Here is a 55,116-nt window from a genome sequence, read left to right as displayed (position 1 = left end):
CCGGTGTCGCCGAGCTGTCCACGCTCCTCGCCCAGCACAGCGGCGTCGGCCTGGACGAACTCACTCCCTATCTCTACGTGCACTACGAGGACCGGGCCGTCCACCACCTCTTCTCGGTGGCCTGCGGACTCGACTCCATGGTCGTCGGCGAGGGCCAGATCCTCGGCCAGATCAAGGACGCCCTCGCCCTCGGCCAGGACCTCCACACCGCCGGCCGGCTCCTCAACGACCTGTTCCAGCAGGCCCTGAGGGTCGGCAAGCGCGCCCACAGCGAGACCGGGATCGACCGGGCCGGACAGTCGCTCGTCACCTTCGGCCTGGAGCAGCTCGCCCAGGACGCGGACGTCGAGACCTGGGCCCGGGGCAAGAAGGCCCTCGTCATCGGCGCTGGCTCGATGTCCTCGCTCGCCGCCGCGACGCTCGCGCGCTCCGGCGTCTCCGAGATCGTCATCGCCAACCGCACCCTGGCCCGCGCCGAGCGCCTCGCACAGATCCTGAGCGAGCCCGGGAGTACGGGCGTCGCCGCGCACGCGGTCGAGATGGTTGCCGTCGGCGACGAACTGACACGTGCCGACGTCGTCGTCTCCTGCACCGGCGCCACCGGACTCGTCCTCACCGGCGAGGCCGTCGAGGACGCGACGCGGGAACGCACGGCTCCGCTCTTCCTGCTCGACCTCGCCATGCCCCGCGACATCGACGCCGCCGCCCACCGCGTCCCCGGCGTCCGGCTCGTCGACATCGAGTCGCTCGCCGAGGCCTCCGCCGACGCGCCCATGGCCGCCGACGTCGACCAGGTGCGCGGCATCGTCTCCGACGAGGTCGCCGCCTTCGGCGCCGCCCAGCGCGCCGCCCACATCACCCCGACCGTGGTCGCCCTGCGCACCATGGCGGCCGACGTGGTGGCCAGCGAGGTCGCCCGCCTGGAAGGCCGCCTCCCCGGCCTCGACGACAAGCAGCGCGCCGAGATCACCCAGACCGTGCGCCGCGTCGTCGACAAGCTCCTGCACGCGCCGACCGTGCGGGTCAAGCAGCTGGCCAGCGAACCCGGCGGCGCCGGGTACGCGGACGCGCTGCGGACACTCTTCGACCTCGACCCGGAGACGGTGGCTTCTGTCAGCCGGGCCGACCTGAATGACGCCGACGTCAAGAACCGAGGGCGAGTATGACCGAGAGGGCACTGAGGCTCGGGACCAGGCGCAGCAAGCTCGCCATGGCCCAGTCCGGGCACGTGGCCGACGCCGTCCGGCAGCTGACCGGCCGGCCCGTCGAGCTCGTGGAGATCACGACGTACGGGGACACCTCCCGGGAGCACCTCGCGCAGATCGGCGGCACCGGCGTCTTCGTCGCCGCCCTGCGCGACGCGCTGCTCGCCGGGGAGGTGGACTTCGCCGTGCACTCCCTGAAGGACCTGCCGACCGCGCAGCACCCCGACCTGGTGCTGGCCGCGATCCCCCGCCGCGAGGACCCGCGCGACGTGCTGATCGCCCGCGAGGGCCTGACGCTGGACCGGCTGCCCGCGGGCGCCCGGGTCGGCACCGGCTCCCCGCGGCGGATGGCACAGCTCCACGCCCACGCGCGCAACCACGGCCTGGACCTCACCTGCGTCCCCATCCGCGGCAACGTCGACACCCGCGTCGGCTACGTCCGCAAGGGCGAACTGGACGCGGTCGTCCTGGCCGCGGCCGGACTCAACCGCATCGGCGGGACCGACGAACTCCTCGACGGCCTGACCGCCGAGCCGCTGGCCGTCGACACCGTCCTGCCCGCCCCCGGCCAGGGGGCCCTGGCCGTCGAATGCCTGGCGTCGAACACCGAACTCGTCGCCGCGCTCGCACCCCTCGACGACCCGCGCACGCGGGCCGCCGTGGCCGCCGAGCGATCCCTGCTCGCCGCCCTGGAGGCCGGCTGCTCCGCACCCGTGGGTGCGCTGGCCGACCTGCTGGCCGACGACCCCGGTCACGGGCAGGTTGTCACCGAAATGCGCCTGCGCGGCGTCGTCGGCACCACCGACGGCTCGACGCTGGTGCAGCTGTCCACCACCGGACCCGTACCCACCTCGCACGACGAGGCCCTGGCGCTCGGACGCGAACTCGCGGCCGAGATGCTCGCCAAGGGTGCGGCCGGTCTTATGGGGGAGCGAGCACTTTGAACCCCACCAGCCCGACCACCAGCCCGCTGTCCCCGGCCCTCGCGGGCCACGGGCACGTCACGTTCCTCGGCGCAGGACCGGGCGACCCCGGACTGCTGACCCTCAGGGCCGTCGAGGCCCTCGCGGGGGCGGACGTCCTGATCGCCGAGCCGGAGGTGCTCGACGTCGTTCGCGGCCATGCGCGCGCGGGGGTGAGCACGCCTGAGCTGGCGGTCGTTGACGAGACGTCAACAACCGCCGGTGTCCCCGTGTTGAGGGATGCCGCCAATCTTGTCATGGAGGCCGCGCGGGGCGGCAAGCGGGTCGTCCGTGCGGTGACCGGCGACCCCGGCCTCGACGGGAACGCCGGCGCCGAGATGCTCGCCTGCGCCGCCGAGGGCATCCCCTTCGAGGTCGTCCCCGGCGTCGCCACGGCCGTCGGCGTGCCCGCCTACGCCGGTGTGCCGCTGCGCGACGCGCAGGGCACCGACGTGCGCTTCGTCGACGCCCGGACCGCCGACGAGCGGTGCTGGACCGAGGTCGGCGCCTCCGACGGCACCGTCGTCGTGTCCACCTCTCTGGACTCGGTCGCGGCGGCGGCCGGTGAACTGGTGGCGGCTGGCCGTAAGCCGGACACCCCGCTCACCGTCACCATCGCCGGCACGACCACCCGCCAGCGGACCTGGAACGCGACCCTCGGGACCATCGCCCAGGTCTTCAAGCAGGGCAAGGTCCTCCCCTCGCCCGAGGGACACCGGCCCGTCATAGCCGTGGTCGGCGAGCGCAGCGCCCCGGCGCAGCGGGACCAGCTGGCGTGGTTCGAGTCGAAGCCGCTCTTCGGGTGGCGGGTCCTCGTGCCGCGCACCAAGGAGCAGGCCGCGTCGCTCTCCGACCAGCTGCGCTCGTACGGCGCCGTGCCGCACGAGGTCCCGACGATCGCCGTCGAGCCGCCGCGCACCCCGCAGCAGATGGAGCGGGCGGTCAAGGGACTCGTCACCGGCCGGTACGAGTGGATCGCCTTCACCTCGGTGAACGCCGTCAAGGCCGTACGGGAGAAGTTCGAGGAGTACGGGCTCGACGCCCGCGCCTTCGCCGGGATCAAGGTCGCGGCGGTGGGCGAGCAGACCGCGGCGGCCCTGGTCGACTTCGGCGTGAAGCCGGACCTCGTGCCGTCGGGCGAGCAGTCCGCGGCGGGCCTCCTCGAGGACTGGCCGCCGTACGACCCGGTCTTCGACCCGATCGACCGCGTCTTCCTGCCGCGCGCCGACATCGCGACCGAGACGCTCGTCGCGGGCCTGATCGAGCTCGGATGGGAGGTCGACGACGTCACCGCCTACCGGACCGTCCGGGCCTCGCCGCCGCCGGCGGACACGCGGGAGGCGATCAAGGGCGGCGGCTTCGACGCCGTGCTCTTCACGTCCTCCTCGACCGTGCGGAACCTCGTCGGCATCGCCGGCAAGCCGCACAACGTGACGGTCATCGCCTGCATCGGCCCGGCCACCGCCAAGACGGCGGAGGAGCACGGCCTGCGGGTCGACGTCCTCTCGCCCGAGCCGTCCGTCCACAAGCTCGCCGAGGCCCTCGCGGACTTCGGCCTCCGGCGCCGGGAGTCCGCGCTGGAGGCGGGGGACCCGGTGACACGGCCGTCGGAGCGGAGACCGGGGGCGCGGCGGCGTCGGACGACGTAGCGCTCGTGGTGCGGGCCCGCTCGGGGGCGGGTCCGCGCTGGGAACACTTTTCCGGGGCGCCGTCCCGTCGAGCCCGCCCGCCCGTGCGAGCGTCCTCGACGGGACGGCGCCCCGACCCGTGCGGGCGGCGCCCCCGGCTGTACGGGCCCGCGCCCGGCTGGGCGGCGCCCCCGCCTGTGCGGGCCCGCGGTGCCCCCGCCCACCCGCCGTGTGGGGCCCGCGCCCTGTTGGGCAGCGCCCCTCCCGTACCCGCCGTGTGGGCAATCGTCCCGCTGGGCGAGGGGGTCCCCCCTGCTCGAGCGAAGCCGAGAGCTCGGGGGAGGGTGGGCACACGGGACGGCGCCCCCAGCGGCGCCTCCGCGTTCCGCGCCCCGACCCGCACCCGTGTGCGCCGTGCATGGGGGCGCGGGTCCAGGCGCAGCATCCTCGGGCGCCGGCAAGGGCGCCGTCCGTTGTGCCCACCCGTTCCGCCCCAGCGGAACGACTGCCCACAACGGGGTGGGTGCCGCCCCGGTGGGTGCGGCCCGTAGAGAGGGCGGTGTCGGTCCGGCGGGGGCTGCTCGCGGCGGGATGGGCCGAGGCGTATGCCCACAACGCGTCGGTAAGGGCACTGCCCCCACGGGCGTAGCCTCGGATCCATGAACTCGTACGGATCCTTTCCCGGGGCACGCCCGCGGCGGCTGCGGACGATGCCTGCCCTGCGCCGGATGGTGGCCGAGACGCGGCTGCATCCCGCCGACCTGATCCTGCCCGCGTTCGTGCGCGAGGGGATCACCCGGCCCGTGCCGATCCAGGCCATGCCCGGAGTCGTGCAGCACACCCGGGACACCCTGCGGAAGGCCGCCGTGGAGGCGCTGGAGGCCGGGGTCTCCGGGATCATGCTCTTCGGCGTGCCCGAGGACGAGAAGAAGGACGCCGCCGGGACGGCCGGCACGGACCCGGACGGCATCCTCCAGGTCGCCATCCGGGACGTGAAGGCCGAGGTCGGCGACGAGCTCGTCATCATGTCGGACCTGTGCCTCGACGAGTTCACCGACCACGGCCACTGCGGCGTCCTGGACGCCGAGGGCCGCGTCGACAACGACGCCACGCTGGAACGTTACGCCGAGATGGCCCAGGTGCAGGCCGACGCCGGCGTCCACGTCGTCGGTCCCTCCGGGATGATGGACGGCCAGGTCGGCGTCGTCCGCGACGCCCTGGACACCATCGGCAAGGAGGACGTGTCGATCCTGGCCTACACGGCCAAGTACTCGTCCGCCTTCTACGGGCCCTTCCGCGAGGCCGTCGGTTCCTCCCTCAAGGGCGACCGCAAGACCTACCAGCAGGACCCCGCCAACCTCCGCGAGTCGATGCGCGAGCTCGCGCTCGACCTGGAGGAGGGCGCCGACATGGTGATGGTCAAGCCCGCCGGGCCCTACCTGGACGTGCTCGCCGAGGTCGCCGCGTCCGTCGACGTGCCCGTCGCCGCGTACCAGATCAGCGGTGAGTACGCGATGGTCGAGGCAGCCGCCGAGAAGGGCTGGATCGACCGCGACAAGGCGATCCTGGAGACCCTCACCGGCATCCGCCGCGCCGGTGCCCGGATGATCCTCACCTACTGGGCCACCGAGGTCGCGCGGAACCTGTCCGCCGGGCGCGGATAGCCAGGGCCTAGTCCCACCAGAAGCTCCACACCGGGGCGTCCACCAGCGCCGCCCGGGCGTATTCGCGCAGGCCGTCGTGCTCCCCCTGCGCGACGTTGTCCGGGCAGAACGCGAAGTGCTCCGCCGCCACCGCCTCGGCCTCCTCCACGGTCCGGGGCGGTGCCGCCACCGACACCACCAGCTGGTCGAAGGTGAGCGCGACGACCCGCGCGCCGAAACGGTCCTCCCAGGAGCGCAGCACCGCGCACAGGCGGGCCACGTCGTTCTCGTGGTTCAGCGGTCCCGTCCACCCGATGACCGCCGGTATGTCGGCGCTCCGCCGGGTTGGCACCAGCGCCGGGCGCGCGTCCGCCAGCCAGAAGCCCGGCTCCGTCAGCAGCTCCGCGACGTCGGCCGCCGCCCGGTCGGGGTCCGTGCCCAGCGGCCGCGCCGGAGCCAGGCCCGGCCAGTCGGCGGGCGAGGCCCCGATCTCGTCCGCCGCACAGGACTTCCAGAACCCGGCGAGCACCTCCTCCGCGTCGTGGTCCGCGGGGTCGCTCATCCGCTCCGGCATCAACTCCCACCGGTCCAGGCCCCACTCCCCGCCCAGCAGCACCGGCAGCAGCCCCGCCGTGCGGGCCGCCGGGCGCAGCGCGGCCCAGGCGGCGGGGCCTGCCGCGTCGTGTCCCGACCAGAGGTACGGGGTGTCCTCCGGGCCCGCGAGGGCGCCTGGTGGCAGGTCGAGGCCGAGGGAACGGCCGGTCGGGTCGGACGCGAGTCTGGGCAGTTGGTTCGGGATCATCGCCATGACCAGAAGGTAGGGGCGGCCACTGACAACGAGGCGAGTGGTGGGGCGGCACCGGGCGGCGCACCCTGGAGTGGTAGCCGACAGGTACCTCGGTGGAGGTGGTCCTCATGATGCACACGCTCGTCGGATGGCACGTGGAGATGGAATTCCAGGAGGAAGGCGACCGGACGCGGGCCGCAGCCATGGTCCGGCTCGGCGACGGCACCGAATTCCGGGCCCACGGCACCGCGAACCGCCACCCCTCCGACCCGGACCAGCTGCGGGTGGGCGAGGAGATCGCCGGCGCGCGCGCCCTCATGGACCTCGCCTCACAGCTCCTCCAGAAGGCGCACAAGGAGATCGACGAGGTCTCCGGCCGGACCTCGCGCGAAATCCGCTGACGACCCGGCGACGACGAGGCCCCCGGCACGGCGGACCGTACCGGGGGCCTCGTACCGGGCGCGTCAGAGCCGCTCGGGCGTCCGGATGCCCAGCAGGGCCATGCCCTGGTGGAGCGTGCGGGCCGTCAGGTCGCAGAGGAAGAGACGGTTCTCCGCGACCTCCTTCGCCGGCTCCGGCTTGATGACCGGGCACTGGTCGTAGAACGTCGTGTACAGCGAGGCGAGCTGGTACAGGTACGCGGTGAGCTTGTGCGGCGCGTACTCCGCGGCCGCTTCGGACACCGTCTCGGCGAACTGGTCCAGGTGCAGGCCGAGCGCGCGCTCCGCCGGGGCGAGTTCCAGCTCCGGGTGGGCGACGGGCGTGCGGTCGCCCGCCTTGCCGAAGATCGACTTGATGCGGGCGTACGCGTACTGGAGGTACACCGACGTGTCGCCGTTCAGCGACACCATCTGGTCCAGGTCGAACTTGTAGTCCCGCGCCGCGGACGTCGACAGGTCGGCGTACTTCACCGCACCGATGCCGACGTACTGGCCGTTCTCGACGATCTCCGTCTCGGTCAGGCCCACCTTCTCGGCCTTCTCGCGGACGACCGCCGTCGCCCGGTCCACCGCCTCGTCCAGCAGATCCACCAGCCGGACCGTCTCGCCCTCACGGGTCTTGAACGGCTTGCCGTCCTTGCCCAGGACCGTGCCGAAGGCCAGCTGGACGGCCTTCACCTCGTCGTTCAGCCAGCCGGCCCGGCGGGCCGTCTCGAAGACCATCTTGAAGTGCAGCGACTGACGGGCGTCCACCACGTACAGCAGGGAGGTCGCCTTCAGGTTCTGCACCCGGTCCCGGATCGCCGACAGGTCCGTCGCCGCGTAGCCGAAGCCGCCGTCGGACTTCTGCACGATCAGCGGCGTCGGGTTGCCGTCCGGGCCCTTCACGTCGTCGAAGAACACGCACAGCGCGCCCTCGGAGCGGACCGCGACGCCCGACTCCTCCAGGATCCGGCAGGTCTCCACCAGCATGTCGTTGTACCCGGACTCGCCGACGACGTCGGCGTCCCGGATGTCCATGTCCAGCTTGTCGAAGACCGAGTAGAAGTAGATCTTCGACTCGTCGACGAACCGCTGCCAGAGGGCCAGGGTCTCCTCGTCGCCCGCCTGGAGGTCCACCACGCGCGCCCGGGCCCGCGTCTTGAACTCCTCGTCCGAGTCGAACAGGGCGCGCGAGGCCTTGTACAGCCGGTTCAGGTTCGACATGGCCTCCTCGCCGGAGACCTCGGCCTCCGACGAGTGGTCCAGCTCGTGCGGGTGCTCGATGAGGTACTGGATGAGCATGCCGAACTGGGTGCCCCAGTCGCCGATGTGGTGGCGCCGGACCACCGTCTCGCCGGTGAACTCCAGGATCTCGACCATCGCCGCGCCGATCACGGCGGACCGCAGGTGGCCGACGTGCATCTCCTTGGCCACGTTCGGCTGGGCGTAGTCGATGACCGTCGTGCCCGCCGACTCGTCGAACGGCACGCCGAGACGCGCGTCCGCCGCACGGGCCGCGAGGGTGTCGATGATCGCCGCGTCCGTCACCGTGATGTTCAGGAAGCCGGGGCCCGAGACCTCGATCTCCTTCAGGACGTCATTGGCCGGGATCGCCTCGACGACCTTCGTCGCCAGCTCGCGCGGGTTGCCCTTGAGCCGCTTGGCCAGCGCCAGGATGCCGTTGGCCTGGAAGTCGGCCCGGTCGCTTCGTCGCAGCAGCGGGTCGGCGGACGCGGCGTCCGGCAGAGCCGCCGAGAGGCCGTCCGCGAGGCGCTGCTGCACGGTCGAAGCGAGGGAAGGGACCGAGGCCATGAGCTTCCGTTCCGTCTGAGGAGTCCAGTGGAGGAGTCCAGAGGAGTCCAGTGGTCTATTTCGCTTGTCAAGTGTCCCATGGGAGAGCAACGTGTTTTCCCCGCCTGTGGACGACTTCGGACCGCGGGCGACTCCAGCTGTGGACGGCTCCGGGTCGTGGACGGCTCCAGGTTGTGGACAACCTCGGAGCGCGTCGTTCCGTCTGGGACAATGACAGACGTAGAGCTGTAAGGCTTTGGGACTTCCAGAAAGAAGGACGTACGACCGTGGCTCAGAGCAGCACCGAGACCGACTGGGTCTCCCGTTTCGCGGACGAGGTCATCGCCGAGTCGGAGCGACGTGCGCCTGGCAAACCGGTCGTCGTCGCCTCCGGTCTCTCCCCGTCCGGCCCCATCCACCTCGGCAACCTCCGCGAGGTCATGACCCCGCACCTGGTCGCCGACGAGATCCGCCGCCGCGGGTACGAGGTCCGGCACCTCATCTCCTGGGACGACTACGACCGCTACCGCAAGGTGCCGAACGGCATCGAGGGCATCGACGCCTCCTGGGCCGAGCACATCGGCAAGCCGCTGACCTCCGTCCCGGCCCCGGCCGGCTCGCCCCACCCCAACTGGGCCGAGCACTTCAAGGCCGCCATGGTCGAGTCCCTCGCCGAGCTGGGCGTCGAGTACGACCCGATCAGCCAGACCGAGCAGTACACCTCCGGCACCTACCGCGAGCAGATCCTGCACGCGATGAAGCACCGCGGCGACATCGACGCCATCCTTGACCAGTACCGGACGAAGAAGGCCCCGAAGAAGCAGTCCCAGAAGCCCGTCGACGAGGCCGAGCTGGAGGCCGAGGAGGGCTCCGGCGCCGCCGCCGAGGACGACGGCTCCGGCGGCTCCTCCGGCTACTTCCCGTACAAGCCCTACTGCGGGCGGTGCGAGAAGGACCTCACCACCGTCACCTCCTACGACGACGACACCACCGAGCTCGCCTACACCTGCACGAACTGCGGCTTCTCCGAGACCGTCGAGCTCAGCGAGTTCAACCGCGGCAAGCTGGTCTGGAAGGTCGACTGGCCCATGCGCTGGGCCTACGAGGGCGTCGTCTTCGAGCCCTCCGGCGTCGACCACTCCTCGCCCGGCTCGTCCTTCCAGGTCGGCGGTCAGATCGTCCGCATCTTCGACGGCGTCCAGCCCATCGGCCCCATGTACGCCTTCGTCGGCATCAGCGGCATGGCCAAGATGTCCTCCTCGAAGGGCGGCGTGCCCACCGCGGCCGACGCCCTGAAGATCATGGAGCCCCAGATCCTGCGCTGGCTCTACGCCCGCCGCAGGCCGAACCAGTCCTTCAAGATCGCCTTCGACCAGGAGATCCAGCGGCTCTACGACGAGTGGGACAAGCTGGAGGCCAAGGTCGCCGACGGCACCGTCCTGCCCGCCGACGCCGCCGCGCACTCCCGTGCCACCCGCACGGCCGCCGGCGAACTGCCGCGCACCCCGCGCCCGCTCCCGTACCGCACCCTCGCCTCCGTCATGGACATCACCGCCGGCCACGACGAGCAGACCCTGCGGATCCTCACCGAACTCGACCCCGAGAACCCCGTCACCTCCCTCGACGAGGTCCGCCCGCGCCTCGACCGCGCCGAGAGCTGGATCACCAACCAGGTCCCGGCCGACCAGCGCACCGTCGTCCGCGAGGAGCCCGACACCGAGCTCCTCGGCTCGCTGGACGACGAGGGCCGCGCATCCCTCCGCCTCCTCCTGGAGGGCCTCGACACCCACTGGTCGCTCGACGGACTCACCACCCTCGTCTACGGCGTCCCGAAGGTCATGGCCGGACTCGACCCCGAGGCCAAGCCGACCCCGGAGCTCAAGCTCGCCCAGCGCGCCTTCTTCGCCCTGCTCTACAAGCTCCTCGTCAGCCGCGAGACGGGCCCCCGCCTGCCCACGCTGCTGCTCGCGGTGGGCGCGGACCGGGTGCGCAAGCTGCTCGGCTCGTGAGCGACCGACCCGAGCACGTGACCTGAGCACGGGAAAGGGGCCGCCGCCCGGAGAGATCCGGGCGGCGGCCCCTTTCAGCACGCGTTGCTCGCGCCCCTACGGGGCGTCCACGTCGGCCCTGGCCTGCTGGACCCGCTCCTGCGCACCCGGCACCGCCTGCCGCAGCAGGTCGATGTCGGACGCCGGGAACTCCGCAAGGCCGTACTGCTCGGCCACCAGCCGCGCCAACTCGTCCTCGGCCGGGAACCGCTCGTGCTCCAGCACGTACGACCCCATGACCTTGTAGACGACGTCCTCGAACTCGTCGGCCTGCGGCTCCGGCTGCTCCACGTACTCCGGATACGGCACGAACTCCTCCGGACCCGGCGGAGGCACGTCCTCCGGCCCCTGCGGCACCGGGACCGGCATCGGTTCGAGGCCCTCCACGATCTGCGGGTTGTACGTCCCCTCGTACGCCTCCGGAGAGACCTGCGGCGCGTCGAACCACGGACTCTCGTGATTCACCGGCCCACCCGGCACCTGCCCCTGAACCGGGCCGGGTTCCTGACCCGGCACCTGCGCCTGCGCCGGAAGCTGGGCCTGCGGCACCGCCGACTGCTGAGCCCGCGCGAGCGGCACCGGCTGCGCCGGCACCGACTGGGGCGACCCCGGCGGAAGCAGGGCCGGCTCGATGCCCGCCGCCGCCAGACCCGCCGGAGCCGTCTCCGCCAGCGGCACCCCGTACCGGGCCAGCCGCAGCGGCATCAGGGCCTCCACCGGAGCCTTGCGCCGCCACCCCCGCCCGAACCGCGCCTGCAGCCGGGCCTGGTAGATCAGCCGCTCCTGCTCCAGCTTGATGACCTGCTCGTACGAACGGAGCTCCCACAGCTTCATCCGACGCCACAGCCGGAACGTCGGCACCGGCGAGAGCAGCCAGCGGGTGATCCGGACGCCCTCCATGTGCTTGTCGGCCGTGATGTCCGCGATCCGGCCCACCGCGTGCCGCGCCGCCTCCACGGCCACCACGAACAGCACCGGAATCACCGCGTGCATGCCCACACCCAGCGGATCCGGCCACGCCGCCGCGCCGTTGAAGGCGATCGTCGCGGCCGTCAGCACCCAGGCCGTCTGACGCAACAGCGGGAACGGGATCCGCAGCCAGGTCAGCAGCAGATCCAGGGCGAGCAGCACGCAGATGCCCGCGTCGATGCCGATCGGGAAGAAGTACGAGAAGGTGCCGAAGCCCTTCTGCAGGGCGAGTTCGCGCACGGCGGCGTACGAACCCGCGAAACCGATCCCCGCGATGATCAGCGCACCGCCGATGACGAGGCCGATGAGTATTCGGTGTGTGCGTGTCAGCTGCATCGCGGCCACCCGCGACCCCTCCCGTCATTCGACATCCGGCGCGCACAGAGTGGCACATGTGAGCGAAGCCCGGCCTCCGGGGGAGGGACGGGCTTCGCGTGAATGTGCCACTCTGCGCCGGTTTGTGACTACTTGTTGGCTGCGGCGACCGCGGCGACGGCCTCCTTGACCGCCTTCGCCGCACCGTCCGTGATCGTCTTCTGCGACGGGGTGTCCGCGCCCGCGTAACCGGCACCGTTGTACGACAGCAGCACCAGCACATTGCCCGTACGCGCCACGATCGACGTGTAGACGAAGTCCTCGTCCGTCTTCCGCAGCTGGTACGTGACCGTCTTCGCCTCGTCGCCGATGCCCGTGGCCGTGTGGGTCTGGAGCTTCTTCGCCCCCGGCGTCGCCTGGACCTTCGCGAGTTCCTTCGCGAGGTTCTCCTGCGCCCGCTCCTGACCGCTGCCGAGCGAGGCGTCCGACTCGTACCGGTAGAAGGACACGTCCAGCCAGCGGTACTGCGAGCCCTTCACGCCCTTGTCGTCCAGCCCGTTCCACGAGCAGCCGCCACGGCTGGTCAGGTCACTGGAGACGGCCGGCGTGCCGTTCTTCGTCTTCGCCTTGGGCACCAGCGACGCCGTCGTCTTCGCGGAGACCGACTTGCAGACCTCCGGCAGCTTCGCGAACTTCGCCGGCTCCACCGTCTTCGTCGACTGCGAGGGCGACGGGGTCGCCGACGCGGACGCGGACGTCTTGTCCTGCTCCTGCGCCTTGCCGGAGCCACCGGAGTCGCCGGAGTCCGAGGAGCATCCCGCGACCACGAGCATCACCGGGACGGCGGCGCAGGCGAGTATGCGGGTGAGACGCGTTCGCGGAGCTGATCGCTGCATGGTTCCTTCAGTCGCTTGTCGTACGGTCCGGCCGACGGCCCGCCGGCCGGAGCCACGGGCACACGGCCATGGATACGGCCACGGGTACGCCGACACGTTACGTGGTCGCCGTCCGCTCACGGAGCGGATGCGAACGGCTACTCCTCCAGTCGCTCGGCGAGCTGCCGGGCCAGATTCCGGGCCTTTTCCTGCAGTTCCGCGCTGTCCGGCGCCTCCGCGGAACCCGTGGTCTGCTCCCGGTACCAGACCGTCACGATCACGTTCGATGTGCGGAAGACCACGCTGACGGCACGCTCGCGACTGTTGGCGCCGACCGTGCTGAGGACGTCGTCGAGGTACGCGACGTCCCCCAGGTCGTCGAGGACGCGGGGCTCCAGACCGGTCGCGGCCGAGCCGCCGCCCGGTGTCGCGGAGCCCGTGGGGGCACCACCGGGGGCGCCGGTGGGAGCGGCGGGGGTCCCGGCGGAAGCGCTCGTGGCGGGGGTGCCCGCCGACGGCGCCTTGCCCGCCGGGGCCGAGACGCCCTCGGCCGGCTTGCCCGTCGCGGACGGGGCGCCCGTCGCCGGATCCGTCGGAGCACCCGTCGCGGTGGGCGGCACCGTGGGCAGCGGGATGCCCGCCGCGAGCTGCTTGCGGACGTACACCTCCTGCGCCCGGTCGTCGTCGCTGACGGCCGCGTCGTACGACACCACCCGCTCGATGTCCAGGGAGAGCCGGTGCGAGGTGTCCGGGGTGTCGGCCCTCCACGTGCAGCCGACGCGCCGGTCGGTGTCGTACGTGACGGCCGCGACGCCCCGGTACGCCTTGTCGCGCTCGGCTTCGGGCAGCGCGGCGGCGCCCGGGAGCAGGTCCCTGAGGGTGGCCTGCGGGACGGCGCCGCAGGGCTCGAAGAGGGTGCGGTAGCGGCCGGGGGGCGCGACGGGGGCGGCGGCCTGGCCGGCCTTGGCGTCGACGGCGATGTCGTCCGCGGGGGCGCCGGCGGAGCACGCGGTGAGGCCGGCCCCCAGGCCCAGGCCGAGTGCGAGGACGACGGCGGTGTGAGCCGCGGACCTGGTGCGGCCGGGTGCGTACCTCTTTCGCTGCACGGTCCCAGGCTCCCTTCACCCGAAGTCTTTCCCGAAAACTGTTTGCCGCGCGAACCCGGCCGATGGACACAATGTCTATCGCACACGCTGCCGTTGATGCCGGTCCCCTGTCACCTGTACGGGCTTTGGCTCCGGTTTTTGCGTTATGAGTCTTTTCGGGGGAATCGAGGAAGTATGTCGTACGTAGAGGTACCGGGCGCGAAGGTGCCGATCAGGATGTGGGCCGACCCCGCCTCGGTCGAGGGCGGCGCCATGCAGCAGCTGCAGAACGTGGCGACGCTGCCGTGGATCAAGGGCCTCGCCGTGATGCCGGACGTGCACTACGGCAAGGGCGCGACGGTCGGGTCCGTGATCGCGATGCAGGGCGCGGTCTGTCCGGCGGCGGTCGGTGTGGACATCGGCTGCGGGATGTCGGCGGTGAAGACCTCCCTGACGGCGAACGACCTGCCGGGCGACCTGTCGCGCCTGCGGTCGAAGATCGAGCAGGCGATTCCGGTGGGGCGTGGTCTGCATAGGACGGAGGTGGACCCGGGGCGGCTGTACCAGTTCCCGACGGGGGGCTGGAACGACTTCTGGGCTCGGTTCGACGGGGTCGCGGATGCGGTCAAATTCCGTCAGGAACGGGCGCGACTGCAGATGGGAACGCTCGGATCGGGAAACCATTTCGTTGAATTTTGTATCGACTCGGTCGGTTCGGTGTGGCTCATGCTGCACTCCGGGTCGAGGAACATCGGCAAGGAGCTCGCCGAGCACCACATCGGCGAGGCGCAGAAGCTGCCGCACAACCAGGGGCTCGTCGACCGTGATCTCGCGGTGTTCGTCGCGGACACCCCGCAGATGGCGGCCTACCGGCACGACCTCTTCTGGGCGCAGGAGTACGCCAAGTACAACCGCGCGATCATGATGGCGCTCTTCCAGGAGGTCATCCGGAAGGAGTTCCGCAAGGCCAGGGTGACCTTCGACCCGGTCATCTCCTGCCACCACAACTACGTGGCGGAGGAGCGGTACGAGGACATGGACCTGCTGGTCACGCGGAAGGGTGCGATCCGGGCCGGTTCCGGGGAGTTCGGGATCATCCCGGGCTCGATGGGCACGGGCTCGTACATCGTGAAGGGCCTCGGGAACGCGGCGTCCTTCAACTCCGCCTCGCACGGAGCCGGCCGGAAGATGAGCCGGAGCGCGGCGAAGCGGCGCTTCACGACCCGGGACCTGGAGGAGCAGACGCGGGGCGTGGAGTGCCGCAAGGACTCCGGCGTCGTGGACGAGATCCCGGGCGCCTACAAGCCGATCGAGAAGGTGATCGACCAGCAGCGGGACCTGGTGGAGGTCGTCGCCAAGCTGAAGCAGGTCATCTGCGTGAAGGGCTGAGGCTCTTCCACGGGGGCGGGCGAGGGGGCCGGTGCGCCGCACCGGCCCCCTCGTTCGTGCTCCTCCGGCTCGCTCGTGGCCCTACAGCTCGCGGTGGACCTTCGTGTTGGAGGCCTGGGCCCGGGGGCGGACCACCAGGAGGTCGATGTTGACGTGCGGGGGACGGGTGCAGGCCCAGGTGATGGTGTCGGCGACGTCGTCGGCGGTGAGGGGTTCGGCCACGCCGGCGTAGACCTTGGCGGCCTTCTCGGTGTCGCCGCGGAAGCGGGTGGCGGCGAACTCGTCGGTCTTGACCATGCCGGGGGCGATCTCGATGACGCGGACCGGGGTGCCGACGATCTCCAGGCGGAGGGTCTCGGCGAGGACGCGGGCGCCGTTCTTGGCGGCGACGTAGCCGGCGCCGCCCTCGTAGGTGGAGTGGCCGGCGGTGGAGGAGAGGACGACCACCGTGCCGTCGCCGCTCGCGGTGAGGGCGGGGAGCAGGGCCTGGGTCATGTGGAGGGTGCCGAGGACGTTGACCTCGTACATCCGGCGCCAGTCCTCGGGGTCGCCGGTGGCGACGGGGTCGGCGCCGAGGGCGCCGCCGGCGTTGTTGACGAGGACGGCGAGGGTGTGGAAGGCGGTGGCGAAGTCGTCGACGGCGGCGCGGTCGGTGACGTCGAGGGCGTAGGCGGTGGCCTGGTGACCGGCCTCGTTGATCTCGGCGGCGAGGGCCTCGATGCGGTCCTTGCGGCGGGCGGTGAGGACCACGCGGTAGCCGGCGGCGGCCAGCTGCCGGGCGGTGGCGGCGCCGATTCCGCTGCTTGCTCCGGTGATGACGGCGATGGGGGTACCGGGGGCGGGCATGGCGTGCTCCTCGCGCGGGTGGTCGGTGTCGTCGGTCGCCCGGTCAGGATAGGCGGGGGCGTGGTTCAGCGGCCTCGTGGGGCGTACATGATCACGGCCATGCCGGCGAGGCAGATCAGGGCGCCGACGACGTCCCAGCGGTCGGGGCGGTATCCGTCGGCGGCCATGCCCCAGGCGAGGGAGCCGGCGACGAACACTCCGCCGTAGGCGGCGAGGACGCGGCCGAACTCGGCGTCGGGCTGGAGGGTGGCGACGAAGCCGTAGGTGCCGAGGGCGATGATTCCCGCGCCGATCCAGATCCAGCCGCGGTGTTCCCGTACGCCCTGCCAGACGAGCCAGGCGCCGCCGATCTCGAAGAGGGCGGCGAGGGCGAACAGGGCGAGGGAGCGGGCGATCGACATGGGGGCAGGGTGTCACGGGACACGCGGGCTGATGGATTGTCAGAAGATGTGAAGAATGGTGGGTATTTTGAGGTTATGTATGGATTGCGGAAAGGTGTGTTTGGGGTCGTTCTCGCGGCCGTGACGGTGGGTGCGGGCGGCGGTGCCGGTGCGGTGGGGCCGGTGGCGGGCGGGCCCGAGGCTGCGGTGGGGCCGGTGGCGGGCGGGCCCGAGGCGGATCTGTCCCATCACGGCCATGTCTCCCTGTGGGACGGGAGGGTCGGGGTCTGGCTGGTCAGCGAGAACCACGGGCCCTCCGACGTCTCCCAGGCGACGGTCCGGCTCGCCTTCTCCGCACCGATGGCGGGCGGCCAGGAGCTGCCGCCTGCCTGTCTGTGGAGCAGCGACCGGGTGGTGTCCTGTCGGACGGGCGCGCTCCGGGCCGCGGGGGGCGTGGGTGAGCTGGCGCTCGACCTGCGGACCGCGGCCCTTCCGGAGGAGATGACGGTCGAGATCGCCACGGCCTGGCGGGACGGGGTGTCCGACCGCGATCCCGGGAACGACCGGCACCGTGTCCTGGTGCTCGCCACCGGGGACCCCTACGTCTTCTGACCACGTCTTCCGAGCCGCCGGCACCGGTCAGCGGCTCGCCCGGTGGACGTATCCGTCCGGGCGGACCAGGACCGTCGCCTTCTTCGCCGGATCCGTCCAGGTCGCCCGCACGAGGTGCTTCGGGGTGACGGGGGCGGTCGCCGGCAGCGCCGGGATCGCCCCCTCCGGGGCGATCAGGACGAACTCGCCCTGCCGGAGCAGCTCGTAGAGCCGCCCTTCGCGCAGGTGGACGTCGGGCGCGCGGCGGCCCGAGGGGCGGTCGGCGCCCGGCGCGGGGGCGTAGGAGATGCCGATGCCGCTGAGCATGTCCATGGCGCGGGCCGAGGCGGGCGGGACCGCGTTCAGGAAGCGGGCGGCGAGGGAGCGGACGGTGCGGGTGAGCGGGGTGTGGGCCATCGCGAGGCGGACGAGCGCGCCGCTGCTGCGGAGCACCATGGTGCCGACGGGGTGGCGCTCGGACTGGTAGCTGTCGAGGAGGGCCTCGGGGTCGGGCGCATCGCCGCGGAGTACGGCGGCGAGCTTCCAGGAGAGGTTGGCGGCGTCCTGGAGGCCGGTGTTCATGCCCTGGCCGCCGGCGGGGGAGTGGACGTGGGCGGCGTCTCCGGCGAGGAAGGCGCGGCCGACGCGGTAGGCGGGGGCCTGGCGCTCGTCGCTGTGGAAGCGGGAGATCCAGCGGGCGTCGTGCATGCCGTGGTCGGTGCCGAGGGCCTTGCGGGCGATCTCGCGGACCTCGTCGAGGTCGACGGGCTCGCTGTCGGCGACCTGACGGGCGCGGGTCCAGCCCATCACCCGGTACCAGCCGTCGCCGAAGGGGGCGAGGAAGGCGAAGGTGTCTCCGGAACCGGCGACGCTGAACGAGTCGGTGGGCTCCTCCGTCAGGCGCACGTCGGCGAGGACGATGGAGCGGATCACGGACCGGCCGGGGAAGGGCAGGCCGAGGGCGGTGCGGACGGAGCTCCGGACGCCGTCCGTGCCGACCAGGTAGCGGGCACGGAGGGCGAGCGGGGTGCCGTCGGGGCCGGTGAGTTCGGCGGTGGCGCCGTCGGCGTCCTGGCGCAGTCCGCGCAGCTCCGTGTCGTACCGGAAGGTGACGCCCGCGGCGACCGCCCGGCGCTCCAGGAGGCGCTCGACCTCGTACTGCGGGGTGACGAGCAGGTGGTTGAAGCGGGTGGGCAGCCGGGTCAGGTCCAGGTCGAGGCGGCCGAAGAGCCGTGCGGTGGACAGGGTGGTGCCGGTGGCGAGGAGTTCGTCCGCGAGGCCGCGGGCGTCGAGCTGCTCCAGGGTGCGGGCGTGGACGCCGAAGGCGCGGGTCATGTTGCCCAGGCCGTGCGGGCGGCGTTCGACGAGGGTGACGTCGATGCCGGCGGTGGCGAGGTCTCCGGCGAGCAGGAGCCCGGTGGGCCCCGCGCCGATGACGAGTACGTCCGTGTCCGTGGTGCTCATGGCTGCCTCCAGGGTGCCCACGATCGTTTGCCAACAACTGTTGGTCAACGCTTGTTGGCAACGCTAGGGCGGCCCTGATGGCGTGTCAACACCCGTTGGCCTACAGTTGTTGGCATGACGACCGTCCGCCGCTCCGACGCCACCCGGGCCGCCATCCTGGAGGCCGCCCGCGAGCGCTTCGCCTCCGACGGGTACGAGCGCGCCACCATCCGGGCCATCGCCCGCGACGCCGGGATCGACCCGTCGATGGTGATGCGCTACTACGGCAACAAGGAGGGGCTGTTCGCCGCCGCCTCCGAGATCGAGATCGGCCTGCCCGACCTGGGCGCGCTGCCCGCGCGGCACATCGGGGCCGTCCTGGTCACGCACTTCCTGGACCGCTGGGAGAGCGACGAGGTCCTCACCGCGATGCTGCGGGTGGGTGTCACCAACGAGGCGGGGGCCGCGCGCGTGCAGGAGATCTTCGCCCGGCAGGTCGGGCCGGTCGCCCGGGGCGTCTGCCCCGACCCGGAGGACGCCCCGCGCCGGGCGGCGCTCGTCTCCTCCCAGATCCTCGGCATGGCCCTCGCCCGGTACGTGCTGTGTCTGCCGCCGGCCGTCGAGATGTCCGCCGAGGAGATCGTCGCCTGGCTGGGACCCACCGTGCAGCGCTACCTCACCGCCGAGGCGCCCTGAGGGGCCGGGTTCCGGCGGAGCCGCCCGGGTCCGTGACCCGGGAGTGCCTGACTCGTACAATCTCTGCATGACGCAGAAGAGTTCCGTCCGGCGCGAGGCGCTCATGAGCGAGCTGTACGGGGAGGCCCGCCGCTACATGGCCGCCTACGCCCTGTTCAACCAGGCCGTCGCCGACCACCTGGGGCTCCACCCGACCGACGTGCAGTGCCTGAACCTCCTCAGCCTGGAGGAGGGGCCGGTGACCACCGGGCGCGTCGCCGGGCTCACCGGGCTCACCACCGGCTCCGCCACCCGCCTCGTCGACCGTCTCGAACGCTCCGGCTACGTGACCCGCGAGCGCGACACCGAGGACCGGCGCCGGGTCCTGGTGGCGCTCGTCCCCGAGCGGATGGCGGAGCTCGGCGAGCTCTGGCGGAAGCTCAACAGCACCTGGGGCACGATGTTCGACGTCTACAGCGACGCCGAGGTCGCGCTGCTCATCGCCCACATGCGGCGCACCGTCGAGGTCAGTGCCGCGCAGGTCGAGCGGTTGCGCGGGGGCGACCTGGGCTGACGGGGGCGGTGGCGGGGCGGGTGCGTGCCGGCCGGTGTCCTGCCGGCCGGCGTCTTTCCGGCCGGACGTCCTGCCGGTCGGCCTCTCCTAACGGGTCGTCGCCCCGCCGAACTCCCTCATCGCGTCGGAGACGATCGCCTCCAGGCGCGCGTGGTGCGCGCCGCGCCAGTACACCCTGCCGCAGTCCCCGCACTCGGCGAACACGTCGTACGTCTTCCGGGTGCCCTGCTCCAGACGCTCGCGCACCGTGTCCTTGTCGGCGTCGATCAGCTGCCCGTTGCACGCCGTGCAGCGGGTCCAGGGCGCCAACGGCGGGGCGAACCGCTCCAGCACGTCGCGGAGTTGGTCGTCCGGCCGGTCGCTGTACACATAGGCTCCCGCCCACAGTTCGCGGCGGCGCAGCAGACCGCGGTCCCGCGAGAGCATCACGCGCCGTTCGCGCGCGGAGAGCGCGGCGAGGGCGGGGTCGCCGATGTCCTCGCTCTCGTACGCCGCGTCCACGCCGAGCAGCCGCAGGCGTCGGGCCAGCGTGCCGAGGTGCACGTCCAGCAGGAAGCGGAGCGGTGCGCCCGGCACCGGCTGCGGGCGGACCACGTCCTCCACCTCGACGGTCTCGCCCGCGTCGGGGACGTGCGAGGCGTCGACGGGCCGCCCGTCCACCAGCAGCCTTCCGGCCTCGGTGAGCGGCACGCCCAGCGACTCCACGGCGTGGCCGAGCGACGAGGTGCCGTCGGTGGTCAGGGGGGTGCGGCCGGAGCGGCGGTCCGCCGGGACGAAGAGGTGGAGGGCGGGGGCGAAGCTGATCTGGATCTGCGGTCCGTTCACGGGGACAGGATGGCATCGGGGCCTGGGGGGCGGCCAGGGAATTCGGCCCTGGCCGGGCCGGGGTCTCCGCTTTCCGCGCCTCGGCCCGTGCCCCGTGCGCCCTGTGCGCGCCGTGCCCGCCGGCGCGGGTTCAGGCCCGGGTGCCTCCGGCACCGGCAGGGGCGCCGCGCCGGCGGGACGACCGCCCGTGACGGGGGCGGGTGGTCATGGGCGGAAGGAGTCCGCGTGGTCCGTGGCCCAGGTGGCGAAGGGGCGGGCGGGGTGGCCCGTCAGGTCTTCGACGGTTCTGGTCAGGGGCGTCGGGCGGCCGTCGTGGGAGGACCAGGAGGAGAGCAGGGCGTCCGCGAACGGCTCCGGGACGAAGGCCGCCACCGACCTCTTCCACTCCTCGGGCGTGACCGTCGTGTACGGCGCCGGGCGGCCCGTCACCTCCGCCAGGATCGCCAGCTGCTCGGTGAAGTCCAGCGACTCGGGGCCGGTCAGCACGTACGAGGAGCCGCGCGGCCGGGGTTCGGTGAGCACCGCGAAGGCCGCCTCGGCGACGTCCCGCTCGTGGATCGGGTCGCTGTGTGCGTGCGGGTACGGCAGTGCCGGACCGTGACCGTCCTTGAGCGCCCGCGCCCACTGCAGGGCGTTGGTGGCGAAGGCGCCCGGCCGGAGGTGGGTGGTCTCGAAGGCGCCGGTCTCCGCGGCGGCCGACAGGGCGCGCTCGGCCGCGAGGTGCGAGGCCGCGATGGCGTTCTCCTCGGCGTCCGGCGCGAGGACGGAGCTGGAGGAGAGGAGGACGACGTGCTCGACGCCGGCGGCGCGGGCCCGGTCGGCGAAGGCGTCGGCGTGCGCGGCATCGGCGTACAGGAAGACGGCGTCGACGCCTTTCAGGGCGGTGTCGAAGGTGGCCGGGTCGGTGAGATCGCAGCGCACGGCGTCCACGCCCGGTGGTGGGGCGAGGTCCGCGGGGTTCTTGGATCCGGCCCTGGCCCTGATGCCCGCGGCGTCCAGCAGGCCGAGCAGGGTGGCGGCGACACGGCCACGGCTTCCGGTCACGAGGACGGTCATGGGGAACCTCCGTTTTCTGCTGCGTGATGCATTCTCTGCGTCGTGCAGATTAATATCCGTGATCCCGTCCTGCCCGTCAACCCTGAAAAAACCTGGGGTACCGTCCCCGGCATGAAGATCATCGACCTCGCCCCCGGCGATCCCCGGCTGGAGAGCGACCTCCTGCCGGTCCTCCGCGAGCTCCGCCCCCACCTCACCCCGGAGCTCTTCCGCGAGGTCCACGAGGCCGGCCACCCCCAGGGGCTGCGGTTCAGCGCCGCCTACACGGACGGCGGCCGCTGCGTCGGCGCGGCCGGCTGGCGGATCGTCGACAACACCAGCTCCCTGCGCAAGCTCTACGTCGACGACCTGGTGACCGCCGCCGCCGACCGCTCCACCGGCGTCGGGCACGCCCTCGTCGCCCACCTGGAGGGCCACGCCCGCGCGGCCGGGTGCCACGAGCTCGACCTCGACTCCGGCACCCACCGCACCGGTGCCCACCGCTTCTACCTGCGCGAGCGCTTCGACATCGTGGCCTTCCACTTCAGCCGGCCGCTCACCGCCCCGGACGCCGGCTAGCCCAGGTCGAACCGCCAGTCGTTGCAGCGCATCGGGTTCCCCGGTGGGTACTCGAAGTCCCGCTCACCGAGCAGTTCGAAGCCCGCCTTGCGGCACACCGCGTTCGACGCGGCGTTGTCCGCGGACGGGAACGCGTGCAGATGGCGGTGGCGCCCCGCGGCCCGGGCCTCGGCGACCACCGCGCGCGTGGCGGCCGTCGCCAGGCCCCGGCCCCGGAAGCCCGGCAGCACCGCCCAGCCCGTCTCGTACACGGCCTCGCCGTCCCAGGTCTGCGCCCAGAAGCCGATGCTGCCCACCACGACCTCCTCCGGCAGCAGCACGATCCGGAACATGCGCCCCGCGCCCGTCCCGTCGGCGCTCATCCCCACGTACCGCCGGTGTCTCCGGACGAGCTGCTCCTCGGTCTCCGGACCGCCGAGGTGGACCGTCGACTCCGGTGCGTTCAGGGCGCTCAGCAGGCCGGCGTCCCCCTCGGACCAGACTTCCAGGCGTACGGATGAGGTGTCGTCGTCCATGTCCGTACGGTAGGTCAGGGCACTGACACCGCACGGGCGTACGCGGTGGGCGGCACCCCGATCGTCGCCGTGAAGTCCCTGACGAGGTGGGCCTGATCGCTGTAGCCCAACTCGGCGGCCAGCGCGGCCCAGTCGGCGTCGGCCGCCGACTCTGCCCGCTCCAGGGCCTCGTGGAACCGGTAGCGCAGGATCACCCACTTCGGGCCGACGCCGACGTGGCCGGCGAAGAGGCGCTGGAGCGAGCGCGCCGACAGGCCGCTCGCGGCGGCCAGCCGGGAGACCCGGCGGACCGTGCGGTCCGAGCGGATCAGCTCCACCAGTTCCATCGCCTGCCCGGCGGCCGGATCGGGCTCCGGCCCGTGGGCCAGGAGGAAGGCGTCGAGCGCCGCCACGCGCGCGTGGTCGCCGTCCGGGGACAGCACGGCTGGTACTGCCGCCGGAATGCCGGCGCTCCCGGGCCCGCCCTCGTCCGGGAACACGTCCCCCAGCGGCACCCGCCGGCCCGTCCAGGCCGACACCGGCCACGCGGGCGCGAAGGGCCGGAAGCCGCCCGGGCGGAACTGCACTCCGCAGACCCGGCCCACCCCCGTCAGCTTCTGTGTGAACAGGCCCAGGCCCACCCCCGACACCTCGGCCCACGCGCTCGCCGCTGCGGCCGGGGCGCCCGGCCGCCCGTACCGCTGGAAGACGACGTTCACCGACGGGTGCGGGACGAGGTGGCTCGCGTACGGCTCCGGCAGCTCCCAGTCGATCAGCCAGTAGTGCTCCAGGTACGGCCGCAGTTCCGGCGCCGGGACGTGACGGCGGAAACGGACCCGGGAGAGCAGCTCGGCGGGGTCGACGATGCCCCGGGTGTCCCGGCGAGGGCGGGGAGCGGAGGCGGACATGTCCGCATGCTAGGCCCGGGCTGCGAGCCGGTCCGTGCGAGCCGGTCCGTGCGAGCCGGTCCGTGCGAGCCGGTCCGTGCGAGCCGGTCCGTGCGAGCCGGTCCGTGCGAGCCGGTCCGCCGGCCCCGGGGTGAGTCGGGAGGCGGCCTCGCCGAGGCCGTGGCCGCGTAGCGGCACCAGCCCCCTGAGCGGGCTCTATACGAGGCGGGCGCGGAGGGAGGCGGCGAACTCCTCGGCGCGGGCGAGCTGGGACCGCAGTTCGGCGACGCGCTCCGCCGCGGCCTCCTCGTAGCGGCGGACGCGGCTCACCAGGGCGGCCCGCTCGGCCGGTTCGAGTTCGGTGTCCGTGCCCGGGCGGTCGGCGGCCAGCCGGTCCACGGCGGAGAGGAGCTCGCGGGTCTCGTCGAGGGTGAAACCGAGCGGTCCCATCCGGCGGACCACCATCAGCCGGGACACGTCCGCGTCCGTGTAGAGGGGGAAACCGCCCGGCGAGGACGCGGACGGGGCGACCAGGCCGCTGTCCTCGTACTGCCGGATGGTCCGCAGCGACAGTTCGGTCCGTGCCGCGACCTCGCCGATCTGCATGGGCCGGCCGGTCATGCGTACTGCGCTTGTGCTCACGCGTCTGGCTCCTTCCTCGTGCGGGGAGTCGCCAGGGCGTACCGGCTCCCCTCGGGGCGCGACTTCCGCGCATTCCATAGGATTCGTCCTAATTTCAGCACCTATGAGGGGTGGAAGTGCGGCGAAACGCCTGGGGCCGGTCGGCTCACGGCCACACCAGGCAGTACGGCTGGTGTCCCGCCTCGTGGAGGCGGACCGAGAAGTCCTGCCATTCGTGGAGGAGCCGGTAGACGTCGAAGGCGTCGCGCGGACCGCCGCGGTCCGGCACCGTCGACCAGATGAAGGCGGCGGCACCCACCGACTCCTCGCCGATCCCGCGCAGCGGATCGACCACGGTCATCGGCAGCTTCACCACCGCGTAGTCCGGGTGCAGCACCACCAGCTCCAGCGGCGGCACCTTGTGCAGGGGCATTCCCTGGATCCCGGTCAGGACCATGGCCGCTATCGTCTCGGGCTTGATCTTGGTGAACATGCCGCCCATGCCGAGCTCGTCCCCGCCGAGCTCCTCGGGGCGCATCGAGATCGGGACCTGGGCCGCGGTGGCGCTGTTGGGCGCGCCGAAGTACTTGTACGTCACCCCCAAGCTCCGGCCCCCGGTCGTAGGGGCCGAGTCCGCAACGGGCTCCGGCTTCGGCCGGTGCTCCGAGGCGGTCGGCTCCTCGGTTCGCCTGCGCCGGTGCCTTCCCCGCCGGGCAGACTCCGGACCCAGGTCGTCCGTCCCCTCGCCCGGTCCGCCACCGCGATGCATATCTCCACCCGACTGCTTTTTCTCGGCAACACGACCCCGCCGCGCAACCCGATCATCGTGTCAGTGACCTCCCCCGCGTTCGTACGGTGAAACACCTGTCCGCAAGAACGTCGTGGCCTCTGACACCATGGATTCCGTGAGTCATCCCTATGACGCCCCAGTTTCGCAGACGCGGACGGGGAACGCCTCGGCGCAACAGACAGGATGCTCACCGCCGTCCCTCCGTTCCCGATGTCGTGCCCGAAGTCGTTCTCGCAGGTCAGGATCACAGTGCCGTATTCATACGAAGCCCCAGTCTCACAGACGCTTTTCGACCGCGCTTCCCTCGTGACGCCCGGCGGCGTGAATTCACCGGTGCGTGCCTTCCGGGCCGTGGGCGGAACGCCCCGGTTCATGGTGTCCGGTTCCGGTCCGTACCTCACCGACGCGGACGGTCGTGAGTACGTCGACCTCGTCTGCTCGTGGGGACCGATGATCCTCGGCCACGCCCACCCCGAGGTGACCGCCGCCGTGCAGGCCGCCGTGGCCCGCGGCACCTCCTTCGGGACGCCCGGCGAGGGCGAGGTCGCGCTCGGCGAGGAGATCGTCGCGCGGATCGAGCCGGTCGAGCAGGTGCGGCTCGTCTCCTCCGGCACGGAGGCCACGATGTCCGCGATCCGCCTGGCCCGCGGTTTCACCGGGCGCGCCAAGGTCGTCAAGTTCGCGGGCTGCTACCACGGCCACGTGGACGCGCTGCTCGCCGCGGCCGGTTCGGGTCTGGCGACCTTCGCCCTGCCGGACACGCCCGGCGTGACCGGCGCCCAGGCCGGCGACACGATCGTGCTGCCGTACAACGACCTGGGGGCCGTGCGGGAGGCGTTCGCCGCGCACCCGGGCGAGATCGCCTGTGTGATCACGGAGGCCTCGCCCGGCAACATGGGCGTCGTGCCGCCGCTGCCGGGCTTCAACCAGGGCCTCGCGGACCTGTGCCGGGAGAACGGCGCGCTGTACATCTCCGACGAGGTCATGACCGGCTTCCGCACCTCGCGGGCCGGCTGGTACGGCGTCGACGGCGTGAAGCCCGACCTGATGACCTTCGGCAAGGTCATGGGCGGCGGCTTCCCGGCGGCCGCGTTCGGTGGCCGCGCGGACGTCATGGGGCACCTGGCGCCGGCCGGTCCGGTCTACCAGGCGGGCACCCTCTCCGGTAACCCGGTCGCGACCGCCGCCGGGCTCGCGCAGCTGCGGCTGCTCGACGGGGCCGCGTACGAGAAGGTCGACGCGGTGTCGAGCGAGATCCAGGGCCTGGTCACGGGCGCGCTGGCCAAGGAGGGCGTGGCGCACCGGCTGCAGACCGCGTCCAACATGTTCTCGGTGTTCTTCACCGCCGACGAGGTGCGGAACTACGACGACGCGAAGAAGCAGGAGGCGTTCCGCTTCAACGCCTTCTTCCACTCGATGCTGGCCGACGGCGTGTACCTGCCGCCGTCCGCGTTCGAGTCCTGGTTCGTGTCGACCGCGCACGACGAGCGGGCGGTCGAGCGGATCGCCGCCGCCCTCCCGGCCGCGGCCCGCGCCGCCGCGGAGGCGACCGCATGAGCCTCCCCGCCGACAAGAAGAACGACCAGGACGTCACCGTCGTCCACCTGATGCGCCACGGCGAGGTGCACAACCCCGACGGCGTGCTGTACGGACGCCGGGCCGGCTACCACCTGTCCGAGCTGGGCCGGCAGATGGCGGACCGGGTGGCCGAGTCGCTGGCCGGCCGGGACATCACGTACGTCGTCGCCTCCCCGCTGGAGCGGGCGCAGGAGACGGCGACGCCGATCGCCAAGACGCACGGTCTGGACCTGGCCACCGACGAGCGGCTGATCGAGGCGGCGAACGTCTTCGAGGGCAAGACCTTCGGGGTCGGTGACGGGGCGCTGCGCAAGCCGGGCAACTGGAAGCACCTCACCAACCCGTTCCAGCCGTCCTGGGGGGAGCCGTACGTCGAGCAGGTCGTGCGGATGATGGGCGCGCTCGACGCGGCGAAGGACGCGGCCCGGGGCCACGAGGCGGTCTGCGTCAGCCACCAGCTGCCGATCTGGATCGTGCGGAGCTTCGTGGAGAAGCGCCGGCTCTGGCACGACCCGCGCCGTCGTCAGTGCACGCTGGCCTCGCTGACCTCGTTCACGTACCGGGGCGACAAGATCGTCTCGGTCGGGTACAGCGAGCCGGCCCGGGACCTCGTCCCGGCGCACCTCCTGGCGGGCGCGAAGCCGGTCAAGGGGAAGTCGAAGGCCTTCGGGGCGTAGTCTCCGCGGCCCGTACGGCAGGACTCCACTGGACAGGGGGGTGCCGAGGGGCCACAGTTCAGGGCGGTCGGATGATGTTCATGTCATCCGTCCGCCCTAAAATTTTTGTGCGATTTTCCGGAACCTCCGTGTTCCTCCCGGCATCTCACTCATTGTCGGTTTGGATGACGTTCAGGTCATACGTCAGCGCGAATGGGGATGTCATGCGCGGGATCAGCGGGATCAGTCGAAGGGGGCTGCTCGGAGCAGGCGTTGGGGCCGCTGCGGCGGCGGGGCTTGCCGCATGCAGTACCGGAAACAAGGATAAGTCCGGACATTCAGGGCCGGGCAAGGGGGGTGACGTCTCGGCGGACCCGGGCACGCCCACCCCCACCAAGGACGACGCCCGGCTCATCGGCGACGGTTCCACCGCCGACACCGGCAAGCAGCCGCACCAGCCCGACGCCCCCGTCCCGCTCGAACCCGGCCAGACCCCGCCCCAGTTCGTGATCTTCTCCTGGGACGGCGCCGGCGAGGTCGGCAACGGCCTCTTCCCGCGCTTCCTCGAACTCGCGAAGAACAACGACGCGGCGATGACCTTCTTCCTCTCCGGGATCTACCTCCTCCCCGAGTCGAAGAAGGACCTCTACCGCCCGCCGAACAACCGCGTCGGCGCCTCCGACATCGGCTACCTCACCGACGGCCACATCAAGGAGACCCTGAAGCACGTCCGGCAGGCCTGGCTCGACGGCCACGAGATCGGCACCCACTTCAACGGGCACTTCTGCGGCGGATCCGGCTCCGTCGGCAACTGGACCCCGGCCCAGTGGCAGAGCGAGATCGACCAGGCGGTGAAGTTCGTCACCGAGTGGAAGACCAACAGCGGCTGGACCGACCTGGACCCGCTGCCCTTCGACTACTCCAAGGAACTCGTCGGCGGCCGCACCCCCTGCCTCCTCGGCCAGGACAACCTGCTCCCCACCGCCAAGCGCCTGGGCTGGCGCTACGACGCCAGCTCGCCCGGCGGCCGGCAGATGTGGCCGACGAAGCGCCAGGGGATCTGGGACCTCCCCCTCCAGGCCGTGCCCTTCCCCGGGCACTCCTTCGAGGTCCTCTCCATGGACTACAACATGCTCGCCAACCAGTCGAAGAACACGACCAAGGGCATGCCCTCGCGCTACCCGGGCTGGCGCAAGCAGGCGGCCGAGGCGTACCTCTCCGGCTTCACGCGCGCGTACGAGTCGAACCGCGCGCCCTTCTTCATCGGCAACCACTTCGAGCAGTGGAACGGCGGCATCTACATGGACGCCGTCGAAGAGGCGCTCAAGGGAATGGCCGGAAAGAAGGACGTGCGGCTCGTCTCCTTCAAGCAGTTCGTGGACTGGCTCGACGTCCAGGACCCGAGGATCCTGGAGAAGCTGCGCTCGCTGGAGGTCGGACAGAAGCCCGCGGGCGGCTGGAACGCCTTCCTCAGGCCCGAGAAGCCCGGGAAGACCCCCACGTCCACCCCGACCGCTTAGCCGATCTTGACAAGGGGCTTTACGGGCACGTAGGGGGGCGCCCAAGATCCCCCAAACGCCCATGCGAAACTTTTCACATGAGCCTTAGCCGTGCCCCCCGACGCACTCGGCGCGCCCTGACCGCCGTCGGAATGCTGTCCGCCGCCGCCCTCGCGCTCTCGGGCTGCGGCGGCAGCGACAGCGGCAAGTCCGGCGGCGGTGGCGGCACCAACTTCGTGACCAGCACGGGCGGGATCTCCACCGTCGCCAAGGGCGAGCGCGCGGCCACCGGGAAGCTCGCGGGCGAGACCCTCGACGGCAAGCAGCTCGACGTCGCCGGCCTCAAGGGCAAGGTCGTCGTCCTCAACGTCTGGGGCTCCTGGTGCAGCCCCTGCCGCGCCGAGGCCCCCCACTTCGCGAAGGTCGCCGAGGAGCTCAAGGGCAAGGGCGTCGAGTTCGTCGGCCTCAACACCCGCGACCCCAACAAGCAGCCCGCGATCGCCTTCGAAGAGGACTACGGGATCCCCTACCCCAGCCTCTACGACCCGCAGGGCAAGCTCATCCTCTTCGGCTTCCCCAAGGGCACGCTCAACCCGCAGGCCATCCCCTCCACCGTCGTCCTCGACAAGGAGGGCAGGATCGCCGCCCGCTCGCTCATGGCGCTCGACGAGGAGAAGCTCCGGTCGATGATCGAGCCCCTCCTCAAGGAGAAGTGAGCCCGTGAACGAGACGGTCACCAGCGGAGCCCTGCTGCTCGCCCTGCCCCTCGCGGTCCTCGGCGGCCTCGTCTCCTTCTTCTCGCCGTGCGTGCTCCCGCTCGTCCCCGGCTACCTCTCGTACGTGACCGGCGTCACCGGCACCGACCTCGCCGAGAGCCGCCGCGGCCGGATGACCACCGGTGCCGTCCTCTTCGTCCTCGGCTTCACCGCCGTGTTCGTCTCCGGCGGCGCGCTCTTCGGCTACTTCGGATCGACGCTCCAGGAGTACCGCGGGACGCTCACCACGGTCCTCGGCGCGCTCATGATCCTCATGGGCGTGTTCTTCATGGGCCTGATGCCCTGGTTCACCCAGCGGGAGTTCCGCTTCCACAGGAAGCCCGTCGCCGGACTGGTCGGCGCCCCGCTCCTCGGGGCGCTCTTCGGCATCGGCTGGACCCCGTGCATCGGCCCGACGCTCGCCTCGGTCAACGCCCTCGCCCTGGAGCAGGCCAGCGCCGGCCGCGGGGCGGTGCTCGCCTTCGCGTACTGCCTCGGCCTCGGCGTCCCGTTCGTGCTCGCCGCCATCGCCTTCCGCAAGGCGCTCGGCGCGTTCGGCTGGGTCAAGAAGCACTATGTGTGGGTCATGCGGATCGGCGGCGGCATGATGATCGTCACCGGTGTTCTGCTCCTGACGGGCGCGTGGGACAGCATGGTGGCCACGATGCAGGGCTGGTCCAGCGGTTTCACGGTGGGGATCTGAGTTCCATGAGCAAGACCGATACGAGCGAGCAGCAGGAGGCCCTCGGCGCCGCCGGGGCACAGCTGTCGACCGCCCCCCAGGAGGACACCGCCGTCGGCGGCCCCGCCCTCGGGGTCATCGGCTGGGTCCGCTGGTTCTGGCGGCAGCTGACCTCCATGCGGGTCGCGCTGATCCTCCTCTTCATGCTCTCCCTGGGCGCCGTCCCCGGCTCCCTCATCCCGCAGAACAGCGCGGACGAGCTGAAGGTGCGGGCGTTCAAGGACGCCCACGAGACCCTCACCCCGCTGTACGAGAAGCTGCAGTTCTTCGACGTCTACAGCTCGGTGTGGTTCTCCGCGATCTACATCCTGCTGTTCGTCTCCCTCATCGGCTGCATCGTGCCCCGCAGCTGGCAGTTCGTCGGCCAGCTCCGCAGCCGCCCGCCGGGCGCCCCCCGGCGCCTCGACCGGCTCCCGGCCCACACCACCTGGCGCACCGAGGCCGAGCCCGAGCAGGTCCGCGCGGCCGCGCTCGCCGTCCTCAAGGGCCGCCGCTTCCGCGCCCACCAGGTGGGGAACGCGATCGCCGCCGAGAAGGGCTATCTGCGCGAGGCCGGGAACCTGGCCTTCCACGTCGCCCTGATCGTGATGCTCGTCGCCTTCGCCTGGGGCCAGCTCTTCAAGTCCGAGGGCGGCAAGCTGATCGTCGAGGGCGACGGCTTCTCCAACACGCTCACCCAGTACGACGACTTCAAGTCCGGCTCCCAGTTCGGCACCGACGAACTGACGCCGTTCAGCTTCACCCTGAACTCCTTCACCGGCACGTACCAGAAGGACGGCCCCCAGCGCGGCACCCCCCGCACCTTCGAGGCGGCCGTCAGCTACTCGCAGGGCGACGCGGACAAGAAGGCGGTCATCCGGGTCAACGAGCCGCTGGAGGTGGGCGACTCCAAGGTCTACCTGATCGCCCACGGGTACGCGCCCGTCGTCACCGTCAAGGACGGCCGCGGCAAGACCGTCTTCCACGGCGCCGTGCCGCTGCTGCCGATCGACAACAACATCACGTCGACCGGCGCCATCAAGGTGATGGACGGCTACCGCGACAAGAACGGCAAGAAGGAACAGCTCGGTTTCAAGGCCTTCTTCGTGCCGACCTTCGCGGGCGAGGGCAAGGGCACGATGTTCTCGCAGTTCCCCGCGCTCGGCTTCCCGGTCATGGCGCTCACCGGCTTCCACGGCGACCTGCGCGTGAACTCCGGTCTGCCGCAGAACGTGTACCAGCTCGACACCACCAAGATGAAACAGTTCAAGATCGAGGGGGGGACCGGGGTCGCGCAGCGCATGCTGCCCGGCGAGACCATGCCCCTCCCCGACGGCGCCGGCTCGATCACCTTCGAGAAGGACATCAAGGAGTGGGCGAGCTTCCAGATCTCGCAGCAGCCGGGCAACGGCCTCGCCCTCACGGGCGCGATCGCCGCGATCGCCGGCCTGACCGGCTCGCTCTTCATCCAGCGCCGCCGGGTCTGGGTCCGGGCCGTGCGCGGTGAGGACGGCGTGACCGTCGTCGAGATGGCCGGACTCGGCCGCAGCGAGTCCGCCAAGCTGCCGGAGGAGCTGGGCGACCTCGCCCTCGCCCTCACCGCGGAGGCCCCGCCCACGGCCCCGGTACCGGAACCCGCGGAAGAACCCGCAGAAGACCCCGTCCCTTCTGGAGAGGCCGACAAGTGATCCTCGCCGCCACGACCAACGAAGGCCTGGCGCAGATGAGCGACCTGCTCGTCTACTCCTCGATGGCCGTCTACACCCTGGCCTTCTTCGCCCACATCGCCGAGTGGGTGTTCGGCAGCCGCAGCAAGGTCGGCCGCACCGCCGCCGCCCTCACGCAGCAGGCCCCGGCCGCCGTGACCGTCCAGGTCAAGAAGGCCGGAGGAACCGCCGTCCTCGACAGGCCGAAGGTCGTCACCCGCTCCGCGTCGGGCACCCGTGACGTGCCGGACGGCCCCGGCGCGGCCGGCGGCACGGTCAAGGGCGACCTGTACGGCCGCATCGCCGTCTCGCTCACCGTCCTCGCCTTCGTGATCGAGGCGGCGGGCGTGGTCAGCCGGGCGCTCTCCGTGCAGCGGGCCCCCTGGGGCAACATGTACGAGTTCTCCACCACCTTCTCCACGGTGGCGGTCGGCGCGTACCTCGGCTTCCTCCTCGCCAAGAAGAACGTCCGCTGGATCGGCCTGCCGCTGGTCACCACGATCCTGCTCGACCTGGGCATGGCCGTCACCTGGCTGAAGACCCCCAGCGACCAGCTGGTGCCGGCGCTCGACTCGTACTGGCTGTGGATCCACGTCTCCACCGCGATCTTCTGCGGCGCCGTCTTCTACCTCGGCGCGGTCGCCACCCTGCTGTACCTCTTCCGCGACTCGTACGAGAACAAGCTCGCCACCGGCGGCACCCCGGGCTCCTTCGCCCGCTCGGTCCTGGAGCGGCTGCCCTCCGCGGCCTCGCTCGACAAGTTCTCGTACCGGGTCAACGCGGCGATCTTCCCGCTCTGGACCTTCACGATCATCGCCGGCGCGATCTGGGCCGGTGACGCGTGGGGCCGCTACTGGGGCTGGGACGCCAAGGAGGTCTGGTCCTTCATCACGTGGGTCGGTTACGCGGCGTACCTGCACGCGCGCGCGACGGCCGGCTGGAAGGGGCGGAAGGCCGCGTACATCGCGCTCATCGCCTTCGCCTGCTTCCTCTTCAACTACTACGGCGTCAACATCTTCGTCAGCAGCAAGCACTCCTACGCGGGCGTCTGAGCTGGCACGAGGCCTGCCCCGGGGTGACGCTGGAGGCATGAGCGAGATCTCCCGGGGCAGGAGCGAGACCCACGACGGCGACCGGCACCTGCTGCACTTCGTCGTGGAACTCCCGCAGCCGACGCCGGCGGTCTGGGCGGCCGTCGCCTCGCCCGAGGGCCTGCCGGCCTGGCTCTGCGAGGCGGACCCGCTGGAACCGCGGCTCGGCGGGCGGGTCACCCTCCGCTGGCTCAACAGCGACACCGAGGTCTCGGGGCGGGTGACCGCCTGGGACCCCGACCGCGTGGCCGAGTACACGGTCGGCCCGACGCACGGCCGGATCCGGTTCCACCTGGAACCGGGTGCCGGGGGCGGCGGGTCGACCGTGGTGCGTTTCACCAACGAGGTGCGGGGGTCCGCCGAGTACCGGCTGGACTGCCTGGCCGGGTGGCACGACCACTTCGAGCGGCTCGCGGCGGCGCTGGACGGCCGTCCCACGGACTGGGCCTCCTGGTCGCCGGAGCGGTGGCGGCACCTGCGGGAGCTGTACGAGCGGGACGCGGCTCCCTGGCCCAGGTGGGTGCCGTAGGGGCGGGACGCCCGGGCGCGGCCGCTCACCCCTTCTTCGGCGGCAGGCACGACTCCGTCGGGGGCCGGCCCTCCGGCCAGGCCGTCTGGACGAAGCGCTGGGTGCCGTCCTGGGTCAGTTCCACGATCGGGACCGCCTTGTTGTACGGGTTGCCGTAGTTGTCCAGGCAGATCCAGCCGCTCGCGCCCTCCACCCGCAGCGAGCCCTTGACCTGCGGCCACTGGGTCCCCACGTCCTCCTGCGCCGGATAGACCGCGCCCTCCGGGGTCGCCTGGCGGATCGCGTGGACCGCCGTCGCCATCGCGTCGTACGCGATGATCGCCTGGCCGTCCGCGAGCGCCACCGGCTTCTTCGCGGCGCGGGCGATGTCCGTCAGGAACGTCGAGTACGCCCCCGCCGAACCGCCCGTCGCCGGAATCTTCCGCCCCGGCGCCGGACTCCAGGCGTCCGGGTGGGCGAGCGAGGCGTACCGCACGGTCAGCTTCGTCCTCAGCGCCTTGCGGTCGAGCTTCTCGTCCGCGCCCAGGTAGGAGCCCTCGTCGCCGGTGAGGACGGTGAAGGCGCGGTCGGTGCAGCCGCGTGAGCCGAGCGCGTTGATGAACTGCCGGAGCTGGGTGTGGCGGCCCGCGAAGAAGACGGTCTCGGCGTGGGTGTCGCAGATCAGATGGGTGATCTGGCGGAAGGTGTTGGCGGTGGTGCCCTCCTCGGTGGGGTCGGCGGGCGAGGTGAAGAGGCCCGGTTCGTGCGGGGCGCCCGCGAGGTTGGCGGTGAAGGCGGCCTTGAGGGTGTCGGTGTAGTGGTCGCCGGTCCGGGTGTCCTGGACGAGGAAGGCCTTGGCGGCGTCCACCCGGCCGAAGTGCGAGAGGGCCTTGGCCTCGTCGGTGTTGGTGGGGGAGACGCGGGCGAGCCCCGGGTAGCGGTTGTGGCCGGGGCCGTTGGCGATGTCGTCGGCGGTGATGGTGGTGCCGACGACGGCGATCCCGGCGGCGGTGAGGGCGGCCACCGACTCCCGCACCTCGGTGGAGGAGGTGGCGACGCCGGACACGGCCCGCAGCCGGTCGGGGGCGCCCGTCATGGTGACGAGCCGGTCGACGGTCTCGCGCCAGTGGGCGTTGCCCTTGCCGGTGTTGGCGAGGACCAGGCGGATCTTCGGAGTCTCGCTGTTGGACTCGTGGTTGGCCCGGTACTGGTAGGCGTACGCGCCCTGGAGTTCGTGCAGGACCTTCTCCCGCATGCCGCCGTCGGGGGAGGTCAGCGGCAGGAGCACGGCGACGGTCGCGTACTCGCCGGGCTTCAGCGTGGCGTTCTCGCGGCCGATGGCCCCGGCGATCTCGCCGAGGTCCGGCATGCCGAAGGCGTGGCCGTCGCCGTTGACGCCGACGCACTCGGAGCTGCCGGCCGGGCGGGCCACGCCGGCCGCGCAGGAGCGGTCCTCCGGGGTGGTCAGCCGCGCGACGCCGTAGCCGCCGAGGCCGAGGACGACGGCGGCGGTGACGAGCGAGGCGACGAGCTTCTGACGGGGGGTGCGGACACGCCGGCGCAGCCGGAGGGCCAGTCGATCGGGCATGGCGTCAGACTCCGTTCTCACGGCCCGGCGGCAGCGAAGGCTCCCGCCAGGCACGGATGTCGCGCGGCCAGTGACCCGCCGCGTCCCAGAGCGAACCGCTGCCCGTCAGATGGCGGCCGGAGAGCCGGCGCAGCTCGTGCGCGAGCCGGTCGGCGACCTCGTCGTCGGGCAGGGCGAGCGGATCGGTGAGCAGCCACAGGGCGTGCAGCAGCCGCCGTACGGACAGGTGGAGCTCGGTGGCGTCGGGGTCGAGCCCGGCGGGGAGCGCGCCGGGCGGCTCCTGGCCGAGGGCGACCGCCCGGCGCGGGTCGGGACCCGGCCGGTTCCGCTCGCGCGGGTACGGGGCGGCGGCGATGAACCGGAGCCGGCCGAGCCAACCGAGGACGTCCTGCCCGGGGAAGGCCTCCCGCAGGTGCGTGACGGCCTCCTCGGTACGGCCGAGGGCGAGACCGTGGTGGAGGCGGTACGGGCCGGGCTCCGGGCCGTAGTGCCGGTACAGCGTCTCGTGGACGGCGTGCCAGGCGGCGTACCGCGGATGGTCGTCGTCCTCGAAGCGCAGCCGGTACAGGAGCAGGGCGCGCAGCAGCGGGTCGGCGACGAAGTGGCCGGGGCCCTCGCCCCAGTCCTCGGCGCGCAGCTGGTCGCGGACCCGCAGCGCCACGTCCCCGTCCAGGGACTCGGCCTGGAGCCGGGCGTGGGCGAGCATCCGGGCGGACTCCTCGTCGTGGGTCGCGGCCAGCACGGCGTACGGCCCCGGCCGGCGCACCGGCAGGAGTTCGGCGAGGAGCGTGGGGGCGACGGCCACCGGCGCGGCGTCCTCGCGCAGCTCCACCGTCAGGTCGAGCAGGCGGCCCGGGGTGAGACCGGCCCGCAGCTCCGCGGGGGCCTCGCCGGCGGCCCGGCCGAGGAGGTCCACGCCGAGCGGGCGGCCGCCGGTCAGCCGGTGGACGGCGCGGGCGAGCTCGGCGGGGGTGCGGCCCGCCGGGTCGTGACGGTCGAAGGCGGACCGGGTCTGGGCGGGGGAGAGCGGGGTCAGCTCGACGGCGAGGATGCCCGAGCCGACGCTCGTGCCGCGCGGGCAGGGCGCCCGGTGCGCGGTCTCCGGCAGCCGGGTGCGGGTGGCCTGCCGCAGGCCCTCGTGGTCGCGGACCCGGGAGGTGGCGAGGACGACGACCCGGTCGCGGCGGCCCTCGGCGGCGCGGGCGCGCAGGATCGGCTCGACGAGCTGCCGGCCGAGCGGCTCGTGGGCGTTGTCGAGGAGGAGCAGGGGCCTGCCGATGCGGGCGCCGCGCTGGAGCCCGGTGTAGGCGTGGCGCAGGTCCTCGGTGAGGGCGCCGACGAGGAAGGCCTCGGCCTCGCCGCGCCGCCGCCCGCCCTGCTCGAAGTCGATCGCGAGCTGCTGGAGGCCGGCCTTGGCGCGCCCGCCGGCGTTGCGGTAGCCGCCGTACCAGCTCTCGGAGGTGCGCTGGAGGCGGCCGAACACCTCCTCCAGGACGGTCTCCACGGTCGCCTCGGCGAGCAGCCCGGCGAGCGGGGCGGAGGCCTCGGCGAAGGTGGCGGCCAGCTTGGCGAGGACCTTGCCGACCCAGTTGGCGGCGGCGCCCCTGGTCGCGTCGACGGTCGCCAGGAGCGGCCCGAGGCGCTGGAGGTCGCGCCGGGCCCGCTCGTCGTCCTCCTGGGACCAGGCGAGCGAGGCGACCGCGACCAGGCCCAGGGACAGCCGGGGGAAGCGCACGGGCCGGGCGCCGAGCACCCTCGGCGACAGCTGCACGGCCAGCTCGGCGAGGGCGCCGGTGACCGGGGTCCAGCCGGGGCCGTGGTCGGCGGGCGGTTCGATGTGGGCGCAGTCGAGGAGGGCGAGCGGCGTGTAGCCCTTGTAGCGGTTGCGGACCTCCTTGAGCAGGGCGGTCTTCCCCATGCCGCGCCCGCCGGTGAAGACCGTCACGGGCGGGTCGTCCCCGTGCTCGTACGCGACGCGCGCGGTCCCCTGCCGGGTGAGCCCGACGAGCCGGGCGACGAGCCCGCCCTCGTCCAGGGCCGCCTCGCGGCCGTACAGCTCTCTGTCCACGCCCCCGCCACCCCCGTCACAGTCAACTCAAGGATATCGACGGTGTGTTGGGAAAGCGGTCGGCTTTTCGACTCTGTTGTGGACCTGTTCTCAGTCCGTGGCGATGGCGTCCAGCCGGGCCCGCAGGTATCCGTGCGACTCGACGCCGTGGATCGTGGTGCCCGGCGTGCACTCGTAGAAGTACACCAGCGACATCAGCTCCTCGGCGGGCGCGTCGGCCGGCGGCGGCAGCACGCGGTGCCGCCCCGACCGCCACCGCCCGCCGGTCCAACCGGCCATCAGATCACCGATGTTGACGGTGAACGCGGCCGGATCGTACGGGGCGTCCTGCCACCCTCCCGCGTCGGTGAACACCTGGAGGCCGCCCTTGCCCGCCTCCCGGTCCAGGACGGTGACCGTGCCGAAGTCCGTGTGCGGGCCGATGCGGAACTGCCCCGGCTCCGGCTCGCCGGTCCGCTCCCGCCCCGGATACCAGTTGACGTTGAAGCCGAACGTGGGGTGGCCGGTGTGCCGGGTGAAGAAGTCCCGCTCCTCGCCGAGCGCGATGCCGAGCAGGTCGAGGACCCGGTCGGACAGCTCCTTCATCTCCGCCAGGTACGCCTCCACCAGCGGCCGCAGCCCGGGCACCTCGGCCGGCCAGGTGTTCGGCAGGAACCACTCGGCGTCCACCGCCGGGTCCCCGGTCGGCTCCTCCGCCGCGAAGGAGAGCGACTCCTTCAGGTCGGGCGGGGTCACCGTGCCCTCCGCGTACCCGTTGGCCTCCGCGCCCGGCCCGAGCCACCCGCGCCCGCCGACCCGCACCGCGTACGGCTCCTTGACGGCGGCCGGGAGGTGGAAGAAGACGCGGGCCGTCTCGCGGACGGCGGCCCGCAGACCGGGGTCCACCCCGTGCCCGGTGACCAGGAGGAACCCGGCCTCGCGCAGGGCGCGGTCGACGGCGGGCAGCTGGGGGGAGGGGTCGCGCCGCAGGTCGATGGTGGGCAGGGTCGCTTCACTCATCGCCGATGTCCTCGTTCCACAGGGCGGGGCGTTCGGCGATGAACTCCCGCATCAGACCGACGCATTCGGGATCGTCGAGCACGACCACCTCGACCCCGTGCTCCGCGAGCCAGTCGTGCCCGCCGTGGAAGGTCTCCGCCTCCCCGACGACCACCCGCGAGATCCCGAACTGCCGCACGAGCCCGGAGCAGTACCAGCACGGCGAGAGCGTCGTCACCATCGTCGTCCCCCGGTACGAGCGCTGCCGGCCGGCGGCCCGGAAGGCGGCGGTCTCGGCGTGCGTGGACGGGTCCCCGTCCTGCACGCGCCGGTTGCGCCCGCGCCCGAGCAGCGTCCCGTCGGCGCCGTACAGGGCGGCCCCGACGGGGATCCCCCCTTCGGCGAGCCCGGCGCGCGCTTCGCCGAGGGCGGTGGCGAGCCACCGGCGTGCTTGTTCCCGATCCATGGGGGGAGGCTTCCCCGGCGGGGCACCGGCGTCACGCTCCGGAAGGCCGCTCCTCCGTCGGGGGGATCTCCGGCGGCGCGTTCCGGGGCGCTACGTCACGGGAAGCCTGTAGCGCATCCGATAACGGTGTGCCGCCTTCGTCATCAGCGTGACCTCGATCGGACGCCGGTCGTCGGAGTAGACCACCCGGAAGGCGACCAGCACGGGCATGTCCTTCGGAAGCTCCAGCGCCACGACCTCCTCCTCCGTCGGGATCTCGGACGACAGCTCGTCCACGAACTCGCGCGGGGGAAACCCCATCGAGTCGAGCAGCGCCGGAGTGCCGCCTCGAATCCGCTTCTTCTCCAGCACGGCCGTTCCTTCGACCAGGCCCAGCGGGTAGTACGACCGGGTGAGCTCCGTCGGCTCCTCGTCCAGGAAGAGGATCTGCTTGCGGAGCACGGTTCGCTCGCCGTCCTCCAGGTGCAGGGCTTCGGCCACTTCCTTCGGCGGGACGACGACCTCGACGTCGAGGAGCTGGGACCTGCCGACCTGCTGTCGTTTCGCGGCCTCGGTCATCCACGGGTGGGGCTCGCCCGGCCCTGCCGGGGTCATGTAGGCGATCGGTTCGACGGACTGCTGGGCGTGCTGCCGGACGTACACGCCCTTGCCCGGGAGCCCTTCGAGGAGACCCTCGGCCTTCAGCATCTGGAGGGCTTTCTGGACGGTCGTGTTGGCCACGCCGCCGTGCTGCTCCATCAGCTCGGCCGTCGAGCCCAGCTTGCTTCCCGGAGGAAGGTCTCCGCGGGTGATCCGGCGTCGAAGCTCCGCCGCGATCTTCTGGTGCGGCGATCTCGGGTCCTTGAACTCCTTCGCCATCACGCGCCCTGCTTTCCGAGCCGGTACGTGAGGTGCCTGTCGGCCGGCATGGTCATCAGGGACGCCTCCATCGGCGTTCCGTCGGCGGTCCGCGTCAGGCGGAGCAGGCGGAGGACGGCGCTGCCCTCGGGCAGTCCCAGGTGCTCGCGCTCTTCCGCGGTGGCGAGGGCGGCACTCACGTCCTCGACGACCTCGGCGCCGGTGTACCCCAGCTCCTTGAGCAGGGTGACGGCGCCGCCGGGCACCTTGCGCGGTTCCGCCAGGGGCGTGCCTCCGGCGACGGGCATGGGGTAGTAGGAGTCGGCCAGCTCCACGGGCCGGTCGTCGAGCAGGATCAGTCTGCGCCTGACGATCACGCGCTCGGCGGAGGACAGGCCCAGCGCGGTGCGGACGGCGTCGGGGGCGTCCACTTCGCCTGCCTGGAGGAGTCGTTGGCCGCCACGGCGCCCACGGCGAGCGGCCTCGTCGGTCCATGCGTCGTTCTGGTCGGGCTCGCGCGGGGCCAGGTACGGCGCGGTCTCGCTGATCCATGCATCGCCCGACATGTTCCTACCTCCGGCTCACTGTTGTCAGTGACCCTACTTCCTTGCCCCCGCCGGGGGCCGTAACCATAAGCGCTTGACGCTTTAAGTCCCTTCCACTTAAGGTTGCTCGCGTGGAAGCGACGGATGCTGACGCATCGCAGCACGGCGTTCCCGTCCCGCCGACGGGTTTGAGCCCCGCTCTCCGTGCCCGGGCGGAGGCCGGATGGCAGAGGTTTCTCGACCGGTGGCTCGACGGCCGCGAGGAGTCCGAACAGTGAACCCGACGGCTGTGGACACCCCTTCACAAGGGAGCTGACGACATGCGGAACCCTTTCCCGCGGGCCTTGAGCCGGGCACGGATCCCGGTCCCCCTCCGGCTGCTGCCGCAGGTCCCGCCGCCCACCCGGGCCGCGCGGCGCAAGCGACGCCGGAGACCGTGGCCGGCGACGACCGGAGTGGACGTCGACCACCGGAACATCCACGCCGGGCCCGCCCGATGAGCCGCTGCGGAGCGCGGCGCTCCGCCCCCGTGGCCACGTCCGGTCACCTCGGGCTGCCGCCGATCGGCTGAGGCCCGGGGGCCGCGTCGGCCGGGTCGGGGAGGGCGGGGGACGGGAGGGCCTAGCGTGCGGGATGTTCTGTCGCTCCACCGAGAGGTCTCTGCCATGCGTTCCCTGCTGACCGCCCTTGCCGTCGGGGCCATCGTCTTCGGCACCGCCGGCGCCGCGAGCGCCGATGTGAACGTCGAGATCGAGCCGGAGGGCTCGTACACCGTCGTCTTCGGCGACTGGGTCCAGTTCGCGCACGACGACATCTTCAACGCCGGCCACGACAACACCGTCGGCTCCGACGACTGACGTCTCGCGTCGGGTCTCCCGCCCGGGGAAGCGGCTTCCCCGGGCGGGAGGGCCTCACGCGACGGCGCCGACCTCCTCGTAGGGGAACCGGGCGAGCGGGGCCTCGCCCCGGAAGAAGGTCTTGGCGCGGGTCATCGCCCGTTCGTCGGCGCGGACGCGGCCGGGGCGGGAGGCCGTGCCCGTCAGGACGCCGCCGAAGCGCATCCCCAGGTAGGCCGCCGAGTGGTTCAGGCCGGTGACCAGGCCGTCCGCGACCTCGTGCTCCTCGTGCGCCAGGGCCGTCACCCCCCACAGCGTGCCGCCCGCCATGCGTTCCTCGAAGTCCGAGCCGGGCACGTTCAGCCAGCCCGACCAGTAGTCCAGGTAGCGCTTGGTCTGCGCCGAGAGGCTGTACCAGTACAGGGGCGAGACGATCACGATGTCCGTGGCGTCGACCGTCGCCCGGCGGAGCAGTTCCTCGGTCTCGCCGGGCCGTCGGCCGGCGTCCTCGTGCCGGCCGTCCTGGAAGTCGGGCAGGGTCAGTTCGTTCAGGTCCACCCAGCGTTGCGGGACGTCGGCGGGCAGGTGCTCGGCCGCCGCGCGGGCCAGGATCTCGGAGTTGCCGTCGGCACGGGAGCTGCCGAGGACGAAGAGGAACGAGCGGTTCGGACCGGGGGCCCCGTCGAGAGTCATGTCCGGTGCCAACCCCCGCGCCGCCCCGGTGTATTCCGGTCCCATCGGCTCCGCCGATCGCCCCCATCGGGAGGACGCCCCACTGGCTCGTGGACCGCCCCCGGCCCCCGTTCGTAGCGTCGTCCCCATGAGAAACGAGACCAGGGGAACCCTTGAACTGACCCTCGCCATGGTGCTCTCCGGCACCCTCGGCGTCTTCGTCGTCGAGTCCGGCGCCTCGCCCTTCGAGGTGGTGTTCTTCCGGTGCCTCTTCGGGGCCCTCGCGCTCGGGGCCTACAGCCTCGCGCGGGGGTTCTTCACGGGGCACGGGTTCACGGCGGGGAAGCTGGGGCTCGCCGCGCTCGGCGGGGTGTTCATCGTCTTCAACTGGGTCTTCCTCTTCGAGGCCTACCGGGCGACCTCGATCTCGCTCGCCACCGTCGTCTACCACACGCAGCCGTTCTTCCTCGTGCTGCTCGGGGCCCTGTTCACGAGGGAGCGGATCTCCGCGGGCAGGCTCGGGTGGCTCGCCCTCGCCTTCGTCGGGCTCGTGCTCGTGTCCGGCGTCCGGCCGGGGGACACCGGCTCCCTCGCCGGGCTCGGGTACGCGCTCGCCGCCGCCGTGCTCTACGCCCTCGCGACCTTCGTCACCAGGCGGATCACCGGCGTGCGGCCCCATCTGGTCGCGCTCGTCCAGGTGCTGGTGGGGATGCCGCTGCTGCTGCCCTTCGTGGACTTCGGGGGCGTCGGCGGGAGCGGTTGGGGCTGGCTCGTCGGGCTCGGGTTCATCCACACGGGCCTGATGTACGTGCTCATGTACGCCGCCTACGCCAAGCTGCCCACCGCCAAGATCGCCGTCCTCGCCTTCGCCTACCCCGCCGTCGCCATGGGCGTCGACTGGGCGGTGTACGGGCATCACATCGGGCTCGTCCAGGCGCTCGGCGTCCCGCTGATCGTCCTCGCCGGCCTCAGGGTCACCCTCGCTGCTCGGACACCAGCCGCCGCGCCTGCTCCACGAACAGCCGCACGTGTGCCGGAAGCCGCTTCCCCCGCCGCCACGCGAGCTGGGTGAAGAGGGTGAACGGGGCCTTCCAGGGCAGCTCCACCAGTGTCCCGGACGTCAGTTCCTCCGTGACCGTCACCTTCGGCAGCAGCGCCACCCCGAGGCCCGCCGCCGCGCCCCGCTTCGTCGCCTCGATCGTGCCGAACTCCATGAACGGCGGCGCCCACTCCCGCAGCTCCGCCTCGAACAGGTCGCGGTACGAGCAGCCCGGTTCGGTGCCGAGCGCCCGGGCGTCCGCCAGGTCCGCGTTCGTCAGGGACGTACGGGTGGCGAGGGGGTGGCCCGGGGCCGCCACCAGGGCCAGGGGCTCCGGGGCGAGGACCTCGGTCTCCAGACCCTCGTGCTCCGTCTCCGGCTCCATCAGGAAGCCGACGTCGTACGTGCCCTGCCGCAGCGCCTTCCGGGTCTCGTCGCCGAGCGTGGGCCGCAGCGTCAGCCGCACCCCGGGGTAGCGGTGGTGGAAGTACTCCAGGAGCGGTGGCAGCCGGTAGGAGGTGAGCGACTCCATGGTGCCGATCGCGATCGGGCCCGAGGGTTCCGCCGTGGCCGCGACGGCCGTACGGGCCTCCTCCGCCAGGTCCCTCATCCGGCGGGCGTACGGCAGGAGGCGTTCGCCGGCCTCCGTGAGGCGGATGCGGCTGCCGAGGCGTTCGAAGAGGTCGACCCCGAGGGCGGATTCGAGCGACCGGATCTGGGCCGTCACGCTCGACTGGGCGTAGCCGAGCTCCGTGGCCGCCCGGGTGAAGGAGAGGACGTCGGCGACCTTCTCGAAGGTGGCCAGGAGCCGCAGCTCCATCAGCCGTCGGTCCCCGTGTCCTCGCCGGACTTGCCCTGCTCGCGCCTCTTCAGCTCCTCCTCGCGGCGGCGCAGGTCCGCCTCCCAGTCCTTGAGGAGGGCCTCGTCCTTCTTGTTCTCGTCCTTGAGGGACCTGAGGAACTCGGGGTTGTCGTCCGGGGCGACCCACTCGTGGCGGTGGTTGCGGTGCCACTCGGAGGGCGTACGGCCTCCGGCGGGGGCGTGCCGCATCTTGCCGGCGGCGAACCAGACGATCGGGCCCACGATCCAGAACAGCAGGATGATGATGACCCAGACCACCTTCGGCAGGTGCTTGGCCTCGTCCTCGGGGGTGTTCAGGCAGTCGATGAAGGCATAGATCGTCAGTGCCAGCGGCAGGATGTACATCAGTGCCCTGAGCATGTGGTGCGGCCCCCTGGAAGCAGCGGCGGGGCCGGTTGCGGCGGCCCCGGTGACAGGCCAAGCCTAGCCCGTGGCGGATACTTGCCCCTATGGCTTACGACGATCTCCGCTCGCTGCTCAGGGCCCTGGAGCGCGAAGGCGACCTCAAGCGCATCAAGGCCGAAGTCGACCCGTACCTGGAGGTCGGGGAGATCGTCGACCGGGTGAACAAGGCGGGAGGGCCGGCGCTCCTCTTCGAGAACGTCAAGGGCTCCGCCATGCCGCTCGCGATGAACGTCTTCGGTACGGACCGCCGGCTGCTCAAGGCGCTCGGCCTGAAGTCGTACGGCGAGATCAGCGAGAAGATCGGCGGGCTCCTCAAGCCGGAGCTGCCGCACGGCTTCGTCGGGGTCCGCGAGGCCTTCGGGAAGCTGGGCTCGATGGTCCACGTGCCGCCGAAGAAGGTGAAGGACGCTCCGGTCCAGGAGGTCGTGCTCACCGGGGACGACGTGGACCTGGACAAGCTCCCGGCGCTGTTCACCTGGCCGAAGGACGGCGGGTCCTTCTTCAACCTGGGCCTCACCCACACCAAGCATCCCGAGACCGGTGTGCGGAACCTGGGGCTCTACCGGCTCCAGCGGCACGACAAGCGCACCATCGGCATGCACTGGCAGATCCACAAGGACAGCCGCAACCACTACGCGGTGGCCGCCGCGAGGGGCGAGCGGCTGCCGGTCGCCATCGCCTTCGGCTGCCCGCCGGCCGTCACGTACGCCTCGACGGCGCCGTTGCCCGGCGACATCGACGAGTACCTCTTCGCCGGCTTCGTGCAGGGCAGGCGGATCGAGATGGTCGACTGCAAGACCGTCCCGCTCCAGGTCCCGGCACAGGCCGAGGTCGTGGTCGAGGGCTGGCTGGAGCCGGGCGAGATGCTGCCGGAGGGTCCCTTCGGCGACCACACCGGCTTCTACACGCCGCAGGAGCCGTTCCCCGCGCTGAAGATCGACTGCGTCACGATGCGCAGGCGTCCGCTGCTCCAGTCGATCGTCGTCGGCCGGCCGCCGACCGAGGACGGGCCGCTCGGCCGGGCCACGGAGCGGTTCTTCCTGCCGCTCCTCAAGATCATCGTGCCGGACATCGTCGACTACCACCTGCCGGAGTCGGGCGGCTTCCACAACTGCGCGATCGTCTCGATCGACAAGAAGTACCCGAAGCACGCGCAGAAGGTCATGCACGCCATCTGGGGCGCGCACATGATGTCGCTGACCAAGCTGATCATCGTGGTCGACAAGGACTGCGACGTGCACGACCTGCACGAGGTGTCCTGGCGGGCCCTCGGCAACACGGACTACGCGCGTGACCTGACCGTGGTCGAGGGGCCCGTCGACCACCTCGACCACGCCTCGTACCAGCAGTTCTGGGGCGGCAAGGCCGGCATCGACGCCACGAAGAAGCTGCCCGAGGAGGGCTACACCCGGGACGGCGGCTGGCCGGACATGGTGGAGTCGGACCCGGCGACGGCGGCCCTGGTGGACCGCCGCTGGAAGGAGTACGGGCTGTGACCACCGCGGCCGTGCCCGGCGCACAGCCGGGTCGCACCAAGGCCTTCCTGCGGCTCGTGATGATCGAGCACTCGGTCTTCGCGCTGCCCTTCGCCTACATCGCCTCGCTCACCGCGATGTTCCAGCTGGACCGGAACGTCCACTGGTGGAAGCTCCTCCTCGTCACCGTCTGCATGGTGGGCCTGCGGACCTTCGCCATGGCCTGCAACCGGATCATCGACCGCGAGATCGACGCGCGCAATCCGCGGACGGCCGGGCGGGAGCTGGTGACCGGCGCGGTGTCCGTGCGCTCGGCGTGGACCGGGGCGGGGATCGCCGTCGTCGTCTTCCTCGGCGCCGCCGCCCTGCTGAACCCGCTCTGCCTGGCGCTCGCGCCGCTGGCCGTCGTCCCGATGGTCGTCTATCCGTACGGCAAGCGGTTCACGAACTTCCCGCACGCCATCCTGGGCCTCGCCCAGTCCATCGGCCCGATCGGCGCCTGGCTCGCGGTGACCGGCGCGTGGTCCTGGGACGCGGTCGTCCTGGGCCTCGCGGTGGGCGTCTGGATCGGCGGCTTCGACCTGATCTTCGCCTGCCAGGACGTGCAGGCGGACCGGGCGCACGGCGTGATGTCGGTGCCGGCCCGCTTCGGCGTTCCGGCGGCGCTGTGGGGTGCCCGCGCCTCGGCGGTCGTGACGACGGGCCTGCTCGTCTGGTACGCCCTGCTGACGGACGCGGGGCCGTTCTTCTGGATCGGCCTGGTCGTGGTGGTCGTGGCCTTCGGCTACGAGCACACGATCGTGAAGCCGCACGACCTGTCCCGGCTGAACAGGGCGTTCTTCACGACGAACGGCTTCATCGGCATCAGCCTGTTCGTGTGCGCCCTCCTCGACCTGTCGGTCCGCGGGCTCACCCCGTAACCCCGGTGTCACGACGGATAGGCTCGACGGCATGAACGACGGCAAGCGCACCCCTTGGGTCGTGGGGGTTTCCGGGGCGTCGGGCACGCCGTACGCCGCCGCCGTGCTGAGGGGGCTGATCGAGGCGGGGGAGAGCGTCGACCTCGTCGTGTCGCGGGCCTCGCGGCTGACGCTGCTCGACGAGACGGGGATCGCCTTCCGGGACGCGCACTGGCGCGAGGACCTGGCGGCCTGGCTGGCGCGGGGCGCGGACGGGAAGCCGGACGCCTTCGACGTCTCGGGCGCCTTGGACGACGTGCGGTACTGGGGGGCCGGGGACCTGGCCGCGGGGCCGTCCTCCGGTTCGTACCCGGCGAAGGGGATGCTGGTGGTGCCGGCCTCGACCGCCGCGGTGGCGGGAGTGGCGCTCGGCCTCTCGAAGGACCTGTTGCAGCGGGTCGCGAGCGTGACGCTGAAGGAGCGGCGTCCGCTGGTGGTCGCGGTGCGGGAGACCCCGCTGAACGGGCAGACGCTCAAGCACATGGTGGCGCTGGACGAGGCGGGCGCCGTGGTGCTGCCCGCCTCTCCGGCGTTCTACGCGGGGGCGACGCACATCCAGGACCTGGTGGACTTCGTCGCCGGGCGGGTGCTCGACGCGGCAGGGGTGCCGCACCGGCTGTACCGCCGTTGGGAGGGAGAGCTCGGTGGAGCTTCCCGTACGGATTAGCGCTTCTTCGCGGCCTTCTTGGCGGCGCGCTTCGAAGCGGCGGTCGTCTGGTGGGCACGCGAGCGGCTGGCCAGCTCCTGCAGCTCACGCATGCGGGCGTAGGCCATCTCGATCGTGTACACGGTGATCACCACTCCTGAAAGATCGTCTTTGATCTGCTGAAAGATTCACAGGGTGTCGCCCCTGTGTGCCTTAGATTCTATACCTATACTCGCGGTATCGCTGGACAATGGAAGGTTCCTCTTTATGGACGCCGTGGACAGGCAGCTCATCCAGGCTCTGCGCGAGAACGGCCGCGCCTCGTACGCCGAGCTCGGCCGGCTCGTCGGGCTCTCCGGCCCCTCCGTCACCGACCGCATCAACCGGCTCGAGGCCGCCGGGGTCATCACCGGCTACCGCGCCACCGTGAACGCCGCCTCGCTCGGCCTCGGCGTCACCGCCCTCATCGGCATCTCGCTCTCCGACGCCGCCGACCACGAGGACGTGGCCCGCCGGCTGAAGGACCTCGCCGAGATCGAGGACTGCTGGTTCATCGCCGGCGACGACTCCTTCATGCTCAAGGTGCGGGCGAACGATGTCGACGGCCTGGAGAAGACGATCCGGCGCCTCTCCGGCACCAAGGGCGTCTCCCGCACCCGTACGACGATCGTGCTCTCCACCAAGTGGGAGAACCGGGTCGGGGAGCTGCCCGAGGAGGGCTGAGAGTACGGTGGGTGGAGCTTGATTCGGAGACAAAGGGAGGCGGCCGTACATGGACGCGGGACTCAAGCGCGAACTTGAGCAGAAGGTCCGGGACGGTGAGCGGCTGAGCCGTGAGGACGGCATCGCCCTGTACGAGTCCGACGACCTCGCCTGGCTCGGCGGTCTGGCCCACGAGGTCCGGACCCGCAAGAACGGCGACGTGGTCCACTTCAATGTCAACCGGCATCTGAACATGACCAACGTCTGCACCGCCTCCTGCGCCTACTGCTCCTTCCAGCGCAAGCCGGGCGAGAAGGACGCGTACACCATGCGCATCGAGGAGGCCGTGCGCCTCGCGAAGGCGATGGAGAACGAGAACCTCACCGAGCTCCACATCGTCAACGGGCTCCACCCCAACCTGCCCTGGCGCTACTACCCGCGCTCCCTCTCCGAGCTCAAGAAGGCCCTGCCGAACGTCTCCCTCAAGGCGTTCACCGCGACCGAGATCCACCACTTCGAGACGATCTCCGGGCTCTCCGCCTCCGAGATCCTCGACGAGCTGATCGAGGCCGGCCTGGAGTCCCTGACCGGCGGCGGCGCCGAGATCTTCGACTGGGAGGTCCGGCAGCACATCGTGGACCACCGCACCCACTGGGAGGACTGGTCCCGGATCCACCGGCTCGCGCACGAGAAGGGTCTGAAGACCCCGTGCACGATGCTCTACGGGCACATCGAGGAGCCGCGCCACCGCGTGGACCACGTGCTCCGGCTCCGCGAGCTCCAGGACGAGACCGGCGGCTTCCAGGTCTTCATCCCGCTGCGCTACCAGCACGACTTCGTGGACATGCAGGACGGCAAGATCCGCAACAAGCTCCAGGCGCGCACCACGATGGCGACCGGTGCCGAGGCCCTGAAGACCTTCGCGGTCTCCCGGCTGCTCTTCGACAACGTGCCGCACGTCAAGGTCTTCTGGGTCATGCACGGCGTCCAGACGGCGCAGCTGGCGCTCCAGCACGGTGCCGACGACATGGACGGCTCGGTCGTCGAGTACAAGATCACGCACGACGCCGACAACTACGGCACGCCGAACAAGCTGGGCCGCGAGGACCTGCTCGAACTGATCCGCGACGCGGGCTTCCGGCCGGTCGAGCGGAACACGCGGTACGAGATCATCCGCGAGTACCCGGGCCCGGAAGCGGACCGGCGCGAGTCGCCGCAGCCGATGCGGGTCTGACCTCTCGCGGGCGGAGGGCCGGCGGGGGGGCTCCCCGCCGGCCCTCCGCTCATTCCCCGGTGCGCTCCACCGGGATCCACAGCTCCGCACGCGCCGTCGTCCAGTCCGCCGAGGGCAGGACGCTCAGCAGCTCGGGGCCGGGGCGGCTCGCGTACGGGTTGGACGGGAACCACTGGGTGAAGACGTCCCGCCACAGGTACTGGAGCGCCTGCGGGTAGGGGCCCTCGTTCTCGAAGACCGCCCAGGTGCCGGCGGGCACGTCGAGCGCGTCGAACTCCGCCGGGACCTCGGCCCCGCTGACGACCCCGTGCCAGTAGTCGAGTTCGGCGCCCTCCTCCCTGCTGTCCGTGAGGTGCGTGACCACCGAGACGACGCCCGCGGGTTCCCCGTCCGAGAGGCGGGCGAGCCGGGCCAGGGCCTCCTGGCCGATGGACTTGATGTGTGCGGCGATCGCCGGGTTCTCCCCCTCGTGGACCAGGGGGACCCGGGCCCCGCGCCCGACGACCCGGAAGTCTTCCTTCTCCACGACCCTGTACCGCATGGTGCTGTTCCCTTCGACGACGAGACGGAAGGACATGCGCGGCTGGGCGGCGAGCGTGGCGCCGGTGCGGCGGGCCTCGCCGGGGCCGACGCCGTGCACCGCGCGGAACGCGCGGGCGAAGGCCTCCCCGGAGCCGTAGCCGTACCGGACCGCGATCTCCAGGAGCGTCCGCTCCGCGGCGAGGACCTCGGCGCCGGCGACGGTGAGCCGCCGGCGGCGCACGTACTCCGACAGGGGCATCCCCGCGAGCGCCGAGAAGAGGCGCCGGAAGTGGTACTCGGAGGTGGTCGCTATCCGGGCGAGCTCGGCCGGGTCGAGGTCGTCGCGGAGGCGCTCCTCGATGTGGTCGAGCGCCTGGTTGAGCCGGTCCAGCACGTGGTCCGTCCTTCCTTTTTCCGTGTCTTCACCGTAGGAAGGACCCCCGGGCGCGGACCCGACATCCTGTGCCCGGTCCGGTCGGGTCGTTCGGTCTCGGTGCGGGTCACCCCAGGGGCAGCAGCATGATGATGTCGTCGCGGTCGTCGCCGGGGGCGACCCGGATCGCGTCGGGGACGCGGCCGACCTCCTTGTAGCCGGACTTGCCGTAGAAGGCCTCGACGCCGGTGCCGCCCCGGCAGGTCAGCCGTATCGCCTCGATCGCCTCGAAGCCCTCGGCGGTGCGGGCGGTGTGCTCGACCGCCGCCATGAGGTCGCGGCCGTAGCCCCGGCCCTGGTGCCGGGGGTGGACCATCACGGTGTAGAGCCACACCCAGTGGGTCATCAGCGGGTGGGTGTTGAAGGTGAAGAAGGCGGTGGCCGCGATCCGGCCGTCCTCGTCGCGGCCGACGAGGAGGCGGGTGCCGCCCTCTGCCATGGCGACCAGGTGCCGGAGCAGGGCGGGGCGGATCTCCTCGGGGGTGACGGGGGGTACGAAGCCGACGGCGCCGCCCGCGTTGGAGACGTCGGCCCAGAGGGAGAGCACGCCGTCGCGCAGGGCGGGGTCGACGGCCGGATCCACCTCGAAAGTAAGGGTCATGATGGGAGCCTATCCCTTACTTTCCCGGCGCTCAAGAGGCCCGGTCCCGGATCGTCCGCCGTCGCGTGCTTCACTGGAGGGCGTTCGTCCCGCTGGGAAACTTCGGGATCTTTCGGAACGGAAGACTGGACTGACATGCTCCGCTACACGCTGATGCGGCTCGGGATCTTCGCCGGGTGCTTCCTCGCCCTGTGGGGTCTCGTCTACGTCGGCGCGCTGCCGCGCGGTCTGGGCGACTCGAACCTGTTCTGGGTCCTCCTCCTCTCCATCGTCATCTCCGCCCCCCTCAGCTTCGTGCTCCTGCGCAAGGTGCGGGACGAGGCGAGCGCGGAGGTCGTGGCGAAGGTCGAGCGCGCCAAGGGCCGGCTCGACGCGAACCGCTCCCAGGAGGACGCGCTGTAGCCGCGTAAAGGCTGCGTAAGCTTCCTCACAGACACCCCACCCCGGGTAGGGCCTTCCAAGGCTCCTGCCTGGGGTGTTCTGCGTTTCGAGGGCGAAACGGCGTTTTCCGGCCCCAAAGAATGGCTTTGAGGTTCTCAAAGTTCAAGTGTTAACGTGTTCGGCATGAAGACAGCAGCGCGCCCCTCCGATGCCGCGAGCACCCCGCTCGTGGCGCGCCTGCACGTCGATCTCTGCCGCTGTATGTCCGCGGTCTGTTGCCGCGCCTTCTGATCCGGCATCATGCAGCGGCCCGCGTGAACAGCGCGTGTGTGCCGCACCCCCGTCCCCGTATTTCCCGATACGCACCTGTGGAGTGTGCCCGTGTCCGCGTCCGTGACGCCCGAGACGAAGCCCCGGATACCCAAGGTCCCCTTCTGGGCCCAGATCATCGCCGGTCTGGCCCTCGGCGCCCTCCTCGGCTGGGTCGCCCGCAGCCAGGACGTCGCCTGGCTCAAGGAGACCCTCGGCCAGATCGGCGACATCTTCGTCCAGCTGCTCAAGCTGGCCGTCGCGCCCCTCGTCTTCTTCGCGATCCTGGTGTCGATCACCAACCTGCGGAAGGTGAACAACGCCGCCCGCCTCGCCACCCGGACGCTGCTCTGGTTCATGATCACCTCACTCATCGCGGTCGGCATCGGCCTCGCGATCGGCCTGATCACCGACCCGGGCGCCGGCACCGGCCTCACGCCGAAGGACGGCAAGCTCCCCAAGCACGAGGGCTCCTGGCTCGACTTCCTCACCGGCATCGTCCCGACGGACGTCATCACGCCCTTCACCGAGCTGAACGTCCTGCAGATCGTCTTCATGGCCGCCGTCGCCGGCATCGCGGCCCTCCAGCTCGGCGACCGCGCCAAGCCGATCCTCACCCTCTCCGAGTCCGTCCTGGAGCTCCTCCAGAAGGCCCTGTGGTGGGTCATCCGCCTCGCCCCGCTCGGCACCGTCGGCCTCATCGGCTTCGCCATCGCCGACTACGGCTGGGACCTGATCGGCAAGTACGCGACCTTCACCGCCGACATCTACGTCGGCTGCGCCCTGGTCCTCTTCGGCGTCTACCCGCTGCTGCTCGCCACGGTCGCCAAGGTCAGCCCGCTCCCGTTCTACAAGGGCGCCTGGCCCGCCATCCAGCTGGCCTTCGTCTCCCGCTCCTCCGTCGGCACCATGCCGGTCACCCAGAAGGTCACCGAACGCCTCGGCGTCCCGAAGGAGTACGCCTCCTTCGCCGTCCCGTTCGGCGCCACGACCAAGATGGACGGCTGCGCCGCGATCTACCCGGCCCTCGCCGCGATCTTCATCGCGCAGATCTTCGACGTCCAGCTGGGCATCGGCGACTACCTGCTGATCGCCTTCGTCTCGGTCATCGGCTCGGCGGCCACCGCCGGCCTCACCGGCGCCACCGTCATGCTCACCCTGACCCTCTCCACCCTGGGCCTCCCCCTGGAGGGCGTCGGCCTCCTCATGGCGATCGACCCGGTCCTCGACATGATGCGGACGGCCACGAACGTCGCGGGCCAGGCCCTGGTCCCGGTGATCGTCTCGGCCCGCGAGAAGATCCTCGACCTCACCGCGTACGAGCACGCCTCGTCGTCCCCGATCGACGACCTGGCCGAGGGCGCCGACAGCGACCGGAAGGTCCCGGCCGCGGCGGCCGCCTGACCCCTCGCGAAGCGCGTACGTGCCCCCTGCCCCGACCGGGCGGGGGGCACGTACGCTTCTGCGGGGCATCCAGTGGATCTTGGAAGCAGGGGTGGGGCGCCATGGCCGGCGGGGCGAAGGCGCGGCGGTTGCCGCGGGTGGTGCGGGAGCGGCAGATGGTGGACGCGGCCGTGCGGTGCTTCGCCCGCCACGGGTACCAGGCGGCGTCCATGGACGAGATCGCCGAACTCGCCGGGGTCTCCAAGCCCCTGGTCTATCTGTACCTGGGCTCCAAGGAGGAGCTGTTCACCGCCTGCATCCGGCGCGAGGCGGGGGCCCTGCTCGCGGCCGTGGACGCCGGGGTCGGAGGGGCGGAGGTGCCGCCGGACGAGCGGCTCTGGGCGGGGCTGCTCGCCTTCTTCACGTACGCCGCCGAGCACCCGGACTCGTGGGTGGTGCTGAGCCGGCAGGCGCGGACGCAGGGGGAGCCGTTCGCCGGCGAGGTGGCGCGGATGCGGGACGAGATCGTGGGCTTCGTGGCGGGACTGATCGGAGAGGCCGCCCGGGAGGCGGACGTGGTGATCACCGGGCGGGACGTGGACGCGCTCGCGCAGGCGCTGGTCGGGTCCGCCGAGTCGTTGGCCAGCTGGGCGAACGAGACCCCGGGGGTGGCGGCGAAGGAGGCCGCCGCGACGCTGATGAACTTCGCCTGGGCCGGGCTCGGAAACCTCATGAAAAGCGAACGCTGGTCTCCCCGCTAGCGCTTACCGGGCAGTAAGGTTACCGGCTGGTCCGGGAAGCCGGGACGACTCAGGGCTCGACGCACCGACGCACGACCTCAGTTCACCGCGCAGACCGAGGAGCCGCACGTGTCCGTCGTCACCGCCGCAGCCGAGACCCCCGAGCCCGACGAGCCGCGGAAGGTGGTGGTGGACGGCCGCGTGCGGGAGGCGTCCGTCCCCGCGCTCGTCCCCCGGGTGGCCCGCGGCTCCCTCGCCGACCTGCCCTACGACAACGCCCGGCAGGACCCCGAGGCCGTCCTCTTCTCCCGGAAGGACGCGGAGGGCCGGTGGTACGACGTCAGCGCCTCCCGCTTCGCCGCCGAGGTGCACTCCGTCGCCAAAGGGCTCATCGCCGCCGGACTGCGCCCCGGCGACCGGCTCGCGCTCATGGCCCGCACCACCTACGAGTGGACCCTGATCGACTTCGCCGCCTGGGCCGCCGGGCTCGTCACCGTCCCCGTGTACCCCACCTCCTCCGCCTTCCAGACCCGCTGGATCCTCCAGGACTCAGGGGCCGCGGCCTGTGTCGTCGAGGACGCCGGGCAGGCACGGCTCGTCTCCGCCGAACGGCGGCAGCTGCCCGGCCTCACCCAGCTGTGGGTGATCGGGGCCGGTGCCGTCGAGCAGCTGCGGAAGGCCGGGCGGCGCGTCGCCGACGAGGCCGTCACCGCCCGCCGGGGGCTGCTCACCCCGGAGGCCCTCGCCACCCTCGTCTACACCTCCGGCACCACCGGCCGGCCCAAGGGCTGCGCCCTCACCCACGCCAACTTCTTCGCCGAGGTCGACAACGCCGTCCGGCTCCTCCACCCCGTCTTCGTCCCGGAGGGCGAGGAGCCCGCCGCCACCCTCCTCTTCCTGCCGCTCTCCCACGTCTTCGGGCGGATGGTCGCCGTCGGCTGCGTCCGCGCCCGCGTCCGGGTCGGGCACGCCCCCTCCGTCGAGGGCGAGGAGCTCCTCACCGACCTGGCCGGCTTCCGGCCCACGTTCCTCCTGGCCATCCCGTACGTCCTGCAGAAGGTCCACGACCGGGCCCGCGCCACCGCCGAGCGCGGCGGGAAGGCCGCCGTCTTCGACCGGGCCGCCCGGATCGCCCGCCGGTACGGGCGGGAGGCCTCGCCCCCGCTCGCCCTGCGCGCCGCGCGGGCGCTGTACGACCCGCTGGTCTACCGGCGGATACGGAACGCGCTCGGCGGCCGCGTGAAGTACGTGATCTGCGGCGGCGCCCCGCTCGGCGCCCGGCTCGCCGAGTTCTTCGCGGGCGCCGGCGTCGAGGTCTTCGAGGGGTACGGCCTGACGGAGACCACGGCCGCCTCCACGGTCACCCCGCCCCGCCGGCCGCGCACCGGAACCGTCGGATGGCCCCTGCCGGGCACGGCCGTCCGGATCGCCGACGACGGCGAGGTCTGGCTCAGGGGCGGCCACGTCTTCGCCGGCTACTGGGACGCGCAGCGCGGGGCGGCCCTGCCGCACACCGACGACGGCTGGTTCCCCACCGGGGACCTGGGCTCGCTCGACGCGGACGGCTATCTGCGGATCACCGGCCGGAAGAAGGACATCATCGTCACCTCGGCCGGCAAGAACGTGGCCCCCGCCCCGCTGGAGGACTGGCTGCGCGCCCACCCGCTGGTCGCCCAGTGCATGGTCCTCGGCGACGACCGCCCGTACGTCACGGCCCTGATCACCCTCGACCACGAGGGCCTGACGCACTGGCGGCGGACGCGGCGCAAGGACCACCTGGCGCTCTGGGAGCTCGCCCGGGACCCGGAGCTGCTCGCCGTGCTCCAGCGGGGGGTGGACGACGCCAACCGGCTGGTCTCGCGGGCCGAGTCGATCCGTGCCTTCCGCGTCCTGAACACCGAGTTCTCGGAGGCCTCCGGCCATCTGACGCCGTCCCTGAAACTCAAACGGCGGGCGGTGCTGCGGGACTTCGCGCGGGACGTCGAGGAGATGTACGGGAACGGGGCCGACTAGGACTTGTCCGGCCGATCATGTGCGGAGCCAGATGACGAGGGCTGCGGCAG

The 55,116-nt window shown here is 71.8% G+C and carries 56 protein-coding genes (1 of these 56 only partly in view); 30 read left to right on the top strand and 26 right to left on the bottom strand.

All coding sequences use genetic code 11. The features are described 5' to 3' along the window. From IE180_RS33710 to hemB, 4 genes are all read left to right on the top strand, one after another. A protein-coding gene (locus IE180_RS33710) for a glutamyl-tRNA reductase (protein WP_190160755.1) crosses the window boundary here: on the top strand, positions 1-1,166 show its 3' portion. Its footprint begins 190 nt before the window's first position; only the last 1,166 of its 1,356 coding nucleotides appear in the window; the start codon falls outside the window, past its left edge; its stop codon occupies positions 1,164-1,166. Continuing rightward, complete coding sequence (gene hemC, locus IE180_RS33705; RefSeq protein WP_190160754.1) at positions 1,163-2,149, top strand: hydroxymethylbilane synthase; 987 nt, start codon at positions 1,163-1,165, stop codon at positions 2,147-2,149. The genes IE180_RS33710 and hemC overlap by 4 nt, the downstream gene beginning before the upstream one ends. After that, a complete protein-coding gene (locus tag IE180_RS33700) occupies positions 2,146-3,816 on the top strand; it encodes a bifunctional uroporphyrinogen-III C-methyltransferase/uroporphyrinogen-III synthase (RefSeq protein ID WP_190160753.1) in 1,671 nt (556 codons plus the stop codon). Before hemC ends, IE180_RS33700 begins: the two co-directional genes overlap by 4 nt. A 638-nt stretch (positions 3,817-4,454) precedes the next feature. Continuing rightward, positions 4,455-5,459 (top strand): porphobilinogen synthase, encoded by a 1,005-nt coding sequence (gene hemB / locus IE180_RS33695; RefSeq protein WP_190160752.1) that lies wholly within the window; start codon positions 4,455-4,457, stop codon positions 5,457-5,459. Between the two features lie 7 nt (positions 5,460-5,466). Here the strand turns inward: hemB and IE180_RS33690 are convergent, their stop codons facing one another. Beyond that, a complete protein-coding gene (locus tag IE180_RS33690) occupies positions 5,467-6,246 on the bottom strand; it encodes a DUF4253 domain-containing protein (RefSeq protein WP_190160751.1) in 780 nt (259 codons plus the stop codon). A 110-nt stretch (positions 6,247-6,356) separates the two neighbouring features. Between IE180_RS33690 and IE180_RS33685 the strand changes: the two genes are divergently transcribed. After that, positions 6,357-6,626 carry a DUF1876 domain-containing protein gene (locus tag IE180_RS33685; protein WP_190160768.1) on the top strand — a complete coding sequence of 90 codons (270 nt, stop codon included), beginning with the start codon at positions 6,357-6,359 and terminating at the stop codon, positions 6,624-6,626. Between the two features lie 63 nt (positions 6,627-6,689). On the opposite strand, the gene argS is transcribed toward IE180_RS33685, so the two are convergent. Next, positions 6,690-8,459 carry an arginine--tRNA ligase gene (gene argS / locus IE180_RS33680; protein WP_190160750.1) on the bottom strand — a complete coding sequence of 590 codons (1,770 nt, stop codon included), beginning with the start codon at positions 8,457-8,459 and terminating at the stop codon, positions 6,690-6,692. A 266-nt stretch (positions 8,460-8,725) separates the two neighbouring features. Here argS and lysS point away from each other — a divergent pair, with 266 nt between their 5' ends. Continuing rightward, entirely contained in the window at positions 8,726-10,447 is a 1,722-nt protein-coding gene (gene lysS / locus IE180_RS33675; protein WP_190160749.1) for a lysine--tRNA ligase, read from the top strand. Between the two features lie 96 nt (positions 10,448-10,543). Here lysS and IE180_RS33670 read toward each other — a convergent pair whose 3' ends face one another. The 3 genes from IE180_RS33670 to IE180_RS33660 all read right to left on the bottom strand — a co-directional run bounded on the left by IE180_RS33670 (position 10,544) and on the right by IE180_RS33660 (position 13,751). Continuing rightward, a complete protein-coding gene (locus tag IE180_RS33670; RefSeq protein ID WP_190160748.1) occupies positions 10,544-11,791 on the bottom strand; it encodes a DUF2637 domain-containing protein in 1,248 nt (415 codons plus the stop codon). Positions 11,792-11,919: 128 nt separating this feature from the next. Next, positions 11,920-12,666 carry a DUF3558 domain-containing protein gene (locus tag IE180_RS33665; protein WP_190160747.1) on the bottom strand — a complete coding sequence of 249 codons (747 nt, stop codon included), beginning with the start codon at positions 12,664-12,666 and terminating at the stop codon, positions 11,920-11,922. A gap of 137 nt (positions 12,667-12,803) precedes the next feature. Then, positions 12,804-13,751 carry a DUF3558 domain-containing protein gene (locus IE180_RS33660; protein ID WP_190160746.1) on the bottom strand — a complete coding sequence of 316 codons (948 nt, stop codon included), beginning with the start codon at positions 13,749-13,751 and terminating at the stop codon, positions 12,804-12,806. A 174-nt stretch (positions 13,752-13,925) separates the two neighbouring features. Between IE180_RS33660 and IE180_RS33655 the strand changes: the two genes are divergently transcribed. After that, the gene (locus IE180_RS33655) at positions 13,926-15,119 is read left to right on the top strand and encodes an RtcB family protein (RefSeq protein WP_190160745.1); all 1,194 of its coding nucleotides are present in this window, start codon (positions 13,926-13,928) and stop codon (positions 15,117-15,119) included. Between the two features lie 81 nt (positions 15,120-15,200). Here IE180_RS33655 and IE180_RS33650 read toward each other — a convergent pair whose 3' ends face one another. Both IE180_RS33650 and IE180_RS33645 read right to left on the bottom strand, forming a co-directional pair. Then, the gene (locus IE180_RS33650; RefSeq protein ID WP_190160744.1) at positions 15,201-15,965 is read right to left on the bottom strand and encodes an SDR family NAD(P)-dependent oxidoreductase; all 765 of its coding nucleotides are present in this window, start codon (positions 15,963-15,965) and stop codon (positions 15,201-15,203) included. A 65-nt stretch (positions 15,966-16,030) separates the two neighbouring features. Further along, positions 16,031-16,366, bottom strand: coding sequence for a YnfA family protein (locus IE180_RS33645; RefSeq protein WP_190160743.1), 336 nt, complete (start codon positions 16,364-16,366; stop codon positions 16,031-16,033). Between the two features lie 96 nt (positions 16,367-16,462). On the opposite strand from IE180_RS33645, the gene IE180_RS33640 reads away from it, so the two are divergent. Next, positions 16,463-16,957, top strand: coding sequence for a hypothetical protein (locus tag IE180_RS33640; protein ID WP_190160742.1), 495 nt, complete (start codon positions 16,463-16,465; stop codon positions 16,955-16,957). 27 nt (positions 16,958-16,984) lie between these two features. Here the strand turns inward: IE180_RS33640 and IE180_RS33635 are convergent, their stop codons facing one another. After that, positions 16,985-18,400, bottom strand: coding sequence for an FAD-dependent oxidoreductase (locus IE180_RS33635; protein WP_190160741.1), 1,416 nt, complete (start codon positions 18,398-18,400; stop codon positions 16,985-16,987). Positions 18,401-18,514: 114 nt separating this feature from the next. Here IE180_RS33635 and IE180_RS33630 point away from each other — a divergent pair, with 114 nt between their 5' ends. Beyond that, complete coding sequence (locus IE180_RS33630) at positions 18,515-19,075, top strand: TetR/AcrR family transcriptional regulator (RefSeq protein ID WP_190160740.1); 561 nt, start codon at positions 18,515-18,517, stop codon at positions 19,073-19,075. Positions 19,076-19,142: 67 nt separating this feature from the next. Next, positions 19,143-19,628, top strand: coding sequence for a MarR family winged helix-turn-helix transcriptional regulator (locus tag IE180_RS33625; protein ID WP_190160739.1), 486 nt, complete (start codon positions 19,143-19,145; stop codon positions 19,626-19,628). A gap of 87 nt (positions 19,629-19,715) precedes the next feature. Here the strand turns inward: IE180_RS33625 and IE180_RS33620 are convergent, their stop codons facing one another. Both IE180_RS33620 and IE180_RS33615 read right to left on the bottom strand, forming a co-directional pair. After that, positions 19,716-20,453 carry a Mut7-C RNAse domain-containing protein gene (locus tag IE180_RS33620; protein WP_190160738.1) on the bottom strand — a complete coding sequence of 246 codons (738 nt, stop codon included), beginning with the start codon at positions 20,451-20,453 and terminating at the stop codon, positions 19,716-19,718. Between the two features lie 204 nt (positions 20,454-20,657). Further along, positions 20,658-21,509, bottom strand: a complete 852-nt coding sequence (locus tag IE180_RS33615; RefSeq protein WP_190160737.1) for an NmrA family NAD(P)-binding protein — start codon at positions 21,507-21,509, stop codon at positions 20,658-20,660. 111 nt (positions 21,510-21,620) lie between these two features. Here IE180_RS33615 and IE180_RS33610 point away from each other — a divergent pair, with 111 nt between their 5' ends. Next, entirely contained in the window at positions 21,621-22,067 is a 447-nt protein-coding gene (locus IE180_RS33610; protein ID WP_190160736.1) for a GNAT family N-acetyltransferase, read from the top strand. Here the strand turns inward: IE180_RS33610 and IE180_RS33605 are convergent. From IE180_RS33605 to IE180_RS33590, 4 genes are all read right to left on the bottom strand, one after another. Next, entirely contained in the window at positions 22,064-22,582 is a 519-nt protein-coding gene (locus IE180_RS33605) for a GNAT family N-acetyltransferase (RefSeq protein ID WP_190160735.1), read from the bottom strand. The genes IE180_RS33610 and IE180_RS33605 overlap by 4 nt on opposite strands. Positions 22,583-22,596: 14 nt before the next feature. After that, positions 22,597-23,469 (bottom strand): AraC family transcriptional regulator, encoded by an 873-nt coding sequence (locus IE180_RS33600; protein WP_190160734.1) that lies wholly within the window; start codon positions 23,467-23,469, stop codon positions 22,597-22,599. 195 nt (positions 23,470-23,664) lie between these two features. Further along, positions 23,665-24,069 carry a MerR family transcriptional regulator gene (locus tag IE180_RS33595; RefSeq protein WP_190160767.1) on the bottom strand — a complete coding sequence of 135 codons (405 nt, stop codon included), beginning with the start codon at positions 24,067-24,069 and terminating at the stop codon, positions 23,665-23,667. Positions 24,070-24,235: 166 nt separating this feature from the next. Next, positions 24,236-24,838 carry a hypothetical protein gene (locus IE180_RS33590; RefSeq protein ID WP_190160733.1) on the bottom strand — a complete coding sequence of 201 codons (603 nt, stop codon included), beginning with the start codon at positions 24,836-24,838 and terminating at the stop codon, positions 24,236-24,238. A gap of 231 nt (positions 24,839-25,069) precedes the next feature. Between IE180_RS33590 and hemL the strand changes: the two genes are divergently transcribed. The 8 genes from hemL (at position 25,070) to IE180_RS33550 (ending at position 33,394) form a co-directional block, all read left to right on the top strand. Further along, a complete protein-coding gene (gene hemL / locus IE180_RS33585; RefSeq protein WP_190160766.1) occupies positions 25,070-26,416 on the top strand; it encodes a glutamate-1-semialdehyde 2,1-aminomutase in 1,347 nt (448 codons plus the stop codon). After that, positions 26,413-27,114 carry a histidine phosphatase family protein gene (locus IE180_RS33580; RefSeq protein WP_190160732.1) on the top strand — a complete coding sequence of 234 codons (702 nt, stop codon included), beginning with the start codon at positions 26,413-26,415 and terminating at the stop codon, positions 27,112-27,114. Before hemL ends, IE180_RS33580 begins: the two co-directional genes overlap by 4 nt. Positions 27,115-27,326: 212 nt before the next feature. After that, positions 27,327-28,613: a polysaccharide deacetylase family protein gene (locus IE180_RS33575; protein ID WP_190160765.1), complete on the top strand. Its 1,287-nt coding sequence runs from the start codon at positions 27,327-27,329 to the stop codon at positions 28,611-28,613. Positions 28,614-28,690: 77 nt separating this feature from the next. Beyond that, complete coding sequence (locus IE180_RS33570; protein WP_190160731.1) at positions 28,691-29,308, top strand: TlpA family protein disulfide reductase; 618 nt, start codon at positions 28,691-28,693, stop codon at positions 29,306-29,308. Between the two features lie 4 nt (positions 29,309-29,312). Continuing rightward, positions 29,313-30,050 carry a cytochrome c biogenesis CcdA family protein gene (locus IE180_RS33565; protein ID WP_190160730.1) on the top strand — a complete coding sequence of 246 codons (738 nt, stop codon included), beginning with the start codon at positions 29,313-29,315 and terminating at the stop codon, positions 30,048-30,050. A 5-nt stretch (positions 30,051-30,055) separates the two neighbouring features. Further along, positions 30,056-31,756 (top strand): cytochrome c biogenesis protein ResB, encoded by a 1,701-nt coding sequence (gene resB, locus IE180_RS33560; RefSeq protein ID WP_190160729.1) that lies wholly within the window; start codon positions 30,056-30,058, stop codon positions 31,754-31,756. After that, complete coding sequence (gene ccsB / locus IE180_RS33555; protein ID WP_190160728.1) at positions 31,753-32,826, top strand: c-type cytochrome biogenesis protein CcsB; 1,074 nt, start codon at positions 31,753-31,755, stop codon at positions 32,824-32,826. The genes resB and ccsB overlap by 4 nt, the downstream gene beginning before the upstream one ends. 37 nt (positions 32,827-32,863) lie before the next feature. Further along, positions 32,864-33,394 carry an SRPBCC domain-containing protein gene (locus IE180_RS33550; RefSeq protein WP_190160727.1) on the top strand — a complete coding sequence of 177 codons (531 nt, stop codon included), beginning with the start codon at positions 32,864-32,866 and terminating at the stop codon, positions 33,392-33,394. 25 nt (positions 33,395-33,419) lie between these two features. Here the strand turns inward: IE180_RS33550 and IE180_RS33545 are convergent, their stop codons facing one another. The 6 genes from IE180_RS33545 to IE180_RS33520 all read right to left on the bottom strand — a co-directional run bounded on the left by IE180_RS33545 (position 33,420) and on the right by IE180_RS33520 (position 39,876). Next, entirely contained in the window at positions 33,420-34,961 is a 1,542-nt protein-coding gene (locus IE180_RS33545) for an ABC transporter substrate-binding protein (RefSeq protein WP_190160726.1), read from the bottom strand. 4 nt (positions 34,962-34,965) lie between these two features. After that, on the bottom strand, positions 34,966-37,029 hold the full coding sequence (locus IE180_RS33540; RefSeq protein ID WP_190160725.1) for a hypothetical protein: 2,064 nt from the start codon (positions 37,027-37,029) through the stop codon (positions 34,966-34,968). 90 nt (positions 37,030-37,119) lie between these two features. Next, a complete protein-coding gene (locus IE180_RS33535; protein ID WP_190160724.1) occupies positions 37,120-38,028 on the bottom strand; it encodes an isopenicillin N synthase family dioxygenase in 909 nt (302 codons plus the stop codon). Further along, complete coding sequence (locus IE180_RS33530; RefSeq protein ID WP_190160723.1) at positions 38,021-38,473, bottom strand: nucleoside deaminase; 453 nt, start codon at positions 38,471-38,473, stop codon at positions 38,021-38,023. Before IE180_RS33530 ends, IE180_RS33535 begins: the two co-directional genes overlap by 8 nt. A 90-nt stretch (positions 38,474-38,563) precedes the next feature. Next, positions 38,564-39,331, bottom strand: a complete 768-nt coding sequence (locus IE180_RS33525; RefSeq protein ID WP_190160722.1) for a GntR family transcriptional regulator — start codon at positions 39,329-39,331, stop codon at positions 38,564-38,566. Then, complete coding sequence (locus IE180_RS33520) at positions 39,331-39,876, bottom strand: GntR family transcriptional regulator (RefSeq protein ID WP_190160721.1); 546 nt, start codon at positions 39,874-39,876, stop codon at positions 39,331-39,333. The genes IE180_RS33525 and IE180_RS33520 overlap by 1 nt, the downstream gene beginning before the upstream one ends. 644 nt (positions 39,877-40,520) lie before the next feature. On the opposite strand from IE180_RS33520, the gene IE180_RS33515 reads away from it, so the two are divergent. Next, on the top strand, positions 40,521-40,712 hold the full coding sequence (locus tag IE180_RS33515; protein WP_190160720.1) for an invasion associated locus B family protein: 192 nt from the start codon (positions 40,521-40,523) through the stop codon (positions 40,710-40,712). 54 nt (positions 40,713-40,766) lie between these two features. On the opposite strand, the gene IE180_RS33510 is transcribed toward IE180_RS33515, so the two are convergent. Next, complete coding sequence (locus tag IE180_RS33510) at positions 40,767-41,384, bottom strand: flavodoxin family protein (RefSeq protein ID WP_190160719.1); 618 nt, start codon at positions 41,382-41,384, stop codon at positions 40,767-40,769. A 127-nt stretch (positions 41,385-41,511) separates the two neighbouring features. On the opposite strand from IE180_RS33510, the gene IE180_RS33505 reads away from it, so the two are divergent. Next, positions 41,512-42,435, top strand: a complete 924-nt coding sequence (locus tag IE180_RS33505) for a DMT family transporter (protein ID WP_190160718.1) — start codon at positions 41,512-41,514, stop codon at positions 42,433-42,435. On the opposite strand, the gene IE180_RS33500 is transcribed toward IE180_RS33505, so the two are convergent. Together IE180_RS33500 and IE180_RS33495 are read right to left on the bottom strand one after the other, a co-directional pair. Next, complete coding sequence (locus IE180_RS33500; protein ID WP_190160717.1) at positions 42,338-43,222, bottom strand: LysR family transcriptional regulator; 885 nt, start codon at positions 43,220-43,222, stop codon at positions 42,338-42,340. The genes IE180_RS33505 and IE180_RS33500 overlap by 98 nt on opposite strands. Beyond that, positions 43,222-43,623, bottom strand: coding sequence for a PLD nuclease N-terminal domain-containing protein (locus IE180_RS33495; RefSeq protein ID WP_190160716.1), 402 nt, complete (start codon positions 43,621-43,623; stop codon positions 43,222-43,224). Before IE180_RS33495 ends, IE180_RS33500 begins: the two co-directional genes overlap by 1 nt. A gap of 89 nt (positions 43,624-43,712) precedes the next feature. Here IE180_RS33495 and IE180_RS33490 point away from each other — a divergent pair, with 89 nt between their 5' ends. Genes IE180_RS33490 through IE180_RS33480 form a run of 3 tightly spaced genes read left to right on the top strand, consistent with a single transcriptional unit; the run spans position 43,713 to position 46,769 of the window. Continuing rightward, positions 43,713-45,164: a menaquinone biosynthesis decarboxylase gene (locus IE180_RS33490; protein ID WP_190160715.1), complete on the top strand. Its 1,452-nt coding sequence runs from the start codon at positions 43,713-43,715 to the stop codon at positions 45,162-45,164. After that, a complete protein-coding gene (gene mqnP / locus IE180_RS33485) occupies positions 45,161-46,063 on the top strand; it encodes a menaquinone biosynthesis prenyltransferase MqnP (protein ID WP_190160714.1) in 903 nt (300 codons plus the stop codon). Before IE180_RS33490 ends, mqnP begins: the two co-directional genes overlap by 4 nt. 31 nt (positions 46,064-46,094) lie before the next feature. Further along, on the top strand, positions 46,095-46,769 hold the full coding sequence (locus IE180_RS33480) for a UbiX family flavin prenyltransferase (protein ID WP_190160713.1): 675 nt from the start codon (positions 46,095-46,097) through the stop codon (positions 46,767-46,769). Here the strand turns inward: IE180_RS33480 and IE180_RS33475 are convergent. Then, complete coding sequence (locus IE180_RS33475; protein WP_190160712.1) at positions 46,766-46,903, bottom strand: hypothetical protein; 138 nt, start codon at positions 46,901-46,903, stop codon at positions 46,766-46,768. The genes IE180_RS33480 and IE180_RS33475 overlap by 4 nt on opposite strands. A 112-nt stretch (positions 46,904-47,015) precedes the next feature. Between IE180_RS33475 and IE180_RS33470 the strand changes: the two genes are divergently transcribed. After that, complete coding sequence (locus IE180_RS33470; RefSeq protein ID WP_030691729.1) at positions 47,016-47,471, top strand: Lrp/AsnC family transcriptional regulator; 456 nt, start codon at positions 47,016-47,018, stop codon at positions 47,469-47,471. A gap of 49 nt (positions 47,472-47,520) precedes the next feature. Further along, a complete protein-coding gene (mqnE, locus tag IE180_RS33465) occupies positions 47,521-48,684 on the top strand; it encodes an aminofutalosine synthase MqnE (protein ID WP_190160711.1) in 1,164 nt (387 codons plus the stop codon). A 49-nt stretch (positions 48,685-48,733) separates the two neighbouring features. Here mqnE and IE180_RS33460 read toward each other — a convergent pair whose 3' ends face one another. Then, a complete protein-coding gene (locus IE180_RS33460) occupies positions 48,734-49,600 on the bottom strand; it encodes an AraC family transcriptional regulator (RefSeq protein WP_190160710.1) in 867 nt (288 codons plus the stop codon). A gap of 106 nt (positions 49,601-49,706) precedes the next feature. Then, positions 49,707-50,240: a GNAT family N-acetyltransferase gene (locus tag IE180_RS33455; RefSeq protein WP_190160709.1), complete on the bottom strand. Its 534-nt coding sequence runs from the start codon at positions 50,238-50,240 to the stop codon at positions 49,707-49,709. Between the two features lie 135 nt (positions 50,241-50,375). Between IE180_RS33455 and IE180_RS33450 the strand changes: the two genes are divergently transcribed. The 4 genes from IE180_RS33450 to IE180_RS33435 all read left to right on the top strand — a co-directional run bounded on the left by IE180_RS33450 (position 50,376) and on the right by IE180_RS33435 (position 55,066). Beyond that, positions 50,376-50,642, top strand: a complete 267-nt coding sequence (locus IE180_RS33450; RefSeq protein WP_190160708.1) for a DUF4229 domain-containing protein — start codon at positions 50,376-50,378, stop codon at positions 50,640-50,642. 360 nt (positions 50,643-51,002) lie between these two features. Beyond that, positions 51,003-52,334, top strand: coding sequence for a dicarboxylate/amino acid:cation symporter (locus tag IE180_RS33445; protein ID WP_190160707.1), 1,332 nt, complete (start codon positions 51,003-51,005; stop codon positions 52,332-52,334). Positions 52,335-52,435: 101 nt separating this feature from the next. Further along, complete coding sequence (locus tag IE180_RS33440; protein WP_190160706.1) at positions 52,436-53,074, top strand: TetR/AcrR family transcriptional regulator; 639 nt, start codon at positions 52,436-52,438, stop codon at positions 53,072-53,074. 108 nt (positions 53,075-53,182) lie between these two features. Continuing rightward, positions 53,183-55,066: an AMP-dependent synthetase/ligase gene (locus IE180_RS33435; protein WP_190160705.1), complete on the top strand. Its 1,884-nt coding sequence runs from the start codon at positions 53,183-53,185 to the stop codon at positions 55,064-55,066. Positions 55,067-55,116 lie beyond the last annotated feature (50 nt).

Origin of the sequence: Streptomyces litmocidini (assembly GCF_014649755.1) — a bacterium.
Taxonomy (GTDB): Bacteria; Actinomycetota; Actinomycetes; order Streptomycetales; family Streptomycetaceae; genus Streptomyces; species Streptomyces litmocidini.
Note: the sequence above shows the minus strand (reverse complement) of the source record. Positions and strands in the feature narration are given on the sequence as shown.

Excerpts from the sequence above, each read along its gene's own strand:
- IE180_RS33455 (WP_190160709.1), bottom strand. The coding sequence starts at position 50,240 with ATGACCCTTACTTTCGAGGTGGATCCGGCCGTCGACCCCGCCCTGCGC.
- IE180_RS33530 (WP_190160723.1), bottom strand. The coding sequence starts at position 38,473 with ATGGATCGGGAACAAGCACGCCGGTGGCTCGCCACCGCCCTCGGCGAA.
- IE180_RS33625 (WP_190160739.1), top strand. The coding sequence starts at position 19,143 with ATGACGCAGAAGAGTTCCGTCCGGCGCGAGGCGCTCATGAGCGAGCTG.
- hemC (WP_190160754.1), top strand. The coding sequence starts at position 1,163 with ATGACCGAGAGGGCACTGAGGCTCGGGACCAGGCGCAGCAAGCTCGCC.
- IE180_RS33510 (WP_190160719.1), bottom strand. The coding sequence starts at position 41,384 with ATGACTCTCGACGGGGCCCCCGGTCCGAACCGCTCGTTCCTCTTCGTC.
- IE180_RS33670 (WP_190160748.1), bottom strand. The coding sequence starts at position 11,791 with ATGCAGCTGACACGCACACACCGAATACTCATCGGCCTCGTCATCGGC.
- resB (WP_190160729.1), top strand. The coding sequence starts at position 30,056 with ATGAGCAAGACCGATACGAGCGAGCAGCAGGAGGCCCTCGGCGCCGCC.
- IE180_RS33490 (WP_190160715.1), top strand. The coding sequence starts at position 43,713 with ATGGCTTACGACGATCTCCGCTCGCTGCTCAGGGCCCTGGAGCGCGAA.
- IE180_RS33580 (WP_190160732.1), top strand. The coding sequence starts at position 26,413 with ATGAGCCTCCCCGCCGACAAGAAGAACGACCAGGACGTCACCGTCGTC.
- IE180_RS33520 (WP_190160721.1), bottom strand. The coding sequence starts at position 39,876 with ATGTCGGGCGATGCATGGATCAGCGAGACCGCGCCGTACCTGGCCCCG.
- IE180_RS33440 (WP_190160706.1), top strand. The coding sequence starts at position 52,436 with ATGGCCGGCGGGGCGAAGGCGCGGCGGTTGCCGCGGGTGGTGCGGGAG.
- IE180_RS33470 (WP_030691729.1), top strand. The coding sequence starts at position 47,016 with ATGGACGCCGTGGACAGGCAGCTCATCCAGGCTCTGCGCGAGAACGGC.
- IE180_RS33500 (WP_190160717.1), bottom strand. The coding sequence starts at position 43,222 with ATGGAGCTGCGGCTCCTGGCCACCTTCGAGAAGGTCGCCGACGTCCTC.
- IE180_RS33615 (WP_190160737.1), bottom strand. The coding sequence starts at position 21,509 with ATGACCGTCCTCGTGACCGGAAGCCGTGGCCGTGTCGCCGCCACCCTG.
- IE180_RS33450 (WP_190160708.1), top strand. The coding sequence starts at position 50,376 with ATGCTCCGCTACACGCTGATGCGGCTCGGGATCTTCGCCGGGTGCTTC.
- mqnE (WP_190160711.1), top strand. The coding sequence starts at position 47,521 with ATGGACGCGGGACTCAAGCGCGAACTTGAGCAGAAGGTCCGGGACGGT.
- IE180_RS33650 (WP_190160744.1), bottom strand. The coding sequence starts at position 15,965 with ATGCCCGCCCCCGGTACCCCCATCGCCGTCATCACCGGAGCAAGCAGC.
- IE180_RS33685 (WP_190160768.1), top strand. The coding sequence starts at position 6,357 with ATGCACACGCTCGTCGGATGGCACGTGGAGATGGAATTCCAGGAGGAA.
- IE180_RS33635 (WP_190160741.1), bottom strand. The coding sequence starts at position 18,400 with ATGAGCACCACGGACACGGACGTACTCGTCATCGGCGCGGGGCCCACC.
- IE180_RS33545 (WP_190160726.1), bottom strand. The coding sequence starts at position 34,961 with ATGCCCGATCGACTGGCCCTCCGGCTGCGCCGGCGTGTCCGCACCCCC.
- IE180_RS33690 (WP_190160751.1), bottom strand. The coding sequence starts at position 6,246 with ATGGCGATGATCCCGAACCAACTGCCCAGACTCGCGTCCGACCCGACC.
- IE180_RS33600 (WP_190160734.1), bottom strand. The coding sequence starts at position 23,469 with ATGTCCGCCTCCGCTCCCCGCCCTCGCCGGGACACCCGGGGCATCGTC.
- IE180_RS33665 (WP_190160747.1), bottom strand. The coding sequence starts at position 12,666 with ATGCAGCGATCAGCTCCGCGAACGCGTCTCACCCGCATACTCGCCTGC.
- IE180_RS33535 (WP_190160724.1), bottom strand. The coding sequence starts at position 38,028 with ATGAGTGAAGCGACCCTGCCCACCATCGACCTGCGGCGCGACCCCTCC.
- IE180_RS33515 (WP_190160720.1), top strand. The coding sequence starts at position 40,521 with ATGCGTTCCCTGCTGACCGCCCTTGCCGTCGGGGCCATCGTCTTCGGC.
- hemL (WP_190160766.1), top strand. The coding sequence starts at position 25,070 with ATGTCGTGCCCGAAGTCGTTCTCGCAGGTCAGGATCACAGTGCCGTAT.
- IE180_RS33590 (WP_190160733.1), bottom strand. The coding sequence starts at position 24,838 with ATGCATCGCGGTGGCGGACCGGGCGAGGGGACGGACGACCTGGGTCCG.
- argS (WP_190160750.1), bottom strand. The coding sequence starts at position 8,459 with ATGGCCTCGGTCCCTTCCCTCGCTTCGACCGTGCAGCAGCGCCTCGCG.
- IE180_RS33595 (WP_190160767.1), bottom strand. The coding sequence starts at position 24,069 with ATGACCGGCCGGCCCATGCAGATCGGCGAGGTCGCGGCACGGACCGAA.
- IE180_RS33605 (WP_190160735.1), bottom strand. The coding sequence starts at position 22,582 with ATGGACGACGACACCTCATCCGTACGCCTGGAAGTCTGGTCCGAGGGG.
- IE180_RS33550 (WP_190160727.1), top strand. The coding sequence starts at position 32,864 with ATGAGCGAGATCTCCCGGGGCAGGAGCGAGACCCACGACGGCGACCGG.
- hemB (WP_190160752.1), top strand. The coding sequence starts at position 4,455 with ATGAACTCGTACGGATCCTTTCCCGGGGCACGCCCGCGGCGGCTGCGG.
- IE180_RS33480 (WP_190160713.1), top strand. The coding sequence starts at position 46,095 with ATGAACGACGGCAAGCGCACCCCTTGGGTCGTGGGGGTTTCCGGGGCG.
- IE180_RS33610 (WP_190160736.1), top strand. The coding sequence starts at position 21,621 with ATGAAGATCATCGACCTCGCCCCCGGCGATCCCCGGCTGGAGAGCGAC.
- IE180_RS33495 (WP_190160716.1), bottom strand. The coding sequence starts at position 43,623 with ATGCTCAGGGCACTGATGTACATCCTGCCGCTGGCACTGACGATCTAT.
- IE180_RS33525 (WP_190160722.1), bottom strand. The coding sequence starts at position 39,331 with ATGGCGAAGGAGTTCAAGGACCCGAGATCGCCGCACCAGAAGATCGCG.
- IE180_RS33505 (WP_190160718.1), top strand. The coding sequence starts at position 41,512 with ATGAGAAACGAGACCAGGGGAACCCTTGAACTGACCCTCGCCATGGTG.
- IE180_RS33630 (WP_190160740.1), top strand. The coding sequence starts at position 18,515 with ATGACGACCGTCCGCCGCTCCGACGCCACCCGGGCCGCCATCCTGGAG.
- IE180_RS33570 (WP_190160731.1), top strand. The coding sequence starts at position 28,691 with ATGAGCCTTAGCCGTGCCCCCCGACGCACTCGGCGCGCCCTGACCGCC.
- IE180_RS33645 (WP_190160743.1), bottom strand. The coding sequence starts at position 16,366 with ATGTCGATCGCCCGCTCCCTCGCCCTGTTCGCCCTCGCCGCCCTCTTC.
- IE180_RS33655 (WP_190160745.1), top strand. The coding sequence starts at position 13,926 with ATGTCGTACGTAGAGGTACCGGGCGCGAAGGTGCCGATCAGGATGTGG.